The sequence below is a fragment of the Kamptonema animale CS-326 genome (genome assembly GCF_028330895.1).
GTDB classification, from domain to species: Bacteria; Cyanobacteriota; Cyanobacteriia; order Cyanobacteriales; family Microcoleaceae; genus Kamptonema; species Kamptonema formosum.
Genome location: NZ_JAQMUA010000489.1, coordinates 1 through 40400, shown reverse-complemented (window position 1 = coordinate 40400; position 40400 = coordinate 1). Strand labels below are relative to the sequence as shown.

The window sequence follows — 40400 nt, the reverse complement described above, 5'->3', positions numbered from 1 at the left end:
CCCACAAAAGAAGCTTCAGCACAAACGACTTTGACACCCGCAGTTTCCAAACGGTTACGAATCCCCTGATTAAAGTCGCTACGGATTCCCCGAACTCGCTCCATAACAGCGGGAAAATCCACTTCAACCTCCGCGTGGATGCCTAACTTCTTCGCTTGGCGTGCCCTACCTGCTGCATGAGCGGCTGCTAAGAACGCTTTGGACGGAGTACAGCCATAGTTGATGCAACTACCGCCTAAAGCATCCCGTTCAAACAAGACAACCTTGCGCCCCTCATTGGCAAAATCAGTCGCCAGTGGAATGCCGCCTTGACCACTGCCGATGACAATCACATCTGCTGTTTCCATTAGCGCTAAACTCCTTGGGAATAGTTTGCTTTGATCGCACTCAAAGTTAAAAACTTGAGGTCTGGTTTGGATTGAGTTATGACATCTAAAGCTAGCGAAGACCACCCGTGATATACAGCGTTTCGCCAGTAATCCATCCTGAATCAGAGGACGCGAGGAAAACGACGGCAGGTGCAATGTCCTGCGGCTGTCCAATTCGACCCAGCGGAGTTTGCGCTTCAGTCTGTTTGCGACCTTCGCTCTCGGTAATTCCCGCTGTGTGCGTACCCTCCGTTTCTACCATCCCAGGATTGATGGAATTGACGCGGATGTGGCGTGAACCGAGTTCTTTGGCAAGTGACTTCGTGATCGCATCGACCGCCGCTTTGGTAGCACTATAAACCGAGCTGTTCGCGGGTGCGAGAGTGCTGACGATCGAACTAATATTGATAATGCTACCGCCCTCTGGCCCGAAGTGCTTTACGCCTTGTTGTGAGGTGAGAATCAATCCCAGCACATTGAGGTCAAATTGCTTGTGGAAGTGCTCTTCCGTGATGTTTTCAAGTGGGGACAATTCATAAATTCCAGCATTGTTGACCAAGATATCTAGCTTGCCGAATGCTTTTTGGGTTTCTGAAAAAAGATGTTCGATCTCTGCCTTTTTAGCAACATTTGCCTGGACTGCGATCGCCTTACCGCCTGCGCTAGTAATTTCATCAACCACGCGATCGGCCCCTTCTTTGCTTGATGAATAGTTAACAACAACTGCTGCACCTTCGGCTGCCAGATGTTTAGCAATAGAAGCACCAATACCTTTAGACGCACCTGTGACGACTGCGATTTTTCCTTCTAGTTTTTTCATGGTTATTAAGTGTTGTGGTTGTTGAGTTTGAACGAGCTATCGGAAACGGTTACGAACTTAGGAGAATGCACCCGTTCGGATTTTTAACAGCGATCGGACTTACGCATAGTTGCAGAAACCGGGTTTTTAAGAGAATCTGTGGGTGCAGGCGAAGTATTTTCGTCAAAAAACCCGTTTTCTGTGGTTGTGTGCGTAAGTCCTGAGTTCTCACATCCGCGCAGTGCGTCACGACTTGAGGAATTCCAGTAGATCGGCGTTGAGTTGGTCTTTACTCGTGTCGCCCAGACTATGCGACCCGCCGGGATATATCTTCAAAGTCGAATTCTTGACCAGCTTCGCAGACAATAGGGCAGAAGCGCCAATCGGCACGATCTGATCGTCATCGCCATGAATAATCAGCGTTGGCACGTCGAACTTCTTCAAATCTTCAGTGAAATCTGTTTCCGAAAACGCCTTAATGCAGTCATAAGCGTTCTTGTGACCAGCCATCATTCCCTGCATCCACCACGACTGGATCAGACCTTGGGAGACTTTGGCACCGGGTCGATTGAACCCGAAAAACGGGCCACTAGCCACATCGAGGAAAAACTGCGATCGGTCAGCCAAAAACGCCGCCCGAAAGCCGTCAAAGACCTCAATGGGCAGCCCACCCGGATTCGCCTCCGTCTTGACCATGATCGGCGGCACTGCGCCCATTAGCACCGCCTTGGCAACCCGTGATGTTCCGTGTCGCCCGATAAACCGCGCTACTTCGCCACCGCCAGTAGAGTGTCCGATCGTCACCGCATCCTTTAGATCCAGCGCCTCGAAGAGCTCCGCCAGATCGTCAGCGTAGGTGTCCATTTCATTGCCGTGCCAGGGTTGGCTCGATCGCCCATGACCCCGACGATCGTGGGCGATGCAGCGATAACCGTGCGAGGCGAGAAAAAACATCTGCGATTCCCAAGCATCCGCACTCAGCGGCCAACCGTGACTGAAGACAACGGGTTGTCCTGTACCCCAGTCTTTGTAATAGATTTGCGTACCATCCTTAGTAGCGATCGTGCTCATGGGGCTCCTATGTAAATTGTGCTGATAGTTTCCCAGTCTGTATTTGATTCGGATAGTAAAGACGACTGCATCTGCAATCGGTATCCTATCGATCAATTACTACTTTATCAGTTGATACATAATTGATTTCAGCAGTCTTATTTTGACGATCCGATCGCTTGCGAAGGTGGCAGTTCCGCCTTTCAATCAGTCGTCTTCATTCTTCTATTTCAGTTCAATTTAGACTGCTCACGTTCTTTAAGTTAAGATGCCAGTTAATCTTAGGACTTACATACTTTGTGACATCAACGAGTAACGATTAGGGCAGCTAGAGCGATCGCTACAACATCCTCAACAAGGGCAGCAGGAACTGCACCAATCCGCTCAATGGCGGCTATCCGCACCATCCGACCACCATAGGCACCAACCAATGCACCTATAATACCCAAGACCGCTCCAACGATTGCAAAACTGGTGTTTGCTCCCGCGATGAACCATCCCACAATGCCACCACTAAGAATCCGAGCAATCAATGCAGGGGGACTGGTACGAGAGGGAATTTGCGGCAGCATATCGGCAATTAGCTCACCCACTGCCAGTACAGCCAGAACGATCCCGATCGTGCCACCACGCGCCAGAAATAAAGCAGCCGGGGCTGTCAAAGCTCGCATTCCCGCCACTAACCCAAGACCAAATGCAAAAATCAACGTCATGAACATAATCTAACTCGTAATTTTTGATGGCAACCAAACATTTGGCAGGGTGAAAAAGATATCTACAAAGTAGACGTAATAAAAGTTGCAGCCATTATTCCCTGTTGATAAAAGCTACGTTTATATTGGATTTCATCCTTGTTAAAACGGTGATACTTTATCCCGTTTTTCCTCCTCTCGTAAATCAGTTTTTCCATCCAAACTCATGTTATCATCGGGCGGATGTTGCGGCTGTTGAGGCTTCTTAAACCGATCGCGAGCCGAGACAACCACCACATACAGAACCGGCACTATAAACAAACTCAAGACAGTAGAAACAACCATCCCCCCCGCGATCGCATTCCCTAGCGATCGCCGACTTGCAGCCCCCGCACCTTCAGGGTTAACGAGGGGAGCAATACCTAAAATAAACGATAAAGAAGTCATCAAAATTGGTCGTAAACGCTCTTGAGAAGCCTCAACTGCCGCCTTAGCAACTGGATATCCCCGCTCCCGTAACTGGTTAGCAAACTCCACGATTAAGATCGCATTTTTACTTGCCAATCCAATCAACATTACCAAACCAATTTGGCAATAAACATCATTCGCTAAACCCCGCAACGACTGAGCTAAAAGGGCTCCTAAAATCGCCAAGGGAACAGCAAGCAGAATAATGAAGGGATCGACATAGTTCTCATACTGAGCCGCCAAAACTAAGAACACAAAAATCAGCCCCAGACCGAAAATAATCGGTGCTTGACCTCCCGACTCAATTTCTTCTAAAGAAGTCCCCGACCATTCATAACCAAAACCTGCGGGTAAAACTTGAGTTGCCACATTTTCCATCGATTTGATCGCCTGTCCAGAACTCGCTCCCGGAGCCGGCCCGCCGTTAATTTCAATTGACCTAAATAAATTGTAGTGGTTAACAGTTTGCGCTCCCACCACCGGAGTTAGCTTCACCAAATTGCTCAAAGAAATCATTTCATTTTTTCCTGAGCGGACGTACAATTTGCCAATATCTTCAGGATTAGCACGGAACTGTTGATCTGCCTGGACATAAACCCGGTAATTGCGTTGTTGGAGATTAAAATCATTTACATACTGGGAACCCAAAGCTGTTTGTAAGGTACTGAAAACATCATCTATGGGAATATCTAAAGCCTTAGCTCGATTGCGGTCAACTTCCACAATTAATTGAGGTGTATTCGCCGCAAATGTACTAAATACTGCTTGCAATCCCGGTGTTTGATTAGCCTGCTTTAAAATGTCACCCATCCCCTGAACTAGAGCATCTAAACCGCTATTACCTTTGCGGTCTTGCAATTGAAATTGGAAGCCTCCAAATTGACCTAATCCTTGAATTGCCGGCGGATTTACAGGAAAAACTCTAGCTTCTGGAATAGCTAAAAACTTGCCGCGTAACTGGCCAATAATTGCTTGTACAGTTTGCTCTTCTCCGTGACGTTCTTTCCAAGCTTTAAGCGTAGTAAATATAATGCCTTGGTTAGAAGTGCTACCACTAAAACCAAAGCCACCTACAGAAAAAGTCCCGACAACTTCAGGAAGTTTGAGGATTTCTTGTTCAACTTGATCCATTACTTTCTGAGTGTATTGCAGCGACACACCTTGGGGCCCTTGAATAATAGTGAGAAAATAGCCCTGATCTTCTTCCGGGATAAATGCTGTCGGTACTGACAAATAAAGCCAAGCTGTTACTCCCAAAGAAGCTATGAACGCCAAGGCAACAATAGTTTTAATTCCTGTTAGAAATATTAAGGATTGCCGATATTGCCGCTGCATCCAATCGAGACCGCTATTAACACGACCAAAAAACCAACCCACAGGGCCGCTAAACTTCTGCCCTGGCCGCAGTAATATAGCTGCAAGGGAGGGCGTGAGAGTAATAGCAATAAATGTAGAAAGTAGTACAGAAAAAGCAATTGTCAGCGCAAATTGTTTATAGAGTGCTCCCGTAGTTCCGGGAAAAAATGCCACGGGCACGAACACTGCCATCAATACTAAAGAAGTTGCAATTACAGCGCTAAAAAGCTCCCGCATTGACTCGAAAGCCGCTTGGCGGGAATTCATGCCTTGGCGAATCAGACGATCGATATTTTCTACTACAATGATCGCGTCATCAACGACTAATCCTGTCGCCAATGTCAGACCAAACAGAGATAAACTGTTAATCGTAAATCCGAAAACCTTGATAAAGGCAAATGTCCCAATCAAAGAAATTGGGATTGTGATGGTAGGAATAATAGTTGTGCGCCAGTCTTGCAAGAAAACAAAAATTACTATCACCACTAGCAAGACTGCTTCAAATAATGTCTTGACTACTTCTGCCATCGACTCTTCTACGAATAAAGTCGTGTCCAGCGCTACTCTATGTATTAAGCCAGGAGGGAAACCAACAGCTAGTTTTTCCATTTCTGCTTTGACTGCATGGGCAACATTCAAAGCATTACTTCCAGGCAGTTGGTAAATACCTAAACCTACTGCATCATTGCCTCGAAATCGAAGAAAAGAGTTGTAATTTTCTGCCCCTAGTTCTGCTCTCCCCACATCTTTTAATTTAACTAAGGTTCCATTTGTCTCAGTTTTTAAGACAATTTCTTCAAATTCTGCGGGTTCTTTCAGGCGACTTTCCGCACGTAAGTCAATTTGATACATTTGCCCCTGTGGAGCCGGTTCTTGACCAACTCTCCCAGCACCAACTTGCAAGTTTTGTTCGTTAAGTGACCTGGTGACATCTTGCATTGTCAAACCGCGCGCTGCTAATTTATTGGGGTCGATCCACAAGCGCATTGCATAGCGTCTTTCCCCAAAAATTCGCACGTCGCCAACGCCTTTTACTCTCTTTAAGGCATCAGCTAAATATAGGTCGGCGTAGTTGCTTAAAAATATGGTGTCGTATTCTTTATTTTCTGTAAATAAGCCGATGGCTAATAGCAGACTGGTAGATTGTTTTGTAACTCTAACTCCTGTGCGTTGTACGGCATCTGGTAGTTGTGGTTGAGCAACTGCAACTCGGTTTTGAACATCAACGGCGGCGATGTCTTTGTTACGTGAGGGGTCAAAGGTAGCTGTAATGGTACTGGTACCATCGTTACTACTACTGGAAGTTAGATATTTGAGTCCTTCAACGCCGTTGATTTGCCTTTCTAGGATGTTAGTAACGGCGTTTTCGACAATTTCCGCACTTGCCCCGCTGTAGTTAGCTGTTACGTTAATTTGGGTAGGGCTAATGTCAGGGAAGCGCTCGATAGGCAGGCTCGGAATACTAATTGCGCCTACCAAAATGATAATTAAGGCGCAGACGCTAGCAAAGACGGGTCTTTTAATAAAGAAATCTGCAAACATTATTTGGGTAATTGTTAGTTGTTAGTTGTTAGTTGTTAGTTGGTAATTGGTAATTGGTAATTGGTAATGGCTAATGGAAGACAGGCTAATGGCTAATTACTAATTACCCATCTTCCCTATCTTCCCCATCTTCCCCATCTCCCATCTCTTCCTCTTTCCCTAGTCCCTAGCCCCTAGTCCCTTCTTCAATTTTTGCCACTCCCTGCTGGTAAATTTTTTCCTTCCCCTTCTCCTTTTCCTTGCCCTTCTTCTTGAGCCATAATCGGAGCGCCATCAGTCAGGTTGAGGATACCTGCAACAACAATTTTTTCCCCAGGTTGTAGCCCTTCGATAACTTGGTAATTATTGCCATCAATAGTTCCTAATTTCACTGGCTTTTGCCGCGCTATTAAAGGAGGCATTCCAGGTTTTTGTTGTTCGGGCTTTTGAGCGGCAAAGACAAAAGTTTGCCCGCCTAAGCGAGTGACTGCTGTTACTGGAACTAAAAGGCCAGGATTCTGTTTCCAGATAACTTTGGCTTTCACGAATTGCTGATTGAGCAGTTCGCCGCTGGGATTGGCAAAGGTGGCTTTAGCTAAAATTGTCTGGGAATTAGCGCTGACATTCGGGGAGATAAAACTGATTTGCCCTTTGGCGATCGCTTTGCCTTGAGCATCAAGCATTTCTACTGGCAATCCTAAGCGTAATTGAGGCATCCGTTCCAAAGGAATTGATAACCGCAAGTCTAGCAATTGATTCTCAGTTAGAGCGGTGAGTACGTCCCCTTTTTGCAAGTAATCGCCGACTTTCACGGGTACGTCGCCGATAACTCCCGCGAAGGGTGCGGTGAGCGCTGTTTCTTGCAGTTGTACCTCAAAACCACGCACTTGAGCGGCAGCTTCGGCAACTTGCGCTTCAGCTTGATCGATTTGTTCTTGGCGAGTGCCGTTGGCTAACTCTGCTAATCTGCTCTTGGCTTGTGCGACTTCTGCTTCAGCTTTGGCGATTTCCTCTGGGCGCGAACCGTTTTGCAGTTGCCGCAAAGCTTCTCGCTGCTGCTGCAAGGCTCCTGTCCGCCGCTCGATCTCCGCTTGCCTGTTCTTTTGCCGCTGCTCAAAGCGCCTCTGGGCTTCTCGGAGGTTAGCTTTGGCGCTACGGTCTTTTTGGATGTATTCCTGGAGGGTGTTCGCTGACTCTGCACCTTCTTGCGCCAATGCTTGATATCTGACGAGTTGCTGGCTGGCTAGTTCTGCCTCGGCTTTGCTTGCCTCTATTTGCGCTCTGGCTTGGGCGATGTCTTCTAGGAGACTGCCGCTTTGAGCATCGGCGAGGTCGGCTTCAGCTTGGCTAACGCGGGCTTGACCTTGGCCAACTTCTTCTGGCCGAGAACCCGATCGCAGTTGGGCGAGGTTGGCTTGGGCTTGAGCGACTTGGGCTTGAGCTTGGGCGATTTCTTCTGGTCTTGTGCCTGCTTGCAGTTCGGCTAAGCGCGATTGAGCGCGGATTAGGTTGGCTTGGGATTGTCTCAAGTCAGCTTGGGCGCTGTCGCTTTTGATGCGGGCGATCGCTTGTCCTTGTTCTACGAAGTCGCCGGATTTGACAAATATCTCTGTAACTAGCCCATCGATTTCTGGTTTGATTTCAACTGAGCGTTTTGCTTCTAAGCTGCTGACAAATTCAGAGCTATCTTGAACCGATCTCGTTTCCACGGATGCCAGTTTTACTGGTATGCCTTGAGGTTGGGTTGCTGCTGCTTGTTGTGGGCGAGCGTGACTGGATTGCCACCAGTGCCAGCCGCCGAAACCTGCGCCTAGTGCGATCGCGATCGTGGCGATTAGGGGCCAGCGCGATCGCGGTTTACTAGGGCGGGGGCGATCGGCAATCGGGGGGAAATCGTCTGGTTGATAGCTATCTGCATCGGTTGGGTGAATTTCCGATGTATTGGCTGTTGGAGACTGTTGATCTTCAGCATCAACGACGGATTCAGGGGATTTAGAATAAGTCATTTACAACACCAGTTAGGTTTTTTACATTGGACTTACCCACTTTTGGGCTGATTAGACCTCTGGGACAAGTCCTTTAACTCTTTAGTCCACGCGGGGGACTTTATTCGTTTGGCAGCGATTTCTATCGCCTCATGTTTTTGTATTGCAATCAGGTGTCATCTTTCGATCCCCCTAACCTCTCTTAATAAAGAGAGGAATTTTGAAACTCCTTGAACAGGAGAAATCTGGAAAGCCCTTACCAACAGAATTGAGAATTTGTTTGGTTTTAGTCCCGAAACATCTAGCGGGGTTGTGGTTATGATTACTTATAGGAAAGTTTTTTGTTATCTCTCAAAAGTTAGGATGTCTAGGGGAGATTACACATCCTTCTTTTGACTCACCCGATTGGGTGAGTGCGAGCCTTTTCCTTTTTCAAAGGCGAATTCAGAGCCGTTGGTGAGTCTCGCACTCCGACGTAGGCGCAGCCAGCCGCAGGCATCGCGCTTTGTTCTTTGGCTACTTGCTCGGTTAACCAGTCTATCTCTAACGCTAGCAATGATTTGCAGCGATCGCGAGAGGCGAATTGATAGTCGTCGGTTAGGGGATATTCGCTCTTGAGGCTGTCGATGTAGTCCTGTCGCAGGTAACAGACTCGCAAGCGGTGTTCCAACAATTTCAGGCGTTCTGCGGGTTCTAAGTCGCCAAAAAAGAAGAATTTGATTTGGAACCGGGAACCGCTGTTAACCCAGCTTTCTTGGGGGTGTTCGAGCATTTTCTGCCGCCAGAGTTCGCGTCCAGAGGGGGTAATTCCGTAAATTTTGCGCGGACATCCAGCATCTCCGGCTTCTTCGGCTATTGTCACAATCTGGCCTCGCTCTTCCAAACGCTTCAGGAGTGGGTAAATCGCTCCGTAGTTGACGCTGATGCAACTGCTCATAAACAGCTCCAGTTGTTGTTTTAGCCGATAGCCATGCTGAGGCTGCCGCTGTAGCAGACCCAGGGCTGATAATTCAAGCATTTATATCAAGCTGATATTATATTCTGGATTATATACTAAGTATTTAACGAGCGCAAGTAGCAATTCGTCCTGAGTGTTAGCAGGTAAGGTGGTGGCGATCGCACATCGCCTAAGTGCGATCGACTGTTGACATTTGCGGTGTGGAAGGGTGCGATCGGTTTTCTGTGAGATGAGTGATGATAGGATTAAGTTAAAGCGGTGCAAACTAATTCACATATAATGACAGATGAAACTCGATGAGAATATCGAATCAATTCTAAATTCTATTCCCAATGAAATTCACTGGAAAGACATCGTACAGTTTGAAAAACTAGACGAGCGCGTTGCCATTGCTAATGACCTTTGTGCGAATATTATTGGTATAAATGAAGGTACTATTGAATGGTGTCCTAATGAAAACCCACCCAATCATTTAGAAAAGCTGGTTTGGTGGTGGGTTGTCCGTCCAGATTTAGGAGCAGCGATCGCAAAAGAAGCTCCTCAAGAGTTCAGAAAGATTATCAGTCAGTACATTTTGCAAATTTGATAAAAATCTAGGATTACATAATCTAGAATAGTAAATAGCACTCGGTACTTACTTTTTAGATTTTCCGTAAAGTAGCTGTCGGAATTATTCAGGAATCGTTTCTAGTTTGTCAATGAATTGGCGCAGTTTGGTTGGATCGATTTTGCCGGGTTCAAGAAAAATGACCAGTACCTGAGTGCGATCGCTCATATTCTGCGGTAACTCGGTTAGTTCGATTTGCCCATTCTGATAAACGCCTTCGATAGTTTTGAGCATAGGTCGCAGCAATGGGGTAATGGCTCTTTAAAGATTGTATCCGAATAATGTTGCATCCTGCTATAGCTCCGGCTTGCAATCGACAAAGGATAGAGCCTCTTCATCAAGATAGCCTGCGATCGCCATTTCAATTACTGCCCAAACTGGATAGTTCATTCTTTTAGCTCGGATTTCGAGTGCGTTACGAATGTTGTCAGGTAATCCTTCGAGAAAGATTTGTGCTAATTCAGGGGAGAGATGTTCGGTGATAGTAGGCTGAGTTTGCATAGAATTAGTCCCTCGCTGGAATTTTTACCTTGCTCGCGGCTGTTCCCCAAGTTAGTCTGCATCTTTGTCTTCACGCAGATAGAAAACTATCTCACTATCTGGGATAGAAAACATTGTTAATAACTTGTGGATACTATCACGAATCGAGTTAGCGGACAAATTGGTTTCAAAATAGAGCTCCCCAGCAAATTTTTCAGGGCACTTCATTGAGTTGGGGGTACGAGAAACATAAACTTTATCTTTTCGGCGACCTTTGGCAAACCCACTTTCGGGCAGTTGGTTAAAAATATCGAGAGATTTCTTGGATAGATGTTTGATCGTTGTCCTGTATATTGCCTTCCATGTATTTAATCCTTCATATATTTGATTCTCCAGTTTCATTCCACATGGTCGCTTGTAGCAAAAATCCTCATTAATGCTGTGGGCTTGGTTCTCGTTATACTCAAAATTTTTGCTTTCTTGCCCCTCATGTCCGGTATCGTGAATGGGTGTACTGGACTCATTCAAAATAGAGATGTTTTCAAACTGTGCAAGAGTAGAACCTATATTTTGAACCACTTTACTAAAAGTATCAACTTGCTGATTATACTCCTTCTTTAAGCGGTAGCCACAATCCAGTGCTTCGGAGTCGTTATGATCAATACTCAGCCACATATCATCGGATAAAGCCAGCAGGTCTTCGCTCAACTGTTCTAGGGCTATTTTGATCTTGCTTATTCTTGTGTTCATTTTAAGGCTAACTTATAATGATGCTGTTAGGATTATACTCTATAGTAATAGTAATAGACAAGCTGGACAAGCTGGAGAACTAGCAGGAGTAAACGATCGCTAAATACCAATAATTTCTCTCAAACGATCGCTTTATCCACATAACTTCTGGATATATGCAATTATTTCGTCTTTAGATCGTAAGCGATCGCCAGGAACATGGTAGGAAGGATAAAGATAGTGAGTTGTTCCAGTTAAACGAGTTTTCCTTCCATCAACGACTAATCCATGTTTAGACGGGGAAATGTACCATTCGGTACTTGGACGTTTAGGGGTAACAGCACCCCAATATAGCTTTGAACTAACCCAAATAATTATTGCAGGGGGATAAACCCATTGCTTGCTTTCGACTTCACCACACATCCAGCCTCTAGGATAGAATTGTCTGGCTTGATCTAATGTTAAAATACTTGCTTTAACACTTTTTACAGATATCCATAAAATTTTTTGACCGGAGTTATCATAAATTGGTATATCTTCATCAGTCTCAAATTGTGTCTTGATAGATTGTCCAGCATTAAATCCTCTTCTTTGCAAACCCTCTCTAACTTTTTCTTCAGCTAATTTACCTTCTTGCAGAAATTGCTCCCAGCTCATTCGATTAAAAATCCTCAATCTCTTCTAGGTTTAAACTAGAATTTTCAATTTCTTTTTGATTCTCTAAGATCGCCAAAGAAATTTGATTGCAATAACTACTAACTTCTTCGTAGTTACCCGCTACCCACCCCAGAGGCGTAATTGCATAGTAATTGTCAACATAAACTCCTTTGTGAATTAGCTCTAGAGTATCTACCATTGCTTTTGTAAGTATTTCTTTAAGTTCAGGAAATTTTGAACAAGCTTCATCAATAATATCCCAATACTGAGTAAATTTATTCTCAATATTTGTGGAGTCGAGAAAACTTATATTTGCAGCAAAATTATCAGGCTCTTGCTTAGCAGGAGCTTGACCTGCAAAAAGCCCTTGTTTTGCCCATTCAAATACCCTTGTTTCAGAGTCTGGAAATAGCCACATGGCAAAAGGAACAGCAAGATTAGGATGTATCCAGATTTCTATTTCTCTGTTTTTACCCTCTATTCTTTTTTGCACAAGCTCATTAACTGGAAGTTTCGTTTTATTAGATAACTCCTCTAAAAATTGATTGGTTTTCTCATTTTCAAGCCACTGGTTAGGGCTTCTATATTTACCTGTTTGATTCTCATAAGCTCTTGTTAATTTAGTTGCACTAATATAGCCATCAGATTGACGCTGACTGACGACCAATTCACCCACTTGATGTTCAATGTACTCCATTTCAAAACTCCTGTTTTTTGAAGAGTAAAGTAGTTTTATTAATAAAGGATAAGATATTATCTCACTTTTACTATGTTACTGCATTAACCTGCAACAAGTTGTAATACCTCAGCAATAGACCGATCGCAATTTTCTTGAGCCGATCGCATCAAGTTTCCAATCGAGACATCTGTAGCATCACAATCCGACTTTTCTGATGTCCACAAAAAAATTTATTCCTTCTCAAAATCTCCTCTTCAAGATAGAGACAGACGGTATGTCACTTGTCCTATTTTTAGTATGTGCTAAACGTTCGTAACGCCGATAACGGCAGGAGATGTCCTAGCAATGTCGTTAACGATACCGTTGGAAATTGCCGCTGTAATCCGTGAGCTTCGGCAGCAACTCGGTCTTTCCCAGGAAAAGTTGGCTGCCAAACTAGGAGTTTCGTTCCGCACCGTCAATCGCTGGGAAAACGGGCGTGCAGTCCCTTCCGCTTTGGCCTTGAAACAGATTGAGGAGTTGCTACACCAGATGAGCGATTCGTCAAAAGCGACAGTACGCAAATTTGGCAAGGAACTGTTAGCCCAGTATTTTGAAGAATAAGGAGTGGGGACGGTGGTTGAGGACTTGGCGGTAGTCGTTAAAAACCTGTTCGCAGGTGGTGGAGAGATGGGATCGCTCATGCGCTCCTATGATTGGTCAAAAACGCCCTTGGGCCCTGTGGAACAATGGCCTCAAAGCTTGCGATCGGCATTAAGCATTTGTCTCAACTCCCGATTTCCCATTGCCATTTACTGGGGATCGGACTGCTTGCTACTCTACAACGATGCTTGGCGACCGATCGTTGGTGATAAGCACCCCTGGTCTTTGGGCCGTCCCGGATGCGAGGTCTGGCCGGAAATTTGGAGCGAGATTGGGCCAGAATTTGAGAGCGTTTTCACAACGGGCGAAGGCATCTTTCATCACGACGAGCTTTTGGCGATGCACCGTTTCGGATATACCGAAGAGTGCTTCTTCGACTATACATTCAACCCCATTCAAGGTGAGGGTGGTGGAATTGACGGCATTTTAAACATCGTCAGTGAGACGACGTACCGGGTTTTAAACGATCGCCGCGCCCAACTTCTCCGAGAAGTAGCATCCAAAACTGGCATTGCCAAGACCACCGAGGAAGCCTGCAAGTTGATGGCAGAGGCTCTCAGGTCAGATCCTGCTGATATTCCGTTTTCGCTCCTCTATCTAATTGACATAGAAGGAAGGTACGCTCATCTCTGTAGCGGTACTCAGTTCGGATGGGATGAGCATATAGCTCCGCCGATGATAGACCTCAATGCAGGGGATGACCCGCATGGTTGGCCCATTGCCCGCAGCGTTCGTAGTGCCCAGCCACAACCGATTTATGATTTGGTGACGCGCTTGGGGAAACTTCCTGGCAGTCCTTGGCCTGAGCCACCGCAGGAAGCAATAGTATTACCCATTGCCGTAACGGGACAGGCCAAAATATTGGGGGTACTTGTCGCTGTGGCGAGTCCGCGCCGCAGACTGGACGATCGCTACCGCGATTTTTTAGGTCAGATTACCGGACAGATCGCCAGTGCGATCGCTAACGCCAGTTCCTATGAAGAAGAGCGACGGCGGGCAGAACAGCTTGCCGAACTAGATCGGGCCAAGACGGTGTTTTTCTCAAACGTGAGTCATGAATTCCGCACACCCCTAACCTTGATGCTCGGCCCCGTTGAAGAAGCCTTACAAGCAACCCAGGATGCAGAGCAGCGCGATCGCCTGGAACTGATCCATCGCAACGCCTTGCGCCTCCAGAAGCTAGTCAACACACTGTTAGATTTCTCCCGCATTGAAGCCGGACGGATTGAAGCCGTATATCAGCCAACAGACTTGGCGATGTTAACAACAGAGCTGGCAGCGGTTTTTGAGTCAGCGATCGCGCGGGCAGGGCTGCATTTGCAGGTAGATTGTCCCCCACTACCAGAACCCGCTTATGTAGATCGGGAGATGTGGGAGAAGATAGTGTTGAATCTGCTCTCTAACGCCTTCAAATATACCTTTGAAGGAGAGATTGCCGTTATTCTGCGCTCCCGTAACGAGCAGATTGAACTAGAAGTGCGAGACACAGGTATTGGCATTCCCGCAGCAGAACTACCTCATATATTTGAGCGGTTTCATCGAGTGCAGGGGGCAAGAGGACGAACTTACGAAGGGTCAGGGATTGGTCTGTCATTAGTTCAAGAACTCGTGCGCTTGCATGGCGGCACAATTAGCGCGAGTAGCATCGTCGATCGCGGAACGAGTTTCATCGTATCAATTCCCACTGGATGGGATCGTCTACCGAGCGATCGCATTAATGCCACTCGTACTCTGACATCAACTGCAACCGGAGCCACCCCCTATGTGGAAGAAGTATTACGCTGGCTTCCGGAACCGGATTTGGGGGGGCAGACTTTAGATTCTGGATCAAAAGAATCTGACTCAACATTAGAAACGACTAAAATTGGGTTCCAAGCTGACAGTTTGCAAGCTCAAATCCCCAATCCCAAATCCAAAATTGTTTTGGCAGATGACAACGCCGATATGCGTAACTATGTGAAGCGTCTGTTGAGTCAGCAGTATGAAGTAGAGGCAGTAAAGGATGGGGCGGCTGCATTAGCCGCTATTCGTGGGCAACTCCCCGATCTCGTACTCACAGATGTGATGATGCCGGAACTGGATGGATTCGAGTTACTGCGGGAGTTGAGGGCGAATCCCCAGACAAAGGAGTTGCCTATTATCCTACTTTCTGCTCGCGCGGGGGAAGAGTCTCGGATTGAAGGACTAGAAGCGGGAGCCGATGACTATTTGATTAAACCCTTTTCTGCTCGCGAACTGTTGGCACGAGTTGAGGCGAATCTAAAAATGGCTCAGTTGCGACAGGAGGCAACTCGGCGGGAGCAAGTACAGCGACGAGTTGCAGAAAAAGCCAAAGAGCAATTGGAGTCGGTTTTATCCACTATCAGCGATCAGTTTTTAGTCTTAGATCGGGAGTGGCGTTATCTCTATGTCAACGATCGCGTGATGGAAACGGTGGGACTGGAAAGGGAAGCTTTGCTGGGAAGAAGTGTTTGGGAGGTGTTTCCAGAAGTGGTGGGCACTGAGTTTGATACGCGAATACAGCAGGCGATCGCACAACAAATTCCGGCTCATTTTGAATACTACTACTCCACCTGGAACCGCTGGTTTGAAAATCATGCCTATCCCTCACCAGAGGGAATAACAATTTTCATTACTGAGATTACCGATCGCAAACGCGCTGAACAGGAACGGGAACAACTGCTTGCCCGCGAACAAGCTGCACGGGCGGAGGCTGAGCGGGCAAACCGAGTCAAAGATGAGTTTCTGGCAATTGTCTCTCACGAACTGCGATCGCCCCTGAATCCCATATTAGGCTGGTCAACACTTCTTCAAACTCAAAAGCTAAGCCCAGCTAAGACTGCTCAAGCTTTGAACGCGATCGCACGGAATTCCAGATTGCAAGCTGAACTGATTGAGGACTTGCTGGATCTCTCCCGGATTCTGAGAGGCAAACTTAGCCTCAATGTTTTTCCCACCGATTTAGCATTCACTATTCAATCGGCAATGGAAACGGTACGGTTGGCGGCGGAAGCTAAGTCGATTCAAATTCACACTATGTTTGAACCAGACATAGGGTTCGTTTTAGGTGACTCCAGCCGATTACAGCAAGTGATTTGGAATCTGCTTTCTAACGCGATTAAGTTTACACCCGATGGAGGATTAGTTCACATTCAACTAGAGCGATGTGGCACTCAAGCTCAGATTATTGTGAGCGATACGGGTAAGGGTATTGACCCGGACTTCCTCCCTTATATATTTGAATACTTCCGCCAAGAGAATAGCGCTACGACCCGCAAATTTGGGGGATTGGGGCTGGGGTTGGCGATCGTTCATCACTTGGTGGAATTGCATGGCGGGACTGTCGAAGCAGAGAGTCCAGGGGAAGGACAGGGAGCCACCTTTACTGTCAAGTTGCCACTGATGCAAAGCTCACCTCAAATCAACGAGGATAGCAACAAACCGTCTGAACCAGCTTTAGATTTGGCTGGCATTCAGGTTTTAGTCGTGGATGATGATGACGATACGCGAGAGTTTATTATTTTCCTGATCGAGCAGTATGGAGGGAATGCGATCGCTGTTGCTTCCGCAAATGAGGCACTCGTTGCTTTAACCCAATTCCAGCCCGATGTATTGCTCAGCGATATCGGGATGCCAGAGGTAGACGGCTATATGCTGATACAACAAGTGAGAGCCTTGCCACCAGCACAGGGCGGTCAAATTCCGGCGATCGCTCTGACTGCTTATGCGGGAGAAATTGACTATCAGCAGGCCATGTCAGTCGGCTTTCAACGGCATATTCCCAAGCCAGTAGAGCCAGCCAAACTCGTTGAGGTGATCCTCAGTTTAGTTAAATAGAGCGAGTAGGGAATTTGTTAACAGAAAAGGTAGAGCGATCGCGCCTTTCTCTAACTCTTTCCCAACTTCAACCACCCAAACACATCACCTACCGTTAACTGCAATTTAACCAAGTCTGGAACTGGCAAGATATCCCCCTCTTCCGCAAACAATTCCGGTTGTTTCCCAGGCGGATAAACTAACACCGATCGCACATCTGGATCGAGTAGCCAACCCAATCGGCTACCATGTTTTAAACAATGCAAAATATTACCAGTCACCTTAGTTTGACTTTGATCTGGAGACAGAATTTCAATCGTCCAATCTGGATAAATTGGGAATACATTAGCAATATCACCATTGTCATCAACAGGTATCCTTTCCCAGGCGAAAACCGTCACATCTGGCACAACTGAACGACCGCCAAAACTGCACCGCAATTCTGGAAATGCTAGGGCAATTTGCGTAGGTTCAACTACTGCATTGATAGCTGTCACCAGTTTACCTTGAAGAATGCTATGTTTTCCTTGTGGCATTGGTTTCTGAATAACTTGACCATTGATATATTCACTTGCAGGCTTAGTTTCTGGCAGTTTCAAAAACTCTTCCAGCGTGAGATTTTTTGTAGGTATCAGTACCATTTCTATTCCTCCGCGTCAATATAACCCAAATGTTTCCAAGCCGCAGGCGTAGCGATCCGGCCGCGATTTGTCCGCTGCATAAATCCAATTTGCATCAAATAAGGTTCGCAAACTTCTTCAATAGTTTGGGAGTCTTCACCTGTAGCCGCAGCGATAGTTTCTAAACCAACTGGCCCGCCATTAAAACTTTCAATCATTCTGCTAAGAATTAACCGATCCGTCCAATCTAAACCTAAAGGATCGACATTAAAAAGTTCCAGAGAAATTGAGGCAACTTCGGCATCAATTGGTGTTAAATTTTTGACTTCGCTGTAATCTCGGACTCGTCTGAGCAAGCGGTTAGCTATTCTAGGAGTTCCGCGAGCTCTGCGGGCAATTTCTTGGGCTCCTTCTGTGGTGATGGGGGTGTCGAGAACTTGAGCACTTCTAAGTACAATTGAAGTTAATTCATCAATTTCATAAAAACGCAATCTTTGGATAAATCCGAAGCGATCGCGCAAGGGTGCAGTCAGCGAGCCCACTTTCGTAGTCGCCCCCACCAAAGTAAAAGGTTTCAAAGGAATGCTGCGAGTTTTAGCAGTCTTACCCTGACCGATGGTAATATCTAAACGGCAGTCTTCCATCGCCGGATAAAGGATTTCTTCTGCCACCTTCGAGAGGCGATGAATTTCATCGAGGAAAAGAACATCTCCAGCCTTGAGACTAACTAGCAATCCTACAATATCTCGCGGTTTTTCCAATGCGGGGGCGGTGGTAATCTTGCAACTAACACCCATTTCCTCAGCAATAATCAGCGACATCGTAGTTTTGCCCAATCCCGGCGGGCCGTACAATAATAAGTGATCTAGGGGCTCATTTCTGGACTTGGCCGCTTGTAGCGCGATCGCCAAAAACTCTTTTAAATCTTTTTGCCCAATATAATCAGCCAATCGGTGAGGCCGAATTTTCTCTTCCTGCTTGTTAGTGCTTTCCTCATCAGCAAAGGCTTCCGGTTCCACCAGAGATTCCGGCTCAGTTTTAGAAGCTTTGCGGCGGCGGGGAGGTTTAGTGAACTCTTCGGGTAACTCTGGAGAGGGGGGCTGTTTTTTAGAAGAAATAATTGCCATATCGATCGCTATCAGACATGAGGAATAAGTAAAAGGAAGAAGGAAGAAGGAAGAAGGAAGAAGGAAGAAGGAAGAAGGAAGAAGGAAGAAGGAAGAAGGAAGAAAAAAGAAGGAAGAAGGCTTTAGTTATCTAACTAAGAAAGATGGATTTATTTACCAATATAAATTTAAATAGGATTTACCCCACTCTATTTATAGCGCCGCCGTATCGGCGGTGCCTTTACCGCCGATACGGCGGCGTTATGTTTTAACCGCCATAATTCCAGCCAGTGCTTTCGAGTAGAAGGGGCTCGCCTTCACGGTGAACGCCTGCGGCGACGACTTCTCCAACATAAACAGTGTGGTCGCCATGTTCAACAGCACCAACAACTTTACACTCTATATAGCCTAGAGAATCTGAGATAATCGGACAGCCTGTTTCTTCTCCCAAATAAAATTCTACATCCTCAAACTTATCGCCAACGCGCCGCTGAGCTTTGAAAAATTTCTGGGCGAGTTCTTTTTGTCCAGCTTCTAGGAAACTCAAGGCAAAAACGCCGCTGGCTTTAATCATGGCATGGGACTTGGAATCTTGCTTAACGCAGTTCACGACTAGAGGAGGCTTAAAAGATGATTGCATCACCCAGCTAGCGGTGAAACCATTCACTTCCTCGCCGTCCTTAACGCCGCAGATGTATAGTCCGTGAGGAATCTTACGCAGGATTGTCTGTTTTGCTTTTTCGTCTAGCACGGGCGTACCTGTCTGAATTGGTTGTACATAGATTAGTTTAGCAATCTCTATACCTACCACCCACTTATTATATAGATTTTGGCAAGATATCTATTGCTCTATTAGCTAGATGCAGTTTTGAGAGTTTTGGGTAGCACAGCGTTTAAAAGTATCAGCACTTGGGCAAAAACAACTTATTCCTGTCATTACGAGCTAAGCGATCGCAAATTTATCTTTTTAGTTGATGCGGTCTAAGTCCTAAGTATATTGAAAAAAAATTAGAGAAAAATTCTATAAAAATCAACCGGAAAAAACCAACCTCGCTTGTATCTATGGTACGGGAACTGTCACATCAAGCGACTTTACCCAATTAATTGACTGATTTTTTCACGCATAGGTACGTAAAGCATGGCATCCGTAATTGTAGCAAATACAGGCAAAGATGAGATTATGTCTAATACTCTTAGCTCGGAAGATCTCTTAACTCAACTATTAAGTGAAATCGAAAGCGGAGAAGATGATTCTGAAGAAGAAACCAGCGATGAGGAGGATGATGATAGCAGTAGCGATAGTATCCCTGGTGCATTTTTTTCTACTGATACAGATTTTAATAATATCAGTGGCACGGGTGGTAATGACACTCTCAATGGGGAAAATACCAATGATACTCTCTCTGGCTTAGCTGGTGACGATCGCATTAACGGCGGCGGCGGAGCAGACTTGCTCGTAGGCGGTCTAGGAGACGATATTTATACTCTACCTTTGACCTCTGGAGGTACAAGAATTCAGGATGAAGGAGGAGGTAATGACGAGCTAAATTTCATAGGTGAAATTAAGCTAGAAACAAGCCTAACAGTTGGCAAGGTGGGTATGGCGAGGAATAACACTAGCTTAGTGGTAGATATTAATAAAGACGGGAAATATGAAGCGGATCGGGATTTAACGGTTGAAAATTTCTTTGCTAATGAATCTAAAAATCAACCAGGATCTGGCGCGATGGATTTTATCGCGCAGTACGACATATTTGAACTAATGGCTTTAGTTAATCCGATTCCAATTACCCCTACTCTATCTCCGTCTCCATCTCCACTACCAACATCAACTCCAACTCCATCTCCAATTCCGTCTTCAACTCCGCTACCAACATCAACTCCAACTCCATCTTCAATTCCGTCTTCAACTCCGCTACCAACATTAACTCCCTCTCCGTCACCAATTCCGTCTTCAACTCCGCTACCAACATCAACATCAACTCCATCTCCCTCTCCAATTCCGTCTTCAACTCCGCTACCAACATCAACATCAACTCCGTCACCAATTCCGTCTTTAACTCCGCTACCAACACCAACTCCAACTCCCTCTTTAACTCCGCTACCAACATCAACTTCTACATCTACTGAGACAATACGCATCAACTTTTTTACAGGTTCGCAAACTCCGCCAAATACCGATCCATCAGGAGTCCCAGAATTTCAGGTAAAACAGTTAGAAAGTGAGACATTTTTTAGCTTATCAGATAGAGATGATAATCTTTTCTTAGCTAGCTATCCCGAAGCTGCTAACAAGTCTATTCAAGCTTTGAATGGTAGCGATCGCGTGCGCGGTACTGACCTAAATGACAATATCAATGGTAACAAAGGTAATGACACAATTGAGGGAGGAAGCGGCGACGATTCTCTGCGGGGAGGTAAAGACTACGATCGGCTTTTTGGCAACACTGGAAATGATATTGTCAATGGTGGTAATGAAGATGACAGCCTTTATGGTGGAGTGGGTGATGATATTTTACGCGGCGGTAAAGGTAAGGATCTCCTCTTCGGTGAAGAGGGGAACGATTTGTTAGTTGGTGATTTCGATCAAGATAGTTTAGTCGGTGGTGCTGGTAGCGATCTTTTTGTGCTTCAATCTCGCAAAAAGGATTCATCGAGCGATACTTCTACTAATCCTGCTGAAGTAGACATTGTTGCTGATTTTCAATTAACTGATGGTGATAAAATTGGATTAGTTGGGTTGGCGAATAATGCTCTCAGTTTTGAATCTATTCAGATACAGGTAAATGACGGCACATCTGAGTCTGCTACTGCAATTAAAATTAAGGCAAGTGGGGAGTATTTAGGAATTGTCAAGGGGGTAGCTGCTAATGATATGGCGGCGCAACCATCTAATTATTTCCTAGATGTGAGTAATAACCAGAAGTTAACCCTGGGTTAGTGGCAAAGAAACCGGGTTTTTTTACCGAATCTATCGGCTGTAGCGAAGTATTTTCGTAAAAAACCCGGTTTCTGGGGCCTCAAAGAGTATGCGATAGCCAATTCCCCAACTTCTTCTAAAGTAAGGTAATCAAAAAGGCGATCGCTTTTCACTCATAAACTTCGCGCCGATGTCCAACTCTATCAATAATAATTACCTTGGCTTCAGAAATAAATTCATAAACCACTCTGTAGTCACCTACTCTTAACTTATAAAAACCACTCCAGTTCCCTGTTAAAGGTTCAGGAGTAATTTGCTCAAAATTAGTAGCTAACCAGTTAATTTTATCTATTATTCGTTGTCGAATAACCCCTGTTAACTTTTCTATATCAGCCAGTGCTTCTGGTTCATACTATAAAGAATAACTCACGCTAATTTACTCCTAATTTTTGGTAAGCATCAGTGGCTGAAATACGTTGTCTTCCAGTGCTTCGATGCTTTTGTATTTCTAATAAATTTTCGCGAAATTCTGGCTTCAATTCTAATCCTCGATCGGGATCGCTAAAATACTCGTCTAAAGACTCTTTTATAGTAAGTTGAATTAAATTCTGAAGTTCCTGGGATGATATACCTTGATTTACTTCATCAGGTCTTTGTGCTTCCACCTCTTGACTAACTATTTTTTGTAAGTCTTCGAGTAATTGTAACTGGTCACTTATTCTTAAGCTTTGGACTTGTTGCAGTATTTCGTTATAAGTTGCCATAGATTTTTGCCGTAAGATAAATGTGATTTCAATATTATATATTAAATGCAGGTTTTTGTCAAAAGTATATTTCTCAATTGCTAATTAAAAAAGAAAAGCGATCGCTCTTTTTTATTAGTAAAAAAAAGCGATCGCTATCACCGTCATTTAAGCAACTCCATGCTGCTTAAACCAAGCTTGTAACCGCTTCCATGCGTCCTGAGCTTCTTTTTGGCGATAAGTCGGGCGATAATCGGCATTAAAGCCATGTGGAGTATCTGGATAAAGCACTATTTCCGAACCGCTACTTCCAGTTTTGAGAACCTCGCGCATTTTCTCAACTGTATCATTGGGAATATTATCATCTTTACCACCGTAAAGTCCTAAAACTGGCACTTTCAAACTAGCTGCAATATCAATCGGATGTTTAGGAGTTAAAGGAGTTGGTTGAGATATTAAACGTCCGTACCAAGCTACACCAGCTTTGACTTTGGGATTGTAAGCTGAGTATAGCCAAACGATGCGGCCGCCCCAACAAAATCCTGTTATTCCTAGTTTGTTAATGTCGCCTTTTGATGATTTTTCTGCCCAAGCTACGGTTGCATCTAAATCCGACATGACTTGAGTATCTGGAACTTTTGAGACAACTTTGCTGATGATTTCTGGAATGTCGGTCATTTTGGAAACATCGCCTTGACGGGCGAACATTTCAGGTGCGATCGCTAAATAACCCAATTTGGCAAAGCGGCGGCAAATATCCTGAATGTGAGCGTGAACGCCGAAGATTTCTTGCACTACTAATACTACTGGGAAATTGCTGCCCGTTGCAGGCATTGCTCTATATGCTGGAATTGAACCATCTTCAACAGGAATTTTGACTTCTCCTGCTACTAAACCAGTGGTATCTGTGGTGATAACTGTGGCAGAAATGGGGTGAGCTGCTAATGCAAATCCAGCAGCTAATGTGGTGATTGCAATGAATTTTCTGCGGGTTAATTCTCTCATTGTTGTTAGTTGTTAGTTGTTAGTTGTTGGTTGGTGATTGGTAATGGGTAATGGGTAATTGGTAATGGCTAATTGCTGATTTGGTACTTAGGGGTTGTGAAATGAAATCTTTAAGTCAAAAAACTCATAACCCTTTGTTGTTCATTAGCTATTAGCCATTAGCCATTAGCCATTAGCCATTAGCAATTTCTCATTTTTGACGGAATAGATGAGTGTGTTCGGGATGGTAAAGGCGCGATCGCCCTCCTACTGCTCCCAAGGCTGGACTGATTACATACATCGTGGTTCTAATTAATTTATTATCGCGGGTACTAACTGCCATTTTGTCAAGAGAAACGAGCAAAATTTTTTCATCTGGCCAGCCTAAACGGTAACAAATTGCTACGGGTGTATCGCTGGGGTAATGTTCTGCTAACTTAGCTTGAGCTGCTTCGACGTGGCGGGCACTCAAATATAAACACAAACTGGCCTGATGTGCGGCTAAACTGGCTAATTCTTCGCGTTGCGGGACTTCTGTGCGGCCGCCGATCCGGGTAAGAATAATAGTTTGTACTCCTCCGGGTATTGTCAGCTCAACTTTGAGTTTAGCGGCTGCTGCCTGAAAAGCGCTAATTCCCGGTATTACCTCAAAAGGGATGTCAGCTTCAGCCAAAGCTTGCATTTGCTCGTGTATGGCGCTGTAGAGGCTAGGATCGCCGGAGTGAAGGCGGACGACAGAAAGTTGCGATCGCACTCGTTCCACCACGATCGCTAAAATCTCTTCCAGTGTCTTATTCGCAGTTTGGATAATCTCAGCATCAGGGCGGACACCCTGTAGAATTTGCTTAGGTACCAGGGAATCGGCAAATACAATTACATCAGCCTTAGCCAGTAACTTTTGAGCCTTAACTGTCAATAAGTCCGGGTCGCCTGGGCCAGCCCCAACTATATAAACTCCAGGTGTTAGAGAATCAGTAGGATCGATCGCGTTCATTCAAAAAAATTCTGCTAATTTTGGTAATTGATCCGGGTTGACCGCATCTTATTTAGAAAACAATATTGGTAGATGCACCCTGGTTTGAACCCTAGAGACCAATCTCTAGGGTTTTTTTAATTATTGGTATCAGCATCATCCCGCGATCGGTTAATATTGGTTGGCTGTTGGTTTACTGAGACAACATCTGGCAAAGGGCGATCGAAAAAGTAAAGCCAAACTAGCCCCATCAATCCTACCAAAATACCTGTCAAGCTTACTACCTGAGCAATTCGCAACGGACCCAACATCAAACTATCAGTTCGTAAGCCTTCAATCCAGATGCGGCCAGTGCTGTAGGTTGCTATATAAACTAGAAATAACGTGCCTGTTTTCAGGCGGCGTTTTCCCTGTAAATCTTGAAAAAATAATGTTAGTAATAACCCGAATACTGTTAAATTCCATAAAGACTCGTAGAGAAAAGTAGGGTGAAAATACTCAAACTGTCTGTATTCTGGAGGCAGTCCATAGCGGTGTTCGGGGGGTATATACAATTTCCAGGGCAAATCTGTAGGGCCTCCGAAAGCTTCGGAGTTGAAAAAATTACCCCAGCGACCAATGGCCTGGCCTAAAATTACAGAAGGAGCCATCAAATCTGCTAATTGCCAGAAAGAAATTTGCTGAATTTTGGAGAATATTAAAGTTGCTATTAGTCCGCCTAAAATAGCTCCGTGGATGGCAATTCCACCTTTCCAAATTGCAATGATATCGCCTGGATTTTGACTGTATTGTTGCCACTCGAAGAGGACGTAGTAGAGTCTAGCACAGGGAATCGCTCCCACAACTAGCCAGATCGCGAGGTCGCCAATGGTTTCGGGGTTGATGCGGCGGCGTTCGGCGAGATATTGGGAAAGGTTAACGCCAATTAAAACTGCTGAGGCAATTAAAAGACCGTACCATCGGATCGATAGGGGCCCCAGGCTGAAGATTATAGGGCCTGGGGAGCTAAATTGAAAGGCTAAGGGTAGGGCTGGATGGTTTAGCAACATGAAAATTTAATCGATAGTGGTTGAAAACTGTAAGATCCGCGCACCCTGTACGAAACTACAGACTTGATTTTATGTTGTGGCGGTGACATGAGTGCAATATTCGCTCAAATTTCTAGAACTTAGACAAAGAAACCGGGTTTCTTAGAAAAATCCCTGATTTTTAACTAGATATCTACAAAGAATACACAAAGAAATCGGGTTTCTTAGAGAAATCCCTGATTTTCAACTAGATATCTACAAAGAAACCCGGTTTCTGACCTCGACGTGGGTAAGTCTTGATTTCTAGTTGATGGCGGATGAACTTTAGGATAGTGGTTAATGACACGGGGACGAGTAATGCCCAAAAATGAAGAGTGGGAATCGCTGAAGTTTTGATAGTTAATTAGGAGTGTAAGGGCGATCGCACGGTGGGATAGGGTTCGGAATTTGCGATAGAGGAGTTACGCACTCAGTACGATTTTCTGTGATTGGGAGTCAAACAAAGCAATCTCAGACTTTTATATTTGGGTGAGAGTGCGTAAGTGCAATTGGCTGAAATTGCGATCGCGCAAAACAAACAGCGTAACTGAAATAGGACTTACGCAGGAAGTCGCAGAAATCGGTTTTTGAGAGCATCTGTAGGTCTGGGCGAAGTATTTTCGTCAAAAAACCCGGTTTCTGTGGTTGGGTGCGTAAGTCCTGTGAAAGCGAGTTAAGTTAGTAGTAGTTCGTTTTTAGTTTTTCTCCGTCCTATGCCCGTTGTCGAATCCCCAACGCCCCATGTCTCTTCTTCCGCGCCCCTTTTAGGCGCAAATCTTGCGGAGTTAACAGCATGGGTGCAGGAGCAGGGACAACCTGCTTACCGCGCTAAGCAGTTACATCAGTGGATTTATGAGAAAGGCGTGCGATCGCTTTCGGAAATCTCCGTCTTCTCGAAACAGTGGCGCGAAAGTCTGGCAAATGTGCCGATCGGTCGCTCAATAATTCACCATCGCTCAGTTGCTCCAGATCAAACTGTAAAATATCTTTTAAAGTTAGCCGATGGTCAAATTGTGGAAGCTGTGGGTATTCCGACAGAAAAACGTTTGACTGTTTGCGTTTCTTCACAGGTTGGCTGTCCGATGGCGTGCGATTTTTGTGCTACTGGTAAAGGTGGTTTTCAGCGCCATTTAGCTAAGCATGAAATAGTCGATCAGGTGTTAACGGTTCAAGAAGATTTTAAGCGGCGCGTCAGCCATATTGTATTCATGGGTATGGGGGAACCGCTACTGAATTTGGAAAATGTGGTGGCGGCTGTTAAGTGCCTGAATGAAGATGTGGGTATTGGACAGCGAAATATTACAATTTCGACGGTGGGCATCCGCGATCGCATCCGCCTATTAGCCGAACATCACTTACAAGTTACTCTCGCTGTCAGTCTTCACGGTTCTAATCAAAAGTTACGGGAAAAGCTAATACCGAGCGCTCGTAATTATCGGTTTGATGAATTGATGGAAGAATGCCGCGAATATGTGAAGATTACCGGCCGAAGATTGAGCGTTGAATATATCCTGTTAGCAGGCGTGAATGACCTGCCAGAACACGCTGCGGAATTAGCTGATAATTTGCGCGGTTTTCAATGTCATGTTAATTTGATTCCTTACAATCCGATTGCAGAAGCTGATTACGAGCGTCCAAGTCAGTATCGAATTAAGGTTTTTGTTGAGGCTTTAAAGGCGCGGCATATTGCAGTTAGCGTGCGCTATTCTCGCGGGTTAGATGCAGATGCAGCCTGCGGTCAGTTACGGGCATCGCGAGTTTAAGAGTATGGTGGGTAGGGTGGGCTGTTTCATTCTCCATTCTAAAATTTTAAGACATAACCCCGCAGCCCCTTCCTGGAACCAGGACTGTTTCATTCTACCCAAAAAATTGTTTAACATCTCCCCCAACCCCTCTCCTAAAATGAGAGGGGGGCAGGATTGTTAGCATTAATTCTCTTTAAGCAGTACCCACCCTACAATCTATAAAATTAGTGACGTGAATAAAGACCGGGAGCGTAGGCTTCCACAACTTTACCAGTGCGAGAACAAGTAATCATTAAATAGTCGCAGCTAGGGCATTTAGTCTCTATTAGCTGGCTGGTAGAATGATAGTGGCGTTCGGCAGCGGAACTGCCGCAGTTAGGACAACGAATTGCTTGTTTTGTCTGCATTTTAAATCCTTTGAATTTAATGGTTTTTAAGGGGCTGTTTAATTTCAAATTAGATCGTTTAGTTAAAAAAATCCACTTTCGCAACAAAATGTATCTAATTTAACCAAAAGGTTAAGAAATTTTGAGTGGCGAGAATTTATTAAACGCTCTTTATTTATTATGGCACTATATATATAGAGAAAACAGGATTTACCGACAGGGATCGAGAAAATCCGTTGTTTCACCGATGCTTGACTACCGGAAGGAAGAATTTTCCTGGAAACCTGGTTTTTTACCAAAATACTTCGTTTACACCCTCAATCGGGGTAAAACACTGCTTTTCTTTGGTCGGAACCTATAAGTTTTGGGTAAAAAAACTTGGTAAATGGGGTGAGGGTTTAGGTAAGGCAGCGGATTCGCGATCGCCCCTTTAACTTAACTGGTTTGGTTGCTCAGGCCGATCGGGCGCTTGACGATGCTAATGAGTTGTGTAGGTTATTATATAGTGATGGATTATTATATAATTGATGGTAATGCTTGAACCTCTCTATGAAAAAGATTTTCAAATCTGGATTGATGCCACGATTCAGCATCTCAAAAATCGTCAATTTGAATCTCTCGATATTGAACATTTGATTGAGGAATTGAATGGCTTGGGTAAATCGGAGCAGAATACGCTCAAAAGTGATTTAATGATTTTGTTGGCTCATTTGCTGAATATGAAGGTACAATTTGATGCTCCCGATACTATGAAAATGAGTTGGTATAATTCTATTATTGAACATCGCCAACGAGTTTTGAGCAGTTTAGAAGATACACATTCTTTAAAATGTTTTCTTGCTGAAGCGATTGATAAGGCTTATCCTCAAGCTTATAAGTTAGCAATTAAAGAAGGTAAATTTGCGGCTTTAGGGGTGCGGATTCCTGATGTAAGTGAATATCCTAATGTTTGTCCATTTTCTGTTGAGCAGATATTAGATGAGGAGTTTTATGGTTAGTTTTTTTGAGCCAAATTAGTATCTAGAAATCATTTTATTATTTCTGCGTTTTAGCAAGATTTGGAGGGTATATCTATGCGACTTGAAAGCCCTTTCCACGAAGGCGAACTGCACGCACAGCAACGGGTTGGCGAAGAGATAGCAGCACAGCAAAATGGGCAAATCATTGGGGATACAATTCTTCAAAGTGCAATCAAATTCATCGAACAGCAACGCATGATTGTTCTGGGCAGTGTGGATGCAGGGCAGAAAGTTTGGGCATCGGTGTTGTTTGGGTTGCCTGGTTTTGTTAAACCGGTCGATCCGCAGGCGATCGCATTTGATTTAACCCAAGCTATGATTAATCCTCACGATCCTTTCTGGGCAAACATCCAGGCTGAAAATCAGATCGGAATGCTGGCGATCGAACTTGCCAGTCGCCGTCGGTGGCGGATTAATGGCGCGATCGCTCAACAAGCAAGCGATCGCTTATGTTTAAATGTTGTAGAATCCTATCCCAACTGCCCCAAGTACATTCAGCGACGGCAGCTTGTTCCGAATTTCGATTTAACGGCTGCAAAACAATGTTCTGAGGCACAATTTGGACAATCCCTAACACCTGAACAGCAGCGTTGGATTGGATCGGCTGATACTCTATTTGTTGCCAGCGCCCACCCAAATCGTGGGGTTGATGCCTCTCATCGCGGGGGAAATCCCGGCTTTGTCCAGATTCTAAATGCGCGATCGCTTCGCATTCCCGATTACGCTGGAAACAGTATGTTTAATACCCTGGGAAACCTGGTTATTAATCCTCTAGCTGGGTTAGTTTTTATAGACTTCGATCGCAGTCGCACGTTGCAACTGACAGGTAAAACTACAATTCAGTGGCATCTGGATGAGTCTACTGATTCAACTGGTGGGACTTATAGATATTGGGATTTCGCAATTGACCAGTGGTTAGAAACTGATTTACCCCAGTTACTTCACTGGGAATTTTTAGATTATTCTCCCCACAATCCAATATGAGTCATGGTAAACTTGAGGAGAAATATGAGGCTGAATTATGATAAAAGAGATTTTTATAGAAAACTATAAATCAATTCAAGAGTTGAAAATTGAATTGGGAAGAGTGACTGTTTTTATTGGGGAAAATGGCTGTGGCAAAACTAATATTTTAGAAGCCATATCTTTAAGTTCAGCCGCCGCAAGTGATAAGCTAGATAATGAGTTTTTAGCTTCTAGGGGAATTAGAGTTACAGATTCTAAGTTTATGCGATCGGCTTTTGATATTGATAGTTTAAATAAACCAATTAAAATATCTTTGGATTTTGAGCCAGAGGGTAAGATTACATATAATTTACAGCATGATGGTCAACCCTACTCTAGTTGGCGGGCTTCTGTTGATTACGGCGAAAAATTTGAAAGTTATCTGTCCAATAAAGTTAACAGAATAGCTAATTTATTTGAAAAATATCCATTTGAATTTTCAACTCAATTAATAGCAATTCTTATTAATAAAGATATAGTACCATTTTATTTAAACGAAAATAAAAATTCTAATGAATTACTAAATAAATTAATGAATTTTCTGATTTTCTCTCCGGAAAATTCCAGCTTACGCATTTTTAACCAAGAAGGTCAAATTCAACCTTTAGGTATCAAGGGAGAAGGATTATTCAAACTATTAACTGTTTTGAATTTGCCAGATAATCAAGCAAGGCTAGAAGAAATCAAAGAAAAAATGCAGTTAATTGATTGGTTTGAAAATTTAGAGATTCCCCATAATCTCTATGAGGGTGAAAGAGTAATTAAAATCAAAGATAGATATTTGCCATCTGACCTAGATTATTTTAATCAAAATAGTTCTAATGAAGGCTTCCTATTTCTCCTATTCTACTTTAGTCTTTTGATCAGCGATGATACACCTAAGTTTTTTGCAGTAGATAATATTGATGTTTCTCTTAACCCCAGATTAGGTCGTAGATTGATTAAAGAATTAGTAGAGTTAGCCAAAAAATATGATAAGCAAGTTATTTTGACAACTCATAATCCAGCAATTTTAGATGGATTAAATTTAGAGGATGATGAACAAAGATTATTTGTGATTTACCGGAATAAATTAGGTCATACTAAAGCGAGAAGGATTTTCCCGCCAAAACCTCTGGAGGGACAAGAACCTGTAAGATTATCAGAGGCTTTTTTGCGAGGTTATATCGGTGGACTACCTAAGAATTTTTAATTATGGTTACTTTTGGATTAATTACAGAGGGGTTGACGGATCAGATAGTTATTGAAAATATTTTAAGTGGATATTTTGATGATGATGATATTATTGTTAATCCTCTGCAACCAGAAAGAGATAAGGATGATGAAAATAAATCAGATCATGGTTGTTGGACGTTGGTTTTTCGATATTGTCAGTCAGAAGTTTTTCAGAAAGCATTTCAATTTAATCAATATGTGATTATTCAAATTGATACTGATGTTTCAGAGGAAAAGGGTTATGATATTCAGAAGCGAGACGAGAATGGGGAATTGAGTCCAGAAACGTTGATCGCAAAAGTTAAAGAAAAATTTGCGGGTTTAATGGGGCAAGAATTTTATAAAAGATATCAGGATAAAATTATCTTTGCTATTGCAGTACATTCTATTGAATGTTGGTTACTTCCTCTTTATTACCTAGATGATAAAAATAAGAAGAATAAGACTAAGACTAAGAATTGTTTAGAACAGTTAAATAAAGCGCTTCGCAAGTCTGAAGGCTTTACCATTGGTAAGAAAAATCCGGCTTATTATCGCACAATTTCTGGCCAATATTGTGATAATAAAGTTTTGATGAAGTGTTATAAACACAATCCTAGCTTGAAAGTTTTTATAGAAGAGATTGAGACAAGAAATATTGTGATTTTAGAGAAAAGTTAGCTAATATCTGACACCACTAGCTAAAATTCCCATAATCTTATTCATCTCATTTAAAAAATACTCCGACAAATCAATGTCAATCACCTGACCCTCTAATTTTAAAAACTTCCAGATTTCTCCTGTAGTTACAACGCCATAAATCGGGGATATTTCATTACCCTCTCGTTCATTAAATATTTTAGCTGCATACATTTCCGCGACACATTGACCTAACCCTAAATTAATATTTTCTCTCTTCGCCTCCACGATTAAAATTACTGGCGCACTAATAATTAACAATTCACTTGAACGGCTGATCAGAAAATCACAATTGCCATTTAACCCTTGTTCGCTATCAACCGTAAAATCCACACCGGAAAATAAACTAATTTGACTAGGATACTGTTTTGTCAATTCCAGTAAAATCGGCGCAATAATCATCTCTGAACGAGATTTTTCTGTGTTACTTGCTAAAGCGAAAGGGACGTTATAAGCTAAGGTTTCTGTTAACAGATTGCTGCATTCTAAGGCGGGAGTAGCAGAGAATAAATCTTTTTGTGACGAGATAGTTAAATTAAAGGTTTTTTTGACACTGGTCAAGCTAAAATCACTGTATGCCATACTGTTCTAACTTATTATAGAGTTAACTTATAATACCATTACAGGTGTTGCGTAAGTCATGGTTAATTAACTAAGTATATTTACTGATTCAGTATATTTACTGATGTGGTCTGCTTAGGAAGAATGGTAAAATAATCTTTTGCCCAGTAAACTACAAATATCTTTATGGCTCCGCTTAATCCACGTATATCTTATACACACTCTTTGTCTGAGCTTTCAGTGAATCGGAAAGACCCCTGTGAGGTTATTCGAGAATTAATCTCTAACTCCTATGATGCTAAAGCCACTAGAATACAAATTTACCCATTATTAAAAGAGAAAGCATTTATTTACTTTGATAATGGTATTGGTTTAAGCGAAACCCAAGAAATTAACGGTATAACTCCTTATGAGGCATTTTTTTCTATCGGGATGTCTACAAAAATTCAAGGGGAAGCTATAGGCTATAAGTGTCAAGGCTCAAAGCTGTGCTTTGCTTCCAAAAAATTTACTTTGATTACACGCTGTAGTGGTGAGGACAATTGGCGTTCAATATCTATAGATAATCCTAAGAAAAACTTAACTTTGCACTATGATATTCAATCGCGGCAAAATGATAAACCTTGGGAAACTCTCGAATATTTGTTGAGGATAAACGCTCAAATACGACCTATTATTGAACATCTCAATAAAGCTTTTTTTACGAAAAAATTTACTAAGGGAGCTATGATGATTGTTGAAGGGCTTGAGATAGAAAGTTTTTCAGATTTTTATGATGCTGATGAAGATGCTAGAGAGCAATGGTCATACTTAAAAAATTACATACGTTTTAACACCCGATATGGTGATACGAGATGTCTGAGATCGGCTGAAACGGGATTTCCAGCAACTCCAGCACAAAGCTTTAAACAATCTGCTGGCTACAATGACGAATGTAAACTATATTTGTGGGCGACGAAAGGAAAGAATAAATTACAAGAATTGCAAGACATTGGTAAGGTCGGTTATCCTTATCTATCCAAGCCTGATGAGTCGGATAAGTCTCAGATAAAAAGTCCCGCTAACGTAGCGAGACTGAGTGATGGAAGATTTTATTCTCGCCATGCAAAGAGGTTTGAATATGCTGGAGGTACTTACTGTTTGGTTTTAGCAATTGATGGAAATCGTCGAGCGCTGGATAAATATCCAGAACTGAGTAGACAAGGAAAAAAAAGTTCAGGAATTAGATTGACTGACCAAAGAGGTACTTTTATCTGTTCAGAAGGGGTAAAGATTTGCGCTTATAACGAAATATTTGAACATAGCAAGCTGCAAAAATATGAAGGGCTAAAAACTGCGAATGGACAATCTCATTATATTTTTATGATCAATGGTAGTTTTGATGTTGTAACAAATAGAAATTCTTTAACTGATGCTGCATTAAGCATATTGACTGAAGAATCTTTTGTAGAGAAAATTAAAACTTTTTTGGATGACGCATGGGGAACTTCGGAAGTATTTCAGGAACTTGTAAAGCGCCTCAATAAAGATGTTACAAATGCAAAATTAGATCAATATGCTGAAAAACTGGATGCACTAAAGGCAGGGATTCAATACAGACCAAGATTTATGGTGCAGGATATTGAGTCACTGAAAGAAAAATGGATTTTAGAGCCTGAAATTGGTGAAGAGCATTGGGTAGGAGCCTTATATACAATGTTTGCTCATCTTATAACTTCTGATTCACCTTACGCTGATATTTGGCTACGTCCCCGAACTTTTTCTAGCATGGGAATTGATAGCGTTGCTGTTGATAGTACAGAACACTCTTTGGCTGAAAATGTTCACAAAGCCATTGAATACAAGTACGCATTTTCACCAAGTGATGAGTTTAATCATCCTTTGATATTGACTTCTCAGATAGTATGTTGGGAAATGCCAGCCGGACAAAATAATCAAAATATTGAGGATTCATACAATTACTATGGAGATATAGTTTTGACTGACAAACTTGATGGTATAGGCTACGAAATTCAAAATATTCAGTGTCGGACAGGTGAATTTCACGGAGGCAATATTAAGGTCATCAGCCTTAAAAAGCTGATCGACAAAACTTTTCCTAATTGTAAATGGGAAACTCCGCCTCCTCCCCGACAAGAGGGTAAAAGCCCTAGAAAGAAAAAATAATGCTTAGTAACGACATCAATGTGTCAACAATGACAAATAACTTGTCACTCATTATAAAAAAAATGGGCGATACAGGATTTGAACCTGTGACCCCTTCCGTGTGAAGGAAGTGCGCTACCACTGTGCTAATCGCCCGCGAAAAACAAATATAACACAACCAACCAAAATAAATCAACCCCCCAATTAACCTTTCCTCCCTCAATCCCCCTGCGGGTACTCCTCCCACAAACTCGTAGTCTGTCGCAAACTCCGAAAATCCCCATTTCCCAAAATCAAATGATCCAACACGGGAATCGCCAAAAACTGCGCCCCCGCCAACAATTGCTTAGTTAAAGCAATATCCTCTGGGCTAGGTTCCAGATTCCCCGATGGGTGATTGTGAGAAACGATCGCGCGCGTCGCCCCCTGACGAATTACTTCCCGAAAAATATCTCGCGGATGGGCCAAAGTCTCCGTCGCCGTCCCGATCGTGAGTACCTGCGTCCCCAACAACCGATTTTTCACATCCATCAGCAACACCGCAAAATGTTCTTGCTGCTTCCACATCAAATCCTGACTCAGCGCGTCTGCGGCCGCCTGCGGACTATCAATCATTGCCAAATCAGGCGATCGCGACTGAAACACCCGCTTTCCCAACTCCACCGCCGCCAAAATCGTCGTCGCCTTCGCCGGCCCAATTCCGTGAATCTGCGTCAACTCCTGAACACTGATATTTCGCAACACAGACACCGGATCGCGCTGGTGTAGGCTCAATTGATTTAAAATAAATTGTCCTAGACCAACAGCCGAAAGTTTACCCTGTCCCTGACCCGTACCCAAAAGAATTGCGATCAGTTCCGCCGTTGCCAGATTTTTAGCGCCATTCGCCATTAATCGTTCGCGAGGTCGTTCACTCGTAGGTAAATCGGCAATTCTCAGGCTGTAAGTCATAGATGCACCTGCGATCGCAACTTAGACAACGAAACAATATTACCTTAAAAATAGATACAACTTTCCCAACTTCAACCATGCAAGTCCGCTTTAAAATAACTCGCCAAACCCAAAACTCCGCCCCCGAAGTTCAAACCTACACCATAGACGCAGAACCAGGAAACACCATCCTCGACTGCCTAAACCGCATCAAATGGGAACAAGACGGAACCCTAGCCTTTCGCAAAAATTGCCGCAACACAATTTGCGGCAGTTGTTCCATGCGGATTAATGGTCGTTCAGCCTTAGCTTGCAAAGAAAATATAGGTAGCGAAGTCCAAAGACTCCAACAAATCGCCAACGCCAACTTTGCCCAAACCCCCACCGACTCAATCCCAGAAATCACAATTTCCCCAATGGGAAATATGCCCGTAATTAAAGATTTAGTCGTTGACATGACCAGCTTTTGGAATAACCTCGAAGCCGTCGAACCCTACGTTAGTACAGAAGCGAGAAAAATTCCCGAACGTGAATTTCTCCAAACACCTGAAGAACGAGAAAAACTCAATCAAACAGGTAATTGTATACTCTGCGGAGCCTGTTATTCTGAATGTAATGCCCGCGAAGTTAATCCCGAATTTGTCGGCCCTCACGCCCTCGCCAAAGCCTACCGCATGGTAGCAGATAACCGCGACAGCGACACAGAAAACAGACTAGAAAAATACAATCAAGGCACAGTTGGGGTGTGGGGTTGTACCCGCTGTTACTACTGTAATTCCGTTTGTCCAATGGATGTTGCACCAATGGATCAAATTGGTAAAATTAAACAAGATATCCTCGATCGCAAAGACGCACAAGCCAGCCGTTCCATCCGCCACCGCAAAGTCTTAATTGATTTAGTCAAGCAAGGCGGTTGGATTGATGAGCGTAAATTTGGTGTACAAGTAGTAGGTAACTACTTCCGCGATATCAAAGGTTTGCTTAGTCTTGGCCCCTTGGGTTTACGCATGATTGCTAGAGGGAAATTTCCTCTATCCTTTGAACCATCAGAAGGTAGAGAAACAGTGCGATCGCTGATCGAATCTGTGCAAAACTTAGAAGACTAATCTATTGGCAATCATCACAGTTGTAGCAGTCAATTCCTCACCTAAAATCTTAAACAAAAATGACATCTGAAACCCCAACTTCAACACCAAAATCAACTCCTGAAACCTCAAATAAACCCGAACCTGCCTTTGGTTGGACTCCCTATGCTGAACAGATTAATGGGCGTTTTGCTATGATCGGATTTGTAGCACTATTATTGCTAGAATTCTTCACCCGCCAGGATTTCTTTACCTGGTTGGGGATGTAATTTATATCGATGCCTTTGGTATCCGAATTAATGAAGAATTTTTAATTCCCAAGGTGGTCGGTTTCAATTCGTCTTACCCAACCTAATGTTTTTAGCTTCTGATACCAATTGTCCAAATTATTGAGACAATCTGCATTGTTGAGTTAACTTCAGAAGATCGACCTCTTGCCTATTGCATCCTACCTTTTGCCTTCTGCCTTCTGCCTTCTGCCTCTACTGTTGTATAACTTTGGAGAATTGGGATCGGAAGCTATCATCAAGGGGAAAGCAATATTTGAATTTTACTTTCCCCTGCCTTTTTTAATTGTTACGGATAGTCAAAGTATACTTACCACGATCGGTTTTATCTCGACCATTCACAATTACTTTATAGTTGCCAGTGGCGGGTAAAGTAATACTTAGCCTAGAATTGCACAACCCCTTGCTAATAAAATCTTTCTTGGTCGTCTCATCTTGATAGTTGCAACTATCCCCCATATCGTCAGCTTCTTCAATCAATTTACCAGTGGAATCAAACAGTGCTAAATAGGTATCAAAATCAGGACTTTCTAAGGTAATAGTCACATTTTGACCCTGACGACCGTCAAAGCTATATTGGTCGAACAGACTCCCATCAATTTCCAGTACAGAGGAGTTAGTAGGACTCAGTTCCCCATCTTTTTCCAAGATAACGCTAGATGGCGATGCGGAAGGGCTCGGCGAGGGTGGCAAAGGTCTGGGAGAAGGTGGTAAAGGTCTGGGAGATGGCGATACCGATGGAGAAGGCGACGGTTCAGGACTCGCCTGAGCTAAAACAGAATTAGCCGCAGACAAAAGAACAGACTTCCTCTGAGGAAATTCTGCTGAAACTAAGGAAGAGCTAGTGTTGCCAACAACCTGACTAGACTGGGAAACTGGCGCAGCGATGACTGGGTTACCAGAAAAAGCAGCTATTAGGCTAACTGGCGCGATCGCCCAAAATCTAACTTGACGCATGAATTACCTCAATTTGGAATAAAGAAAAAGACCTTTCCTTTCTCTGTTGTTAACGGACTGTCAGAGTGTAGCGGCCTCGACCTGTAGAATCATAAGCATTAACAATCACTCGATAAGTACCCGCAACAGGTAAAGTCACAGCGATCGCAGCATCTTGACTTGACTCAGTAATGTCGTCATTTTCCGCAACTAACCTGCTATTCGGGCCAAACAATGCCAAATACGGATCAAACTCAGAACTTTCAAGCGTAATCCTGACAGACTGTCCGGCACGGCCTTCAAAAGTATACTCGCGGTAAAGACTACCGTCAGACTCAAGTACAGGAGCACCTTCAGCTAAAACCCCATCTTCTTGCAAAATTATACTTCTTGACTCTGGCGGAGCAACCCGAGTCGGCGCACTACCCTTAAGTTGTAAAGTATAAGACCCCGATTGCCGTGCTTCATAAGAATTTGCCAGGAGAGTGTAAGTACCATCTGCGGGTAACGTCACCACAATGCGAGCATCTTTATTACCCCCACCATCATCATCTTGAGCGATTTCGCGCTGACCTGGCCCCAACAAAATCAAATAAGGGTCAATATCTTGGCTCTTCATATCAATAGTCACTTCCTGGCCAGCTTTACCCTCAAAGGAGTAGAGGTCAAAAAAGCTATTGTCCACTGGCAAGATGCTGGACTTGTCTGTAAGCTTGCCATTGACCATTGGCCCGTTTAGCATCAATTTTTGAGGTTGCTGGCTACCAAAAATCGAACCTCGTCTCTGGGAGACGCGGGAAGCTCGACCTTCTCGAACCGCTGTTAGGAATGGCGGCACTTTGTCTACAGAGATGGCAAAACCAATGCCAATATTACCTCCACCTTGACCGCGAGTAAAAATCGAAGTGTTGACTCCAATTAATTCTCCAGCGCTATTCAGTAAAGGCCCCCCAGAATTACCTGGATTGATGGCAGCATCGGTTTGAATCAAGCCTCGATCTTTGTCCATGCGGCTGACGATCCCGACAGTAAAAGTACCCTGAAATTGACCAAAGGGATTGCCGATCGCATAGGCCCGCTGACCAACTTTTACCGAACCAGCAGCCGCCAGAGGAATTGTGGGTAAATTAGTGCGATCGCGTATTTTCACCACAGCTAGGTCTAAACCTTCTTCCCCAAAGCCAATCACATCGGCTGTAACTTTGCTACCATCTGCCAGAATTACCGTCACAGTTCCGCCTTCGGAGACAACGTGAGCGTTAGTCAACACCATCCCATCTGGGGTAACGATCGTACCGCTACCGTTAGCTTTGTCCGTATCGATGGTAACGACAGCGGGACTAGCTCGTTCGTAGACGCGGATATTTGTGGTTTCGTCAACATCTTGTTGAGCGATCGCACCCTCTAAATGCCTCAGCTTAACTTGCGTTAAGTCCTGCACCCCCTGAAGTCGTGGCGTGGCAGCCACACTTGCTCCCAGTGCCGATCCAACTGTTAAGATTCCCGATAATGCCAAGCCCAAAATTTTGAAATTCATCTTATTTTTATCCGCTGAATGCCGTTCCATGAAACTTACTCAAACCTACCGATCGTAAGCTGATGTTCACTTCCTGCTTCATCCTGGGAAGTCGGCCCCTTCCAGTCCACAGGCATAACTTCAGGCTGAACTAGCCTTACTTTTTCTAATGGGGCTCCGGCCAGATTAATCGCTGGGTTTAAGTCCCGATTTAATATCAGTAGGACTTACGCTCATGGGCCCAGAAACCGGGCTTCCGCCGAAGTCCGAACAGTTTTTTCCGAACATACTTCGTTGCCGCCCGCAAATTCAGTAAAAAGCCCGGTTTCTGTGGTCAAAGTGCGTAAGTCCAGATCGGGTTGCAACACTCACAATCACAGACTCGCTTCTTTATTTATAGACCATTCTCAAACTGGTTCCCCAATTCTGGACGGTGGCTCGTTAGCAAGATACTTAAAATTGGCTTCGCGCACTTTAGCATCCTCGTCATTATAGAAAAAAGACAAAAGAGCAAAACGTTGACCCCTCGTTACTGGTGTAGCCTCGTGCAACACCGAGCAAGAAAAGACGATCGCAGTTCCAATCTCCCCTCGATAGCCGTTAGGCCCGTACTCTGGAAACCGTAGATATCCACCCGTATATTCTCCTACATTTAGGTTAAGAGTCATCGCAAAACGCCGGTGCAGTGTAGCTTTACTGGTGTTATCGCGGTGGGATCGGAAGTAGCCGCCACTATCGGCATCGTAACAACCCACAAGATAGCGTTCAAACCTAGTTATTTTAAACTGAAATGCCTTTTCTACCTCCGGGCAGACGCGACGAACTATTAAATCACTCAAGTTTTGTTGTAATTTAGGCTCGTGAATAAATACGTCTTGTCGCTTCTTGAAGCTATCGTCTAACAAACCTACTGTTTTCCCCTCTATTTGCCTCATAAAACCAGAAGGACTACCGCCTTCGGCTTGATAAAACTCAATCAAACTACGGCAAAAAGCTTTGTCCAAAACATTAGGAATAACTAGGACTGGGGCGTGCCTGCTTGCGGGGCGGGCTTCTTCAACAGGGGGCAAGGCTTTGAAAAAACGTAAGACTTGCTCGGCGTGTTGAGCAGGATCTCCCATCAGAAAAGTGTTTAATACCTGAAGATTTTCGTTAAGAACGAAGGTACAGGGAGCATATTGAAGACCTATACTTTCTCCTTCCTCAACTGTTTGGCAAACACCGTACTTATTACTTACAGTTTTATCGAAGTCCCAGAAAAATATGAATGAAGGGGCGATTTCCGAGGGGAGATTTCGATCTTTATCAGCAGGATCGATGCTGACAGCAAAAAATAGGACTTGTAATTGCTCAAATTCTGCTCGGAGATTTTGGAAGGATTTAAGCATAATTTGGATTGGCTCAAAGGCACTGCTGCCACAGAAAAACAGCACGATCCGCCGACCTCCAACAGTAGAGAAATGAAACAAGGGGTTGACTGTAGAAGGAAGGGAGAACCAAGGAGCAGGATCGCCAATTTCAAGTAATCGCATAGTCAGTTGTATATTAATCTTTCATTGATAATTGTTGTTTTTTGTTTGTTTCTTGTTCCCAGTTTTTGTATTTTAGTTAATAAGACTTACGCATTACTTAGGTAACGCCGCCATCTTGGCGGTGACTTGACCGCCAAGAT

General features: G+C 43.8%; 39 protein-coding genes, 1 tRNA gene and 1 pseudogene. 12 read left to right on the top strand and 29 right to left on the bottom strand.

The genetic code is table 11. The features are described 5' to 3' along the window. From PN499_RS28675 to PN499_RS28640, 8 genes are all read right to left on the bottom strand, one after another. Positions 1 to 347: FAD-dependent oxidoreductase (locus PN499_RS28675; protein ID WP_272036950.1), on the bottom strand; the 347-nt coding region annotated here is incomplete at its 3' end. A gap of 91 nt (positions 348 to 438) precedes the next feature. Beyond that, complete coding sequence (locus tag PN499_RS28670; protein WP_272036948.1) at positions 439 to 1188, bottom strand: glucose 1-dehydrogenase; 750 nt, start codon at positions 1186 to 1188, stop codon at positions 439 to 441. Positions 1189 to 1413: 225 nt separating this feature from the next. After that, complete coding sequence (locus PN499_RS28665; protein WP_007355965.1) at positions 1414 to 2238, bottom strand: alpha/beta fold hydrolase; 825 nt, start codon at positions 2236 to 2238, stop codon at positions 1414 to 1416. 284 nt (positions 2239 to 2522) lie between these two features. Further along, entirely contained in the window at positions 2523 to 2930 is a 408-nt protein-coding gene (locus tag PN499_RS28660) for a hypothetical protein (protein ID WP_272036946.1), read from the bottom strand. Positions 2931 to 3071: 141 nt separating this feature from the next. Beyond that, entirely contained in the window at positions 3072 to 6275 is a 3204-nt protein-coding gene (locus PN499_RS28655; protein ID WP_272036944.1) for an efflux RND transporter permease subunit, read from the bottom strand. 185 nt (positions 6276 to 6460) lie between these two features. Next, a complete protein-coding gene (locus tag PN499_RS28650; RefSeq protein WP_272036942.1) occupies positions 6461 to 8260 on the bottom strand; it encodes an efflux RND transporter periplasmic adaptor subunit in 1800 nt (599 codons plus the stop codon). 376 nt (positions 8261 to 8636) lie between these two features. Further along, on the bottom strand, positions 8637 to 9257 hold the full coding sequence (locus tag PN499_RS28645; RefSeq protein ID WP_272036940.1) for a PadR family transcriptional regulator: 621 nt from the start codon (positions 9255 to 9257) through the stop codon (positions 8637 to 8639). Further along, positions 9258 to 9461 (bottom strand): hypothetical protein, encoded by a 204-nt coding sequence (locus PN499_RS28640; protein ID WP_272036938.1) that lies wholly within the window; start codon positions 9459 to 9461, stop codon positions 9258 to 9260. 22 nt (positions 9462 to 9483) lie between these two features. Here PN499_RS28640 and PN499_RS28635 point away from each other — a divergent pair, with 22 nt between their 5' ends. Continuing rightward, the gene (locus PN499_RS28635) at positions 9484 to 9783 is read left to right on the top strand and encodes a hypothetical protein (protein WP_272036936.1); all 300 of its coding nucleotides are present in this window, start codon (positions 9484 to 9486) and stop codon (positions 9781 to 9783) included. Between the two features lie 84 nt (positions 9784 to 9867). Here the strand turns inward: PN499_RS28635 and PN499_RS28630 are convergent, their stop codons facing one another. The 6 genes from PN499_RS28630 to PN499_RS28605 all read right to left on the bottom strand — a co-directional run bounded on the left by PN499_RS28630 (position 9868) and on the right by PN499_RS28605 (position 12573). Next, positions 9868 to 10038 (bottom strand): hypothetical protein, encoded by a 171-nt coding sequence (locus PN499_RS28630; RefSeq protein ID WP_272036934.1) that lies wholly within the window; start codon positions 10036 to 10038, stop codon positions 9868 to 9870. Positions 10039 to 10098: 60 nt separating this feature from the next. After that, on the bottom strand, positions 10099 to 10305 hold the full coding sequence (locus PN499_RS28625) for a hypothetical protein (RefSeq protein ID WP_272036933.1): 207 nt from the start codon (positions 10303 to 10305) through the stop codon (positions 10099 to 10101). 51 nt (positions 10306 to 10356) lie between these two features. After that, entirely contained in the window at positions 10357 to 11034 is a 678-nt protein-coding gene (locus PN499_RS28620) for a hypothetical protein (protein ID WP_272036931.1), read from the bottom strand. Positions 11035 to 11166: 132 nt separating this feature from the next. Further along, complete coding sequence (locus PN499_RS28615; protein WP_272036929.1) at positions 11167 to 11670, bottom strand: hypothetical protein; 504 nt, start codon at positions 11668 to 11670, stop codon at positions 11167 to 11169. A 4-nt stretch (positions 11671 to 11674) separates the two neighbouring features. After that, positions 11675 to 12367: a KilA-N domain-containing protein gene (locus PN499_RS28610; RefSeq protein ID WP_272036927.1), complete on the bottom strand. Its 693-nt coding sequence runs from the start codon at positions 12365 to 12367 to the stop codon at positions 11675 to 11677. Positions 12368 to 12450: 83 nt separating this feature from the next. Beyond that, positions 12451 to 12573, bottom strand: a complete 123-nt coding sequence (locus tag PN499_RS28605; protein ID WP_272036925.1) for a hypothetical protein — start codon at positions 12571 to 12573, stop codon at positions 12451 to 12453. A 121-nt stretch (positions 12574 to 12694) separates the two neighbouring features. On the opposite strand from PN499_RS28605, the gene PN499_RS28600 reads away from it, so the two are divergent. Both PN499_RS28600 and PN499_RS28595 read left to right on the top strand, forming a co-directional pair. After that, the gene (locus PN499_RS28600) at positions 12695 to 12952 is read left to right on the top strand and encodes a helix-turn-helix domain-containing protein (RefSeq protein WP_272036923.1); all 258 of its coding nucleotides are present in this window, start codon (positions 12695 to 12697) and stop codon (positions 12950 to 12952) included. Positions 12953 to 12964: 12 nt separating this feature from the next. Continuing rightward, positions 12965 to 16828 (top strand): ATP-binding protein, encoded by a 3864-nt coding sequence (locus tag PN499_RS28595; RefSeq protein WP_272036921.1) that lies wholly within the window; start codon positions 12965 to 12967, stop codon positions 16826 to 16828. Positions 16829 to 16878: 50 nt separating this feature from the next. On the opposite strand, the gene PN499_RS28590 is transcribed toward PN499_RS28595, so the two are convergent. The 3 genes from PN499_RS28590 to PN499_RS28580 form a co-directional block, all read right to left on the bottom strand. Continuing rightward, positions 16879 to 17448, bottom strand: a complete 570-nt coding sequence (locus tag PN499_RS28590; RefSeq protein WP_272036919.1) for a Uma2 family endonuclease — start codon at positions 17446 to 17448, stop codon at positions 16879 to 16881. Between the two features lie 2 nt (positions 17449 to 17450). After that, complete coding sequence (ruvB, locus tag PN499_RS28585; RefSeq protein ID WP_272036917.1) at positions 17451 to 18554, bottom strand: Holliday junction branch migration DNA helicase RuvB; 1104 nt, start codon at positions 18552 to 18554, stop codon at positions 17451 to 17453. 247 nt (positions 18555 to 18801) lie between these two features. Continuing rightward, the gene (locus PN499_RS28580; protein ID WP_272036952.1) at positions 18802 to 19284 is read right to left on the bottom strand and encodes a flavin reductase family protein; all 483 of its coding nucleotides are present in this window, start codon (positions 19282 to 19284) and stop codon (positions 18802 to 18804) included. Between the two features lie 387 nt (positions 19285 to 19671). On the opposite strand from PN499_RS28580, the gene PN499_RS28575 reads away from it, so the two are divergent. Further along, positions 19672 to 21474, top strand: coding sequence for a calcium-binding protein (locus PN499_RS28575; protein WP_272036915.1), 1803 nt, complete (start codon positions 19672 to 19674; stop codon positions 21472 to 21474). A gap of 148 nt (positions 21475 to 21622) precedes the next feature. Here the strand turns inward: PN499_RS28575 and PN499_RS29725 are convergent. The 5 genes and pseudogenes from PN499_RS29725 to lgt all read right to left on the bottom strand — a co-directional run. Then, a pseudogene (locus PN499_RS29725) lies at positions 21623 to 21853 on the bottom strand (type II toxin-antitoxin system RelE family toxin); the annotation flags it as partial. Positions 21854 to 21884: 31 nt separating this feature from the next. Next, on the bottom strand, positions 21885 to 22217 hold the full coding sequence (locus tag PN499_RS28570) for a hypothetical protein (protein ID WP_272036913.1): 333 nt from the start codon (positions 22215 to 22217) through the stop codon (positions 21885 to 21887). 147 nt (positions 22218 to 22364) lie between these two features. After that, a complete protein-coding gene (locus PN499_RS28565) occupies positions 22365 to 23201 on the bottom strand; it encodes a dienelactone hydrolase family protein (protein WP_272036911.1) in 837 nt (278 codons plus the stop codon). Between the two features lie 190 nt (positions 23202 to 23391). Further along, positions 23392 to 24174, bottom strand: a complete 783-nt coding sequence (gene cobM, locus PN499_RS28560) for a precorrin-4 C(11)-methyltransferase (RefSeq protein WP_272036909.1) — start codon at positions 24172 to 24174, stop codon at positions 23392 to 23394. A 116-nt stretch (positions 24175 to 24290) separates the two neighbouring features. After that, a complete protein-coding gene (lgt, locus tag PN499_RS28555; protein ID WP_272036907.1) occupies positions 24291 to 25202 on the bottom strand; it encodes a prolipoprotein diacylglyceryl transferase in 912 nt (303 codons plus the stop codon). Positions 25203 to 25933: 731 nt separating this feature from the next. On the opposite strand from lgt, the gene rlmN reads away from it, so the two are divergent. Continuing rightward, positions 25934 to 26983, top strand: coding sequence for a dual-specificity RNA methyltransferase RlmN (rlmN, locus tag PN499_RS28550; RefSeq protein ID WP_007355472.1), 1050 nt, complete (start codon positions 25934 to 25936; stop codon positions 26981 to 26983). A gap of 206 nt (positions 26984 to 27189) precedes the next feature. On the opposite strand, the gene PN499_RS28545 is transcribed toward rlmN, so the two are convergent. Next, entirely contained in the window at positions 27190 to 27372 is a 183-nt protein-coding gene (locus tag PN499_RS28545; protein WP_272036904.1) for a replication restart DNA helicase PriA, read from the bottom strand. Between the two features lie 512 nt (positions 27373 to 27884). On the opposite strand from PN499_RS28545, the gene PN499_RS28540 reads away from it, so the two are divergent. From PN499_RS28540 to PN499_RS28525, 4 genes are all read left to right on the top strand, one after another. Beyond that, positions 27885 to 28349 (top strand): DUF29 domain-containing protein, encoded by a 465-nt coding sequence (locus tag PN499_RS28540; protein WP_272036903.1) that lies wholly within the window; start codon positions 27885 to 27887, stop codon positions 28347 to 28349. Between the two features lie 75 nt (positions 28350 to 28424). Next, positions 28425 to 29354, top strand: a complete 930-nt coding sequence (locus tag PN499_RS28535; protein WP_272036901.1) for a PNPOx family protein — start codon at positions 28425 to 28427, stop codon at positions 29352 to 29354. Positions 29355 to 29391: 37 nt separating this feature from the next. Continuing rightward, the gene (locus PN499_RS28530) at positions 29392 to 30567 is read left to right on the top strand and encodes an AAA family ATPase (RefSeq protein WP_272036899.1); all 1176 of its coding nucleotides are present in this window, start codon (positions 29392 to 29394) and stop codon (positions 30565 to 30567) included. A gap of 2 nt (positions 30568 to 30569) precedes the next feature. Continuing rightward, entirely contained in the window at positions 30570 to 31250 is a 681-nt protein-coding gene (locus PN499_RS28525) for a phage tail protein (RefSeq protein ID WP_272036897.1), read from the top strand. On the opposite strand, the gene PN499_RS28520 is transcribed toward PN499_RS28525, so the two are convergent. Then, positions 31251 to 31850: a hypothetical protein gene (locus tag PN499_RS28520; protein ID WP_272036895.1), complete on the bottom strand. Its 600-nt coding sequence runs from the start codon at positions 31848 to 31850 to the stop codon at positions 31251 to 31253. It lies immediately after the preceding gene. A gap of 165 nt (positions 31851 to 32015) precedes the next feature. On the opposite strand from PN499_RS28520, the gene PN499_RS28515 reads away from it, so the two are divergent. Beyond that, a complete protein-coding gene (locus PN499_RS28515; RefSeq protein ID WP_272036893.1) occupies positions 32016 to 33995 on the top strand; it encodes an ATP-binding protein in 1980 nt (659 codons plus the stop codon). A 63-nt stretch (positions 33996 to 34058) separates the two neighbouring features. Here PN499_RS28515 and PN499_RS28510 read toward each other — a convergent pair. Beyond that, positions 34059 to 34130: transfer RNA gene (locus PN499_RS28510), tRNA-Val, on the bottom strand. 63 nt (positions 34131 to 34193) lie between these two features. Then, positions 34194 to 34925: a RadC family protein gene (radC, locus tag PN499_RS28505; RefSeq protein WP_272036891.1), complete on the bottom strand. Its 732-nt coding sequence runs from the start codon at positions 34923 to 34925 to the stop codon at positions 34194 to 34196. A 77-nt stretch (positions 34926 to 35002) separates the two neighbouring features. Here radC and PN499_RS28500 point away from each other — a divergent pair, with 77 nt between their 5' ends. Together PN499_RS28500 and PN499_RS28495 are read left to right on the top strand one after the other, a co-directional pair. Further along, entirely contained in the window at positions 35003 to 36010 is a 1008-nt protein-coding gene (locus PN499_RS28500; protein ID WP_272036889.1) for a succinate dehydrogenase/fumarate reductase iron-sulfur subunit, read from the top strand. A 59-nt stretch (positions 36011 to 36069) separates the two neighbouring features. Further along, entirely contained in the window at positions 36070 to 36258 is a 189-nt protein-coding gene (locus PN499_RS28495) for a chlorophyll a/b-binding protein (RefSeq protein WP_272036887.1), read from the top strand. A 300-nt stretch (positions 36259 to 36558) separates the two neighbouring features. Here the strand turns inward: PN499_RS28495 and PN499_RS28490 are convergent, their stop codons facing one another. The 3 genes from PN499_RS28490 to PN499_RS28480 form a co-directional block, all read right to left on the bottom strand. Next, positions 36559 to 37233 (bottom strand): PPC domain-containing protein, encoded by a 675-nt coding sequence (locus PN499_RS28490; protein ID WP_272036885.1) that lies wholly within the window; start codon positions 37231 to 37233, stop codon positions 36559 to 36561. Positions 37234 to 37282: 49 nt separating this feature from the next. After that, positions 37283 to 38749: a trypsin-like peptidase domain-containing protein gene (locus PN499_RS28485; protein ID WP_272036883.1), complete on the bottom strand. Its 1467-nt coding sequence runs from the start codon at positions 38747 to 38749 to the stop codon at positions 37283 to 37285. A gap of 386 nt (positions 38750 to 39135) precedes the next feature. After that, on the bottom strand, positions 39136 to 40260 hold the full coding sequence (locus PN499_RS28480; RefSeq protein ID WP_272036881.1) for a redoxin domain-containing protein: 1125 nt from the start codon (positions 40258 to 40260) through the stop codon (positions 39136 to 39138). Positions 40261 to 40400: the final 140 nt, after the last annotated feature.

Coding starts and splice junctions, on each gene's coding strand:
- PN499_RS28620 (WP_272036931.1), bottom strand. CDS start 11,034: ATGAACACAAGAATAAGCAAGATCAAAATAGCCCTAGAACAGTTGAGC.
- PN499_RS28565 (WP_272036911.1), bottom strand. CDS start 23,201: ATGAGAGAATTAACCCGCAGAAAATTCATTGCAATCACCACATTAGCT.
- radC (WP_272036891.1), bottom strand. CDS start 34,925: ATGACTTACAGCCTGAGAATTGCCGATTTACCTACGAGTGAACGACCT.
- rlmN (WP_007355472.1), top strand. CDS start 25,934: ATGCCCGTTGTCGAATCCCCAACGCCCCATGTCTCTTCTTCCGCGCCC.
- cobM (WP_272036909.1), bottom strand. CDS start 24,174: ATGAACGCGATCGATCCTACTGATTCTCTAACACCTGGAGTTTATATA.
- lgt (WP_272036907.1), bottom strand. CDS start 25,202: ATGTTGCTAAACCATCCAGCCCTACCCTTAGCCTTTCAATTTAGCTCC.
- PN499_RS28485 (WP_272036883.1), bottom strand. CDS start 38,749: ATGAATTTCAAAATTTTGGGCTTGGCATTATCGGGAATCTTAACAGTT.
- PN499_RS28645 (WP_272036940.1), bottom strand. CDS start 9,257: ATGCTTGAATTATCAGCCCTGGGTCTGCTACAGCGGCAGCCTCAGCAT.
- PN499_RS28650 (WP_272036942.1), bottom strand. CDS start 8,260: ATGACTTATTCTAAATCCCCTGAATCCGTCGTTGATGCTGAAGATCAA.
- PN499_RS28625 (WP_272036933.1), bottom strand. CDS start 10,305: ATGCAAACTCAGCCTACTATCACCGAACATCTCTCCCCTGAATTAGCA.
- PN499_RS28540 (WP_272036903.1), top strand. CDS start 27,885: ATGCTTGAACCTCTCTATGAAAAAGATTTTCAAATCTGGATTGATGCC.
- ruvB (WP_272036917.1), bottom strand. CDS start 18,554: ATGGCAATTATTTCTTCTAAAAAACAGCCCCCCTCTCCAGAGTTACCC.
- PN499_RS28635 (WP_272036936.1), top strand. CDS start 9,484: ATGAAACTCGATGAGAATATCGAATCAATTCTAAATTCTATTCCCAAT.
- PN499_RS28570 (WP_272036913.1), bottom strand. CDS start 22,217: ATGGCAACTTATAACGAAATACTGCAACAAGTCCAAAGCTTAAGAATA.
- PN499_RS28665 (WP_007355965.1), bottom strand. CDS start 2,238: ATGAGCACGATCGCTACTAAGGATGGTACGCAAATCTATTACAAAGAC.
- PN499_RS28530 (WP_272036899.1), top strand. CDS start 29,392: ATGATAAAAGAGATTTTTATAGAAAACTATAAATCAATTCAAGAGTTG.
- PN499_RS28495 (WP_272036887.1), top strand. CDS start 36,070: ATGACATCTGAAACCCCAACTTCAACACCAAAATCAACTCCTGAAACC.
- PN499_RS28525 (WP_272036897.1), top strand. CDS start 30,570: ATGGTTACTTTTGGATTAATTACAGAGGGGTTGACGGATCAGATAGTT.
- PN499_RS28660 (WP_272036946.1), bottom strand. CDS start 2,930: ATGACGTTGATTTTTGCATTTGGTCTTGGGTTAGTGGCGGGAATGCGA.
- PN499_RS28600 (WP_272036923.1), top strand. CDS start 12,695: ATGTCGTTAACGATACCGTTGGAAATTGCCGCTGTAATCCGTGAGCTT.
- PN499_RS28575 (WP_272036915.1), top strand. CDS start 19,672: ATGGCATCCGTAATTGTAGCAAATACAGGCAAAGATGAGATTATGTCT.
- PN499_RS28500 (WP_272036889.1), top strand. CDS start 35,003: ATGCAAGTCCGCTTTAAAATAACTCGCCAAACCCAAAACTCCGCCCCC.
- PN499_RS28515 (WP_272036893.1), top strand. CDS start 32,016: ATGGCTCCGCTTAATCCACGTATATCTTATACACACTCTTTGTCTGAG.
- PN499_RS28490 (WP_272036885.1), bottom strand. CDS start 37,233: ATGCGTCAAGTTAGATTTTGGGCGATCGCGCCAGTTAGCCTAATAGCT.
- PN499_RS28535 (WP_272036901.1), top strand. CDS start 28,425: ATGCGACTTGAAAGCCCTTTCCACGAAGGCGAACTGCACGCACAGCAA.
- PN499_RS28615 (WP_272036929.1), bottom strand. CDS start 11,670: ATGAGCTGGGAGCAATTTCTGCAAGAAGGTAAATTAGCTGAAGAAAAA.
- PN499_RS28480 (WP_272036881.1), bottom strand. CDS start 40,260: ATGCGATTACTTGAAATTGGCGATCCTGCTCCTTGGTTCTCCCTTCCT.
- PN499_RS28610 (WP_272036927.1), bottom strand. CDS start 12,367: ATGGAGTACATTGAACATCAAGTGGGTGAATTGGTCGTCAGTCAGCGT.
- PN499_RS28590 (WP_272036919.1), bottom strand. CDS start 17,448: ATGGTACTGATACCTACAAAAAATCTCACGCTGGAAGAGTTTTTGAAA.
- PN499_RS28630 (WP_272036934.1), bottom strand. CDS start 10,038: ATGCTCAAAACTATCGAAGGCGTTTATCAGAATGGGCAAATCGAACTA.
- PN499_RS28520 (WP_272036895.1), bottom strand. CDS start 31,850: ATGGCATACAGTGATTTTAGCTTGACCAGTGTCAAAAAAACCTTTAAT.
- PN499_RS28545 (WP_272036904.1), bottom strand. CDS start 27,372: ATGCAGACAAAACAAGCAATTCGTTGTCCTAACTGCGGCAGTTCCGCT.
- PN499_RS28670 (WP_272036948.1), bottom strand. CDS start 1,188: ATGAAAAAACTAGAAGGAAAAATCGCAGTCGTCACAGGTGCGTCTAAA.
- PN499_RS28655 (WP_272036944.1), bottom strand. CDS start 6,275: ATGTTTGCAGATTTCTTTATTAAAAGACCCGTCTTTGCTAGCGTCTGC.